Raw genomic sequence first — 57,671 nt, forward strand, 5'->3', positions numbered from 1 at the left:
GGCATCAAGGTCAAGTCGGTGGCCGAACTGGTCGAGAAGCTGAAGAACGAAGCGAAGGTAATCGGATGAGCATCCTGGTAGTAGCTGAACACGACAATCACACTCTCGCCGCGCCGACCTTGAATACTCTGGCTGCAGCCCGCCAGATCGGAGGGGAAGTCGTGGTGCTGGTCGCGGGGCTGGACGTTTCCGGTGTCGCTTTCGCGGCTGCGCAGATCGCTGGAGTGGGTAAGGTGCTAATGGCAGACGACGCTGCCTACGCGCGTCAGCTCCCGGAAAATGTTGCCCCATTGGTGGCCAACCTGGGGCGCGACTTCAGCCATGTATTGGCCCCTGCCACCAGCAGCGGCAAAAACATCCTGCCGCGGGTGGCAGCATTGCTGGATGTCGATCAGATCTCCGAAATCATTTCGGTCGAGTCTGCCGACACCTTCAAGCGCCCGATCTATGCGGGTAACGCCATCGCCACCGTGCAGTCGGACGCCGCAGTCAAGGTCATCACCGTACGTTCCACCGGCTTTGAGGCCCTGCCGGCAGAAGGCGGTAATGCGCCGATTGTGGCATTGGCTGGCGCGCGTGATACAGGCATATCGGCGTTTGTCGGCGAAGAACTGGCCACGTCCGATCGCCCCGAGCTGACCGCGGCAGACATCGTTGTTTCCGGTGGCCGCGGCATGGGCAACGGCGACAATTTCAGCCACCTGTACCGCCTGGCCGACAAGCTGGGCGCGGCAGTTGGGGCATCACGCGCCGCAGTAGACGCAGGCTTTGTTCCCAACGACATGCAGGTCGGCCAGACCGGCAAGATCGTGGCCCCGCAGTTGTACATCGCGGTCGGTATCTCCGGCGCGATCCAGCACCTGGCCGGCATGAAAGACTCCAAAGTGATCGTTGCGATCAACAAGGATGAAGAAGCGCCGATCTTCCAGGTGGCCGATTACGGACTGGTCGGCGACTTGTTCAATATCGTGCCAGAACTCACCTCCACGCTGTAACAGGACAAAAACAATGACCACATCAGCACCTGAAACGTGGATCGGTCGCAGTGAGACCGTGCACGATTGCATCAGCCATAACCTGGTAAAACGCATTGCCGCAACCTTGGGTGAGCCAGCGCCAGCTCCGGGTACCCCCCTGCCCGAACTCTGGCATTGGGCATTCTTCCAGGACGCCGTCGAGCACTCCGGGCTTGGCGGGGACGGTCATCCAGCGCGAGGCGGCTTCTTGCCCCCGGCAGATAACCGCAACCGCATGTGGGCAGGTGGTCGACTGGAGTTCCTGCACCCGCTGCGCGTCGATGCCCAGGTATCTCGCCGTTCGACCATCCTCAACGTTCAGGAAAAGCATGGGCGTACGGGGTCCTTGCTGTTTGTCACGGTACAACATGAGTACGTGCAAGACGGCCAGCGGGCGCTCATCGAGGAACAGGACATCGTTTATCGTGAGCCATCGCCACCCAAACTGGGCGGAACCGAGCCGATGCCGCAGGGAGACTGGCATCTTCACGTTCAGCCAAGCCCGACGCTGCTGTTCCGCTATTCGGCGGTGACGTTCAACGGCCACCGCATTCACTATGATTGGCCTTATGTGACCGAAACCGAAGGTTACCCTGGCCTGGTGGTGCACGGTCCCCTGATCGCAACGCTGAACGTGCAAGCATTTGTACGGGCGAACCCTCAATTGACAGTGCGTCGATTCAGCTTCCGTGGTGTTCGTCCCTTGATCTGCCCTGACGAGTTCGATGTCGGTGGCCGATTGATCGGTGAGGGTAAAGCCCAAGTCTGGGCTGGCAATCAGGCAGGCCAGGCCCAGGTCGGCGAGATCGAATTCGTCCAGGAGGCACGCCGATGACACAACAACCAGTGCGTAGCGCGCTTTTCGTTCCCGCTACTCGACCAGAACGCATTCCGAAAGCTTTGGCCAGTGGCGCCGACCGGGTCATTGTCGACCTTGAAGACGCTGTGGAAGAGACGCTGAAAGAGCAGGCGCGCAACAACCTCGACCAGTTCCTCAACGATCATCCGCAGGCCAAGGTGCTGGTTCGGGTGAATGCGCCTGGTCATTGGGCCCACGAGGCTGACCTCTCGCTTTGCCGGCGTCATGCCGGGGTCATCGGCATTCTGCTGCCAAAGGCTGAAAGCGTCGACCAGATAGATCGCGCCCATGCCACTGGCAAGGCGGTGTGGCCAATCATCGAAAGTGCCAAGGGCCTGGCTGCCCTACCATCCCTGGCGGCAGCGGCTGGCGTAGACAGGTTGTCATTTGGCAGCCTGGACCTGGGCCTGGACCTTGGCCTCAGCACGGGTAGCGCAGCAGCCGAGCACGTGCTGGGGCATGCCCGTTATGCAGTGCTGCTACATAGCCGGGTCGCGGGACTGGCCGCGCCCTTGGACGGTGTGTTCCCCGCCATCCAGGATATCGACGGCTTGCAGCGTCAAGTCCGGTTCGCACGGGACATGGGTTTTGGCGGTGCCTTGTGCATTCACCCAAGCCAGGTCCAGGTAATCCACGATGCCCTGAAGCCCTCGCATCACGAGCTGGATTGGGCTCGACGGGTGGTCGAGCAGGCCGAAGCTGGCGCCGGCGTATTCACCCTTGATGGCCAGATGGTCGACGCTCCGGTGATCCTGCGTGCCCGGGCAATCTTGCTGCAGGCGGGTTGAAGGGTTCAGTTCATGCTCCCGTTACGGCACGCGACCACTGTTCTGACGCGCAGGGGTAATCTGTATCGGGGGCTCCTGTCGAGGTGCCGTATGTGGTTGATGAATGGCTTAGCCCCGCCGCCGCGCAAGTGCTGCAAGCGCTTGATCTGCCGGCTGCTGCGTGCCCTGTCCAGGTTGCCGGCGTATGGTTGACGCCGCCCGTACATGCCCTCCACCTGTCATGCAGGCCGCGTCAGAGCTGATGGTTGAAATAGGCTATACCGCCATGACCATGCGAAAACTGGCGCAACGTGTCGGAATACTCCCAGGCAGCCTTTACCATCACGTCGACTGCAAACAGGATCTGCTGCTCAATGTGGTCCTGGACATCGTCGAAAAACGTCTTCAGGCATGGCATGCGAGCGTATGCCCACGCGACCTGAAGGGATATGTGTGTTTCTCACTCGAGCGGCAAGTCACCGTCCCACAGGAAGATTTGATCCTGCGACACGAGGTCAGGCACCTTGAAACCAGCCACCGGCGCTGGCTGGACCGGGCCAGTGAGCGGCTGGCCCAACCTGTGGAATGCATCATTCAGAAAGGTTGTGCGACAGGCCAGTACCGGGTGGATGAGCCCTCCAAAGCCTCGGTGGCGATCGTCGCGATTATCGAAAGCGCCAACAGCCTGCGGCTCAGCAAGGCGCATTTCGATGAAACCTGGATCCAGGAGCACATCCTGCAGGCGTGCAATGCATTGCTGCGGCCTCATCAACGCGCGCTCTGTTGCTCAGGCCACCGCAATCATCCTTGACCTATCCTGTCTGCAAGCACGCCCGGACGGAACGGATCAGGACCTAGATCATGCCATTCAGATTCACGCTGTGGTCGAGCCTCGCGCAATTCACCCAGGGGATCGGTAAAGAGTTCTCCAACCCGGACCGCCTCCCCCAACGCTTGCTGGACGAAGCCGAGACGCTGCTGTCCGTGTTGTTGGCTATCGGCATGGCGCATTACTTGGCTGTCGATAATGTTGGCTGGGCTGCGTTCAGTGGCTACATGGTGATGCGTTCAAGTCTGCATGACTGCGTTTACCGTGGCGGGCTCCGGATCATCGGCACTGCCGCAGGCGGCTTGGCCGCAGCAGCGCTACTGACTCAACTGCAAATAAGTGTGCATTTGCTTGGTCCCGTCATAGGGCTGGTCGGCGCATGCACACTGTGGTGCGCCATCCGCCATGAGCATGGTTACGCCTGGCTGTTTGCCGGGCTGACATTCGCCATGGTGGCTATCTCCGGATTTGACGCGCCGGGTGGCCCATCCGTGACCGAGATAGCCAGAACCCGCCTGGAGGAAGTGGCATGCGGCACCCTTGCCTGCTGGTTCGTAGCCATGCTCTCCGGCCGGACTGTACGCAAAATATTTCCCAATGGCGCGTTATCTTCCCGATCTGGCGCGCGCGTGAACGAACCGGACCTTGACCGTTGCCTGCTACGTCATGTGCTGCAGGCAGGCCTGGCGTTGGCATTGATCCCTTCCTTGGGTATCTGGCTGGAGGTGGGGGGATTGAGCCAGGCAGCTATCACCGTCATGGCCGTGATGATGGTGCCACCTGGGGCGCTTTTGCCAGGTAGCCGCGCAGTCACGCTGCGCAATGTTCATCGCCTGGCAGGCTGTTGCGCGGGCGCTGCCTGTGCAGGGCTGGCTTTATGGCTGGTAGGCTCGAACTGGATCGCCATGACCCTGGCAATGTGCATCGGCGTGATGGCCGGGCGGCACATCGAGAACAGCAACCGCTCATACGCTTACGCCGGCACCCAATTTTCCCTCGTGTATCTGGTAGTGATGGTGCCTGATACGTACGTCAACGTCAGCCCTTCGCCCGGGTTCATCCGCCTGGAGGGGGTGTTGGCAGGTTTCGTCCTGATCGGCGTAATACGCCTGGCGAATCAGTTGATCCGCCAGGGCGCGTCCCGATGAACCCTAGGCTGACGAATGATTACTGGCCTGCAGCCGTTGTCGATAGGCTGCAAACACTTGAGGGTTGACCATACGTGGCCCCTCCTCGCCGCGCAGCACCTGCAGAATTTGCTCCGCTGCCCATAGCCCCATGCGCAGACGGGCCTCACGGGTTACCCCTGCGGTGTGATAAAGGCCCACCACGTTATCAAGCCCAAGCAATGGATGATCGAGGGCTGGCGGCTCTTCGTCCCAGACGTCGATACCCGCGCCCCCAAGGTGGTCACAGGCCAGCGCCGCATGAAGTGCGGCCTCGTCATGCAGGCCGCCACGCGCCGTATTGATAAAAATGGCGCCCTTGCGCATCGACGCAAACGTTGTTGCGTTCATCATGTTCAGCGTCGAAGCCAGGCGGGGGCAATGTAACGACACGACATCACTCTGCTGCAAAAGCGCCCCCAGTTCGCAGCCTGTTGCGCCCCGTTGATTGATCTGGTCGCTTGTCAATAACGGATCATGGGCGATGACCCGCATGCCCAGGGCCTGGGCGATACGCGCTACCCGTGTACCTATCTCACCGATACCGACCAGACCCAGCGTTTTCCCTGAGAGTTCGAAGCCCATCAAATCTTCGCGAGAGAAACCTCGGTCCCTGCGCAACCGCCGATCCGATTCACTGATGCGCCGCGCACTGTCGAGCATCAGTCCGATGGTTGCCTCCGCTACCGATTGGGCATTGGCACCGGACTGGTTCACCACCAAAACTCCGGCACGGGTGCAGGCATCGACGTCGACGGTGTCATAACCGGCCCCATTGGTTGAGACACAGAGCAGGTTTGGCAGTTGGTTGAGTAAACGTTCAGTCACATGCCATGCAGGTGGCAGCTCATCGCGTGCGGATGGCACCTGGTAGACCTGGCAACTGCGCAGCGCTTGCATGATCAGCGCGGGCGCCTGGTCACGAGGTACGGTTTGCAACACCACATCGGCTGAGGCTTCGAGCGTCTGGGCCATCACCGGGTGGTACCAGACGTCGAAGCGTACGATCTTCTTCACTTCGCTATTCATGCTCGCCTCATCTCAATGGCTGATGTGGGATGGCGTGGATTTGCGTCCCATGAATTTGCGAACCCCAATGTTCTCCTCGACCTTGCCATCGCCATCCAGGTATCCATGTCTGGAGAGGTCTGGCATCAACAGGGAGGAAACAAGGGTGATGGCACCGATGGCTGCGACATACAGATAGAAGTACTGCTCCATGCCCAGCGAGCGGAAGCTCAGCGCCACGTATTCAGCGGAACCCCCGAACATTGCAGCACCTACCGCATAAGGCAGCCCTACACCAAGGGCCCGAACGGTTGGCGGGTAGAAGTCTGCTTTCAGCACGCCAGTAACCGGCGTATAGAAAGCTGCAATGAGCAACCCGGCGACCACCAGCGCGAATGCACTCAGCGGGTCCTGAACAGACTTGATCGCTGACAACAGGGGTATGACCAGGAACGTGGACAGCAGACCGAAAATTATCATGTTGCGGCGTACGCCGATCTTGTCCGCAAGCATGCCGAAAACCGGCTGGGCAACCATGAAGATCACCAGCGCCGAAGCCATGATGATGCTCACTGTCGGTGCCGGAATACCGACACTCACCACCAGGAATTTCTGCATGTAGGCCGTGAAGGTATAGAAGTACAGAGAACAACCGATGGTAATGGTGAAGGTCAGCAGTACAGCGCGCTTGTGTTGCATGAGGCCCCTGAGCGAACCCGCCTCCTTGCTCTTCATACCTTGCGCAGTGGCTGTTTCGCGCATGGTCCGGCGCAGGTACACCACCACGATCGAGGCCAGCGCGCCGATCAGGAACGGCACTCGCCAACCCCAGGCTTTCAGGTCCTGTTCGGACAGCACCAGTTGCAGCACTGCCACCGTCAACAGCGCCAGCAGTTGCCCTGCGATAATGGTCATGTACTGGAACGAGCCATAGAACGAGCGGCGCCCAGCGCGTGATACCTCACTGATGTAGGTCGCGCCGGTGCCATACTCTGCACCGACCGATAGCCCTTGCATCAAGCGGGCGACCACCAACAGGACCGGCGCCGCGACACCGACAGTGGCGTAGGTAGGCATGACAGCGATCATCAACGACCCACCGCACATCATGAACACGGAGATGATCATCGATATCTTGCGACCACGCGTATCGGCGATATAACCGAATATCCAGCCACCCAGCGGGCGCATGAAGAACCCGACCGCAAAAATACCGGCGGTGGCTAATAGCTGGCTGGTCTGATCGCCCGCCGGAAAGAACAGTGAGGCGAAATAGATTGATGTGTAGGCATAGATGAAGAAGTCGTACCACTCCACCAGGTTGCCGGAACAGACACCTACAATTGCAGTTGTACGCTCTTTGCGAGTCAACGGACGTGCCGTGCCCATATCTGCATTCATGATCGCTACCCTTGTTGTTATTGTTTTGCCAACTCGGGTACAGCTTTGCACAGCGATGGTGTGACGGAAGACCTGCCAAAGATCTAACAGCTATGCCTAGAGGGCATGGCCGTCTACTTCAAACAAACTAAGCCGGGGTGAGATCAGGGCAAGCTTGTGCTGGCCACTCACCACACGGCCGAACGCCTGCTCGCTCTACCACGTGTTGCAGGAAGCCCTGCCCCTTACAGGCAATAGAATTCGCTGACCTCTGCAACCACCTCCCCCTTCGCGTCGTACAAACGCGCCTCAGGAGTTAGCGCCATCGACCTCCCCTCCAGCACATAGCGCTGGCCTGCCTGGAAGTTGGCGTAAGGGACCGTCAGGTAGCATTCGCGCACAGTAGTGCCGCCCATCAGGCTCAGCCCCCCGCCACCGCCCACTTCATAATCGAACCTGACGATCAGCTCATGGCTGCCCGGGCTCACTTGAAAGAAGCGCCCGTCGCTCAACCGTTGCTTATCCAGCCGTTCGGCCATCAGTAACCTGTCATTGGGAAATGGCACCGAGAAATCGACCCAGGCCATCTGCGGATTGGCGCTTGGCAGCGGCGACTGGCAACCGGTAACTGCCGTGATTGCCAATAAAAGCATCATTGTGCGCATGATCGGTGCACCTGGGGCTGGGGCTTTCAGGATACCGCCAACCAGCACTCCATACCGTGCCAAATAGGTCCGTTCTGCCATTTCACAGGTAAACACGGCCGCAGGCACGCAAGTGGGCTGCACAATTTCGGCTGCGCCGGTATGGTCAGGGTTCTGATATCGAACTGCATCGGAGGCAGTCATGACAACCCTCTTTCGCATCAGCGTGCTGGTGTTGGTCGCAGGCATGTTGCTGGGCGATATCCTGCTTGCCAGTGTCGGCCTGGCTTGCGTGTGCGGGGTTGCCGTGTACAGCAACATCCAGCAGGACAAGCAGCCGGCTTGCCCTGCTGATTCGGAGTTTCTGGCCTGACGGCTCACGCCCTGCGCAGATGCACCTTTGCTGCCATACCCGTCTAAGCTTGTGCCGAACTTTCCAGCTATCGAGGGACGAGGCGTACTCATGAGCAAGGTGCTGTCATCGCGTATCGGCCTGCGTGGCCTGGTTCTTGGCTTTGTCCTGCTCGCCGTGCTGAGTACCCTCTGCAACAGCCTGATCACGGCCTACAGTGTGCAACGCGATGCCCTGGTGCACTCGGCACTGGAGGCCAACCGTGCCTATGCCTTCAAGGTCGCATCGAGCATCGATCAGTTTCTGTACACGGTCAATGAACGCCTGAAGTACAGCAGCCAACGCCTGGGCAGCGACTTTGCCAATCGAGCGTTGCTCGAGGAAGAAGCACGCCGCCTGCAGGCCCAGGACTCGGAGTTGAACACCGTGCTGATCACCGACCCTGCGGGCAAGGTATTGCAGGCTTACCCGCCTGCGGTACCGATCGGTTCGACCGTCGGCTCCGATGAACTGCACCAGGCGCTGAACGTGCGTCGCCCCATGGTCAGCCAGGCGTTTACCTCAACCAGCGGCAAGCTGATCGTCTTCGTCTCCCAACCTGTCTTCAGCCCCACAGGCGAGTATCTCGGGCTGGTCGGCGGCTCCGTGTTCTTGCAACAGCGTGGTGTGATGCATTCGTTGATTGGTGAACACCACCTCGATGGGGCCTTCGCCTTCGTCGCCGATGGCAACCGCCGGTTGCTCTACCACCCCGATCAGCAGCGAATCGGTGAAGTGCTCGGCTGGAGCGAGACGGTGGACAAGGCCTTGCTCGGAGACAACGGCCCGCTGGAGACGGTCAACTACCATGGGGTGCCCATGCTCGCCGGCTTCGCGCACGTGCAGGGTTCCAACTGGGCCGTGGTCGTCCAGCAACCCCGGGAGCAGGCACTGGCGCCACTGGGCAAGCTGATGCGCGACATGCTGGTCAGGATCATCCCGGCAGGGGTGATCGGTCTGGTCCTGATACTGCTCGGCGTCATGCTGATCACCCGCCCACTGCGCGCCCTGGCCGGCCATGCCATCGACCTTTCGACGCCGAATGCCACCGCTGAACTGTCTGCGATCAACGCCTGGTACGCCGAAGCGGCGGCGATCCGCCAGGCGCTGGTAGTGCAGTCGCAGCAACTGCAACAGAAGATCGGCAGCCTGAACGCCGCAGCCGACACCGACCCGTTGACCGGCCTGGCCAACCGGCGTGCGATGAACGCGGCACTTCAGGCGCTTGATGCAAGCCAACAGCCGTATTCGGCCCTGGCGTTGGACGTCGACCACTTCAAGCGGGTGAACGACAACTTTGGTCACGATGTGGGTGACCTGGCGTTGCAAAGGGTCGCGCAAGTGATCCGCGACTGCACCCGGGCCGGCGACCTGCCGTGCCGGGCCGGTGGCGAAGAGTTCTGCCTGCTGCTGCCGAACACCGCGCTGAGCACGGCCTGCGAAGTCGCCGAGCGGATCCGCACCACGCTCAGCGCTACAGCGGTGGCACAGATCGGCACCTTGACCATCTCAATCGGTGTGGCCTGTCGGGACGCAGACACTCCCAGTGCCGCGGCCATCCTCAAGCGCGCCGACGAGCGCTTGTATCTGGCCAAACAGAGTGGACGTAACCGTATAGTGGCCGAAGATCGGGTAACGCTCTGATGCCTCTGGGGAGGCGGTGCTTGCGTGTCTTATACATCATCAATGCTTAAGTAACGCATTTACGTTCAACGTCAACGCTTCGAGTGTGAAAGGTTTCGTCAGCACAGCCGTGTTGGGCTCTAGCTGGGCGTTGTCCAATATATTGGGTTGCGCATACCCGGTCATGAATAAGACCGGAAGGCCCGGCCTGAAACTGCGGCCGGTATTGGCCATTTGCCTGCCGTCGATTCCTCCTGGCAGGCCAATGTCTGTGACAAGCAGATCGATACGGGTATCGGAGCTGAGTAACTGAAGGCCCGCAAGGCTATCGGTCGCCTCAATGACGATGTATCCGCAGCTGCCCAGTGACTCACTCACAAACATGCGGACGGAGGGTTCATCATCGACAACCAGAACCGTTTCGCCTGACGAGGTCAGTTCTGATTCAGGCAATGGCTCGGCACGACCTGCAGCATCGACCTCAACCTCATGGCTGGGTAGCTGCAGATATACGCGGGCGCCTTGGCCCACCTCTGACTCGATCCGAACCTGCCCGCCTGACTGCTTGGCGAAACCATAGATCATGGACAGGCCGAGCCCGGTACCCGCCCCCACAGGCTTGGTGGTAAAGAAAGGCTCGAATGCACGCGTTAACGTCTCGGTGCTCATGCCGACACCGTCATCGGCGACACAGATCGTGAAGTACGTGCCGGGTGACAGTTCAGGGTCAAGATCTGCCCCTTGTGCCAGCTCCTCGTTGTACGTCCTGATGGCGATCGACCCTCCGCCTTCCAGTGCGTCACGCGCGTTGATACACAGGTTTAGCAGCGAGTTCTCTACTTGTGCCGGATCCACCAGGCAGGTACTTGAGGTTGCATGGAGCTCTACCTTGAGTTGGATTGCCGGCCCTACTGTCCGACGTATCAGCTCCTCCATTTCGCTGATCAGGGTGTTCACATCGGTATGAACAGGCATCAGCGTCTGCCGGCGAGAGAACGCCAGGAGTCGATGGGTCAGGGATGCTGCCCTTTGTGCGGCGCCCTGTGCCACCATCAGGTAACGCTCCACGTCAGCAATGCGCCCCTGCTTCAAGCGGAGCTTGATCAGTTCAAGGCTTCCCGTGATGCCCGCGAGCAAATTGTTGAAGTCGTGAGCGATACCCCCGGTCAGCTGACCGACCGCTTCCATCTTCTGCGATTGCCGTAGCGCCGCCTGCGCCGCTTCCCGCTCGGCCACGGCTTGTTCGATTTTCGCTTCCAGGGTGCGGTTAAGCTCAAGCAACTGCGCCTCGGCATTTCTTCGCGCGGTGACATCGATGGACGAGCCGATCAGCCCGATGACCTCGCCTGCTTCGTCGCACAGGGGTGCCTTGACGGAAAGCCAGTAGGTAGCCGTGCCATCCGGCATGTCGACACGCTCTTCGATCTGCAGCGCGCCCTTCCCGCCATGCATGACATGACGATCGGTTTCCATGATCTGGCGTGCCTGGGCCTTGTCTTCCAGAAACTCCAGGTCGGTTTTGCCCAGGTACAGTTCTGGTGGTTTACCAACCAGTCGAGTGACACCGTCATTTGCAACAATCAGCCGCCCCTCGAGATCCTTTGCGTAGACAACACCCGGAACGGCAGCCGTGAAGGTACGCAGCAACGCTGACATCCTGTCGCGTTCAGCCTCTGCTGACCGGCGTGACTCAATGTCCATGAGGATGCCAGGGAACCGAACAGCCTCGCCCCCCTCGTCAAGCTCAGCTCTGCCATTGGCCTCAATCCAGCGGTAGCTGCCGTCATCCTGTCTGACGCGGTATTCACACCGGTAGGCGCCGCCACGGCTCATCGCCTCCTGAATACCGGCAGAGACACGATCACGGTCGTCAGGGTGAATCGAGGCAAAAGCTTCCTCGATCGGAATACCCGCCAGGCATTTATCTGCAGGAAGCCCGAACGATCGCGAGAACCGCTCATCCGCGGTCACCTGATTGTGCCGAATATCCCACACCCACGTTCCAATGATCGCGCCCGCATCGAGCGCCAACTGCAGGCGCTCCAGAGCGGTTGTCGGAAACGCGGACTCCTGACTGGGTAATGCGGGAGCATCCAGCTCTCCTGAAAAGCCGGCGCCTTCGCGATCCATATATTGCCTCTTTTGCTTACGCACATGAACGACAAGCCAATGGATAAGATTCTAGAGTGTGATGCCGAGCTATGGCGAGCAAAGCCCTTCACCTGATCTGTTCAGCGCAGCCCAAAGCCCATCCGGCTCAATTCCCCCAGCAGCTCCTCGCGCCCATGCAGGCTAGAAACGTTCCGCAGCCTGCTGACCACTTGCTCCGACCAGCCTGAAGCCTTCATGCCTTCGCCTTGATAGAAAGCACCCAGGCGCTTGTCGTATTCCGCTAGAACGCCCTGCTCGTCGGCAGCCGAGTACGTTTCGTGATGAAGCACTGCTGCCTGTGGCAGCCTCGGCTTCACCTTGGCTGGCCGATCAGGCGACGGATAGCCAACGCACAGGCCGAAGACCGGATAGACCTGAGGCGGCAGTTGCAGTTCCTTGGCAACGGCTTCGATGTCGTTACGAATACCGCCGATGTACACGCTTCCAAGCCCAAGCGACTCCAACGCAACAACCGCATTCTGGGCCGCAAGCGCTGCGTCGATGGTGCCGAGCAACAGGCTTTCCAGGTATGGCAAAGCCTCCAGCTCTATCCCATGCTGGTCTGCGATGCGCGAGACGCGGGACAAATCGGCAAGCCAGACCAGGAACAGTGGCGCTTGATGGATGTAGGGCTGGTTGCCGGCCAGCGCCGAGAGGCGGCCTTTGCGATCCCCCTCTTGCACCGCAACCACACTCCAGACCTGGAGGTTGGATGATGTGGACGCGGATTGCGCGGCAGCAACCAAGGTCTCGAGCGTACCCTCGGGCAGAGGCTGATCAGTAAACGCCCTGACGCTGCGGTGTTCGAGCAGTTGGTCGATGGTGTCATTCCATTGTTGCAGCGCAGAAATGTTCGGTGCGCCATAGCGTGCAGCGAGTTTTGCCTGAGCGTTGGATGTCATGAGAAGCCTCCAAAATGTTAGGAGGCTATCAAAATTCGGCGGTTACCACACAGCTACCCCGAAATTTTTCATTTTCCGCCCCTGCCGCCTGCGTCTCGACCAGCCTCACCACCACGCTGCGTGTCAGCCATCATGCCTGCATACCCACTGCACAGCCAGTGCCCGCGCCCTGCAAACGTTGCGCCAGCAGCCAGGTAAACGCCAGCACCGGGATCAGCGCACAGCCAGCCGCCAGCCACAGCAGCATGCCGAAGCCCTCACCGACCAGTTGCCCGGCCAAGGCCGGACCTGCCATGGAGCTCAGGGCAAAGGCCCCTGGAATCAGCATGATCGAGCGGCCGCTGCGGTCCAGACGCGCAATCGCTGCGGTCTGGTAGACGCAGCCCCAGGTAAAGCCGACCTCCCAGATCCAGGCGCCCGCGGCATACATCAAAAAGCCTTCGGCGTTGCCCAGTAACAACAGCCCGGTACCCAGTACCGCGAGCACGACAAGATGGGGCACGCGTACGCCCAGGCGGTCACCCACCACCGCCAAGGCCAGCGCGGCTGCGCCGCCCAGCAGTTTCAGCACGGCGAAGACGACACCCAGTTCCGCCGGCTGCAACGCCAGGCCATGGCCCAAGCGCTCAAGGAACGCCCAGAGGCCAATCTGCCCCGCGCCGAACAGGAAGAAAAATGCCAACGCTGCATAAGCCGCCGGCGGGAACCTGAAGCGTGCCAGCAACGAGTCGGTTTGCGCCTGCTGCGCTTCGTGAATGAAGTCCTGACGCCTGGGCAAGGCCAGCGCGCTTAGGCTCAACAGCAAAATGATCGCGGCCAGCATCAAGGCCGCGCCGGCATAGTGGAAATAGGCAATCACTAGCGACGGCAAGGCGAACAGCACTGCCGCCACCACCCCCAGTTCAATACCCAGACGCATGCCCAAGGCGCGTTCCTTGTTGGCCATTTCACCCATGATGCGCATGCCCAGGCAGGTCATGAGCGCAGCAAAAAAGCCGATCACCGCCCACAGCGGCAGCTGGGCCGTGGCCGGCAGCCAGGACGACATCCCATACGCCGCCGCAGCGCCAAACGCACAACCCAGGGTCAACCAGCGCCAGTTCATGCGGTCGATCAGCACCACTGCCAGCAGCGTGCCGAGCAGGTAGCCGGCAAAACACACCGAGCCCAGCAGGCCGATCTGTTCGACAGTAAAGCCCAGGCTGTCGACCATCGACCCGAGCAGGATAGGCAAGGTATTGAACGGCAAGCCGCCAATCGTCGAAGCGAAGCTGGCGGCCAGCATGATCGCCAGTGTATTACGGCCACTCATGTTCATTGCTCTCTCCTGCTCGGGTGACTTTCAGCGCTGGCCGACGGTAATGATTTCGCGGCGCTCGGCCATGGCGCCCGGTACGCTGGCTTCGTCCATGAAAAACTGCTCGTACCATTCGCGCAGTTGATAGACCGGGCCATCGCCTTCGGCCAGGACCGGGTTGTTCACCCGAATCTTGTGCGCCCAGATATCCACGTCCTGATAAAAGGATTCGCGGTTGCGCATCACATAGTCCTTGGCCATTTCCCGATTTTGTTCTTCGCTCCACCCCGGCACTTTCTTCACCATGCAGCCAAAACGCAGCTCAAAACTGTTGGCGGTGATCGGTACATGGCAGTTGAGCAGGATCGAGTGGATCTCCATGCCCTCGAACACCGCGCGCATCCGGGTAAAGTGCGTGGCCGGCCCGTAGTACGCCGACTCGGCCACCAGATCACCGCCCAGGCGCTCGGAGTCGCCATGGAAAATCTGCTGGGCAATGTGCCCTTCGAAGACGTTGGCGAAATACTTGGTTGGCGTGCCATGAACCGGCCCGAAGTGCTGGGCATCTGCCAGGTTATCGACCAGTTCGCGTGGGTTGGTTTCGATAATCAGCTTGTCCATGTGCCAGTCGTGCAGCCATTCGTCACTGTCCTGTTCCGGCAGATGAGGAATCACCACGCCGTCTGCCGGCGCCTTGCCTTCCGGGTTGTTCCAGACAAACAGCAGGTTGTTTTCTTCACAGGTCAGCCAGCTGCGGGTCTTGGCCTTCGGAGGGATGCGCTTGCAGTACGGGATCTCCACGCACTTGCCGCTGGCGTCGTACTGCCAGTGATGAAACGGGCATACCACCCGGTCGTTTTCCAGGGTGCCGCGCGAGAGGTCGGCGCCCATGTGCGGGCAATGCGCATCAATGACGCTGATCTGGCCGCTGGAAGTGGCAAATGCCAGCAAGCGCGTGCCGAAGATATTCAGGGTGTGCAGCTGGCCATCACGATAGTCGGCCGCTTCACCCAGGCAGTGCCAGCCTCGGCCGAAGCGAGGGGCCAGAGCAGTTTCGACATTGATTGCTGCGAGCTTGGTCATTGTTATTGTTCCTCGTGTGGAAATCCCCGGTAACTTGCCCGGTCAATCTTCACCGAGCAGCAGCCGGTGCTCATCCTCCGCATGGACTAGATGAGCACCACGAGTACTTCTTCAGCCAGTGTTCATTACCAGCTGGCGACGATGCCGTGCTCCAGCGCAAACGCCTGCGCGGCGATGGTGCGCCGCTGAAAGCGCGCAGCCTGATCGTGGGTGGCCAGCCATACCATCACCTCTGCCGGCACCTGGGGAGGCGCAGTGCCGATGCGCAGGGCCAGCAGGCCGTTTTCGCCGATGGTAGCCTTCAGCGCGTCGGTGGTGACCACCCCCGGGTTAAGCGTAAAGGCACGAATCCCCTGCTCGCCCAGTTCGGCTGCAAGCACCCCCGAAACCCTGGAGACCGCAGCCTTGCCCGCACCGTAGGCATACCCCCAGCCACCGTCGACGGCAGCCACGGGCGGGTCGCCTTCACCGGCACCGGAGGTGACGTTGATCACCACCCCGTCGCCCCGTTCGAGCATGCCGGGCAACACGGTCTGGGTAAGCAACAGCGGCGCCAGCACATAGCCCTGGAATACCCGCTGCATGGTCTGCGGCTGCAGCGACATGAATGCGCTGTTAAGGTCGCGGCCCTGATAGATGGCGTTGTTTATCAGCACATCAATGCGCCCGAACGCGGCCAGTACTGCCTGGCCGGCGGCCAATACCGAGGCGCTGTCGAGCAGATCCATAGGCACCACCAGCGCTCTGCGCCCCAAGGCGCGGATCGCGGCTGCCGTACTGTTGAGGCTGCCCGCCAGCGGCACCCCCTGGGCATCGCACAGCCGATGCGCGGTGCTTTCGCCCTCCTCTACAGTGCGGGCACTGATCGCCACATCGAACCCGGCCCGGGCAAAGGCCAATGCCGTCTCGCGCCCGATACCGCGGCTTGCCCCGGTAATGAATGCCACTTTGGTCATTGTTGTTCTCACGTGGACATAGGCTAGAAACGTGCCGGACGAACCATGGCATCCATACCGCCATCTACAAACATCACAGTGCCGTGCACAAAACTGGCTTGAGTCGACTGCAAGAATGCCACGACCTGGGCGATCTCCTCAGGGTTGCCGGCGCGCCCCAGCGGTGCGACAAACTCACGGACCGCCTTGGCAAAGCGTGGATCGTTCAGCGACGCCTGGTGCAGCGGCGTCTCGACTGCCCCAGGCGCCACCACATTCAGGCGTATGCCTTGTTTTGCCCAGGCAACCGCCTTGCTACGGGCATTGCAGGTCACGGCGTATTTGGAGCTGGCATAGGCCACATGGGACTGCCCCAAGGTATTGGCGTGTTCCAGTGCCAACGCTTCGTTGCCGGCGAGCATGGCCGCAATCATCGGCTGCTGATCGGGGCTGACGTGGGTGGCCGCAATCGATCCGATCACTACAGCGGCTGGCCGCTCGCCCTTGGCCAACGCATCGGCCAGGCCGTCAAGCAGCTCACAGACGCCAAAGTAGTTGACCGACACGATGGTATCGGACACCGCGCTGGAGCCTACCCCGGCGCAGCACACCAGGCCGTCGAGCACCCCGTCGCAGTGCTCGAGCACCGCACTGATGGCGGCCTGGCGCCCGCTTGCGCTGGACAGGTCGGCAATCACCTCGGCATTTGCCCGGTCGATGCCGATGATGCGGTGCCCGGCGGCACGTAGCGCCTGGCAGACTGCCGCGCCGATACCGGATGCAGAACCGCTGACCGCTGTAACTGGCATAACGTTGCTCCTTGTTGAATGGTGGTGCTGGCTAGTATTGGTGCCGCGCAAACCCCACAACATCGTCCGCACGGACTAAAACGCCCCGGCCTTGCAAGCAGGACCGGGGCGTTCGGGTAAGCCGGGCGAAGGTCAGGCGCTATTGCGCGCCGGGGTGGCCAGCTTCAACACTGGTTTTTCCGGCTTATCGTTTGGCAGTGCTGCCAGTTTGGGCTTTCCCAAGGCAACCACACTGTTGAGAATGATGCGCACCAACTCCGTCTGGCGGCGCACACCCGTCTTTGAAAAGATCGAGCGCAAATGCGCCCGTGCGGTGTTGCGGCGCACATTCAATACTTCGGCGGCCTCTTCAAGCGACAGGCCGTTAGCCAGCTCCATGGCCAGTGCGGTTTCGGCCCGGGTCAGGTTGAACAGCTGCTTGGTTACCGTTTCGCTAGCCATGGAGCGGCCAACCGCGTCGCGGATGTATACCACCACCGCAGGTTTGCTCTTGCCCTCGGCCCAGTCCTGGGTGGGAATGGCCTCGATCACTACCCCCAGGTTGACCTGGCCCGATGGCCTGGCCACCGACATCGCTTCGGCCGCAGTGCTGACCTTTTCGCTGTTGACGTCACGCGCGAAGGCATTACGTACCAGGCGTTGCAGTTCGCGGTTGTCGCTGGGATAGGTGGCTTCAAGACGTCCACCCACCAGTTTCAGGCCGTCCGCCTGTTCCAGCAGTTCGCTGGCCACCGGGTTGAGGCGCAGCACGCTGCCATTCTGGTCAAGCACGATGGTGGCCACTGACAAGCGGCTGATGGCCTGGGCATACAGCTCGCTGATCGACTCGCTGCGGTCGAGCAGGTTGTGCACGTGCATCGCACGGCGCAAATGCGGCAGGATCATTTCGCACAGGGTGCGCTCGGAGGCGGTGAATTTCGGCGCGGCTTTAGGCCGGGTAATGCGAAAGCGCAGCTTGCCGCCGTCGGGGGTGGAAACGTCGGCACCCATGATGTGGTAGGTGTCGTGCACGGTACCGTAGGTCTTGTAGTAGACCGAATTGGCCCACTCGGCTTCGGTCATCAGGTCTTCGACGGTGAACACCTGGTCCATCGGCGGGTTGCTGAAGGGGGTGACAGCTTGTGGGTAGGCCCAGTAACTCACCTCCCCTTCGCCTTCGATGTCACCGACGACAATCATCAGGCCCAGGTCCGGTTGCTCTGGCACTCTCAAGATCAATGTGACGTAATTGGCCTGGTACAGGCTGCGTACGTGGCGCAGGGTCTTGGCCATCAACTTGTGGTTCAGCGAGCCGTCATAAAACTCGCCGATGAGCGTGTCATATTCCGCCAGCTCCATACCCATTTCTGCCAGCGCTTCAAACCCCACGGTGGAATTTCCCATCGCCCGTCTCCTCGCGGGGCACAGCCCAGGCCGTGCCCGCTTTTATTGTTATGATTCAAACACGTGTGCGCGCGCTGCACGGTTCGCTTTGACCGCAACCAGGGGTTTGCCGAGGTTGAACCAGGCGGCCAAGGCCGGCAGCAGGAAAATTGCCCCAAGTACATTGACCAGAAACATGAACGATAGCAAGACCCCCATATCGGCCTGGAACTTCAGCGGTGCAAAGGCCCAGGTGCACACCCCGATCGACATCGTCAAAGCAGTGAAAACGGCCGCTGTTCCGCGTTGGCACATGGCCTGGTAGAACGCCTGGCGCAGGTTGGCGCCCTCGGCCATTTCGTGCTGGATCCGCTCATACAGGTAAATGCCGTAGTCAACCCCGACGCCTACCCCAAGCGCCATCACCGGCAGGGTCGCCACCTTCAACCCGATCCCAAGCATGGCCATCAGTGCATTGCACAGTACCGCCACGATGGCCAGCGGCACCAGGATGCACAACACCGCGCGCAACGATTTGAAGGTCAACCAGCAGAACAACAGCACCGAGCCAAACAACGCCACCAGCATCAGCACTTCGGCGCGCTTGACCGCATCATTGGACGCCGCCATTACCCCCACATTGCCACCGCCGAGAAAGAACCTGATTTCCGGCACCTGGACCTGGGCAATGATCCGCTTGGCCTCCTGGACCACATGCGAGACCGTGGCGCCATCGTGGTCGGTGAGAAACACCAGAATCTGCATCTGCTGGCAGCCATCGGTCACCAGGCCGTCCTCGGGCATGTAGGCACGGGCACCTTGACTCAAGCCCCGGGCCGAACCGGGAATGGCCGCCCAACGTGGGTTGCCTTCGTTGTTGCCGGCAATCACCGTCTTGCCAAAACCGGCCACCGACTGCACCGACTGCACGCCGGTGACGCTGCGCATCTGGAAGTCGAAGGCTTCCACCGCACGCATCACCGACGGTGACAGGCATGCCTCTTCCAGGCCCTGGGCCTGGACGAACACCGCCAGCACATCCAGGCCGATGGAATAGCTGCTGACAATTTTGCTGTTGTCCTGGTTGTAGCGCGACTCGGCGCGCAGTTCCGGTGCGCCAGCACCGATGTCACCGACTTCCAGCTGCCGGGCCTTGAGCACCGCCACGCTCAGCAACATCACGCTGAGCACCAGCACCGCCAGGGCCGGGCGCGGTTCGGCCAGCGCCGACAAGCGCCACCACAGCGGGTGCCTGCCCTGCTGCTGGACGCGCTCCTTGCTCAGCACACTACGCTCCAGGCGCAGGTAGGAAATAATGATCGGCAACATCAGCTTGTTGGTGATGATCATCAGCATCACGCCGATGCAGGCCGTTACCCCCAGTTCATGCACGATAGGAATGTCGATCAGCATGATCACGCCAAAGCCCAAGGCATTCATCAGCAACGCCAGGGAGCCAGGAATGAAGATCTTGCAAAAGGCCAGGTGCGCCGCCTGCAGCGAATCCTTGCCGGCCAGCACTTCCTGTTTCCAGGCATTGGTCATCTGCACGGCGTGCGAAACGCCAATGGAAAAAATCAGGAACGGCACCAGGATCGACATCGGGTCGATACCCAGGCCCATCAGCGGCAACAAGCCCAGCAGCCACACCACCGGCAGCAACGCCACCAACAGCGCCACTACGGTCAGGCGCAACGAGCGTGAGTACAGCCAAAGCAACAGGCCGGTGATCAGGAAGGCGACGACAAAAAAGCCGATCACGGTCAGCAGCCCTTCGACAACATCACCCACCAGCTTGGCGAAACCGACAATGTTGATCTCGATCTGATCGCTGCTGTACCTGCCGCGAATGTCCTCCAGACGCTTGGCGACTTCAACATAACTGACCGATTTGCCTGTTTGTGGGTCAACGTCCTGCAAGTCGGCCCGGACCATGGCCGACTTCAGGTCATTGGCCACCAGCCGCCCGACCTGCCCCGAGCGCGTGGCATTGCTGCGTACCTGGGCCAGGTCTTCGACGCTGGCGGTAAAGCGTGGCGGTACGACCACATCACCAAAAAAGCCTTCTTCGGTGATCTCGATGTAACGCACGTTGGCGGTGAACAGCGAGGTTACGCTGGCGCGGCTGACCCCGTTGATGAAGAACACATCGTCAGTCACCTTGCGCAGCGTGTCGAGGAACTCGGGGTTGTAGATGTCACCCTCGCCCTTCCATCTGACGCTCACCAGAAAGCGGTTGGCGCCGGTGAAGTACTGGCTGAATTCGAGGAAGTTGAGCATGTACTCATGCCGCACCGGGATCTGCTTGTTGAAGCCAGGGTCGAGCTGGGTATGCGTGGCGCTGTAGCCCAAGCCCAGGGTCAGCAGCAGGAACACCGTCAACAGCAGTTTGCGTCGTGCCAACAGCAGGTCGGCGCAACGCTCGACCAGGCGCCCGGCTCGGGCTTTAGCGTACTTCATGCACTTGCTCTCCTTTGCCCAGAGCGGCAACGCTGTTACCGTTCCCCTGGAAAACGCCCCGTTCACCGGCTACCAGCAACTGATCGGTGCCCACCACGATGGCTGCGGTCAAGGTGCCCAACCCCGGTTGGCGGGTGGTGCCGATCAAGCGGCCTTCTGCGTCCAGGCGCACCATTGAGCTGCCGCCGCCGACAATCAGTACGCCGCTGTGGTCTGGTAGCACAACATGGCCATAAAGCGGCTGGGTATTGCCAACCTTGATCGCCTGCCACTGCTCACCGAAGTTGTCGGTGACAAACACATGGCCGCGCATGCCATAGGTCACCCAACGCTGGGCGCTCAGGCGAACCACGCCAAACAGTGAGCCGTTGTAGAACGCCGGCAACTGTTGCCAATGCTGCCCGTTATCGGCGCTGCGCATGACCAGGCCCTGTTCGCCGACCAGCATGCGCCGGCCATCGCTGCCGCCATCCAGCGCATTGAGATGAGCACGGTCGACCTCCAGCGCCACCGCGCGCCAGCTGCGCCCGGCATCGTCGGACTGGTAGAACTTGCCGTAGCTGCCGAACACGACAACCTGCTTGCCACCGGCCGCCCAGGCACCGAGCAGCGGCTCACCAGCTGTGGGATCAAAATGCACCTCTTGCCAGCTGCTGCCAGCGTCATTGGAGCGCAGAATCAGGCTGTCCTGGCCAACGGCTACCAACTGCTCGGGATTCAACGCGGTCAAAGCCGTGAGGGAAATCTGACGTTGCGGCTCGACTGTGGCTTGCTGCCAGCTGCGGCCGCGGTCGTCGCTGATCAGGATGGTGCCGCGCTCACCCACCGCCACCTGACGAGTGCCCAGATTGAGCAGGCCGTTTATCTGCATGCGCTCGGTATTCAGCGTGGTCTGGGCGATGTTCAGCGCGCCGCGTGGGGTAAATGCCAGCGCAACGATTGCGGCAACCGTAATGCACACGAAATAGGCAATAAGCTTGGCGCATGGGCGACTGCGTGTAGCGACATCCAGGCGCTCGACAATAGACATACGGTCCACCCTCTTGTTTTTGTAGTCGTGAATCACCGCGCCACCAGGGCGCGGTGTCTGAGGTGTGTAGATAGTCCGTCTGCTCGACCTGCGGGACATCGTCCAAATGGCCTACCCCGGTGCCGATAGACATAACCGCGGGTCAGTCCAGCTCGAACAGGCCCGCCGCGCCCATGCCACCCCCAATGCACATGGCCACGACCACATAGCGCACGCCGCGGCGGCGCCCTTCCAGCAGGCCATGACCGACCATGCGCGCACCCGACATGCCGAACGGGTGACCAATCGAAATAGCCCCGCCGTTGACGTTCAGGCGCTCCGCAGGGATGCCCAGGGCGTCGCGGCAATGCAGGACCTGGCAGGCAAAGGCTTCGTTGATTTCCCATAACCCGATGTCGGCCACGCTCAAACCGAAGCGTTTGAGCAGTTTGGGCACCGCCAGCACCGGGCCGATGCCCATCTCTTCCGGCGCGCAGCCGGCCACGGCGATGCCGCGATACGTCCCCAGCGGCTTCAGGCCACGCCGGGCGGCTTCGGCGCGGCTCATCAGCAGGCTGGCCGAGGCGCCGTCGGAGAACTGCGAGGCGTTGCCAGCGGTAATGAACTCGCCCTGCTCGACCCATTGGCCGTTCTTCCACACGGGTTTCAACGCCGCCAGGTCTTCGAGGCGGGTCGAAGGACGGTTGCACTCGTCGCGCTCGGCTACCACCTGTTCATGGCCATCGGGCTGGCCTTCCTTGTCAAAGCGCAGCTTGCGCACTTGCAGCGGTACGATTTCTTCGTCGAACAGGCCATCGCGCTGGGCAGCCGCCGTGCGCTGCTGACTTTGCAGTGAGTAGTCGTCCTGGGCCGCGCGGCTGATGTCATAGCGCCGGGCAACGATCTCGGCGGTTTCGATCATCGGGATATAGGCGCTTGGCATGCACGCCAGCACCGCCTCCGACTGGTTGCGGTAGGTGTTCTTGTGCTTGTTCTGGGTCAGCGACAGCGACTCGACCCCCCCGCCAATGACAATGCTCATTTCACCGGCCAGAATGTTCTTCGCCGCCATGCCGATACTGATCAGGCCGGAAGCGCACATACGGTCCAGGGCCATGCCCGGCACGCTGTCGGGCAAACCGCCGGTGTAGGCACACAGCCTGCCAATGTTGTAGCCCTGGGTGCCCTGCTGTACCGCCGCGCCCATGATCACGTCATCCACCGCGCCAGGCTCGATACCGGCACGCTCGACCACCGCGCGCACCACATGGCCGCCAAGCACCGGGGCTTCGGTGTCGTTGAAAGAGCCGCGAAAGGATTTGCTCAGCGCGGTACGGGCAGTCGCTACGATTACAACGTCTTGCTTGTCCATGAACAGGCTCACTCGGTGATGGGGTTGAAGGTGTAACGGCTGATGGTGTCGACCACGCAGCCAGGGCGTTCGGCGCCCTCGATCTCGACGCTGATGCGCACCACCAGCTGTACCGCGCTGCCGATCAGCTCGGCGCTGACAACCTGGCCTCTGCCGCGTACCCGCGCGCCGACTTTCACCACGGCGGGGAATCGAACGCGGTCGGTGCCGTAGTTCACCCCCATGGCCATGTTGTCGATGCTCATCAGCTGCGGCATGAACAGGTTGGCCAGCGCCAGGGTCAGGTAGCCATGGGCGATGCACGCCCCGAACGGGCCATTGGCGGCGCGCTCGGGGTCGACATGTATCCACTGCTGATCGCCAGTGGCTTCGGCAAACAGATTGACCCGCGCCTGGGTCAGTTGCAGCCAGTCGGTGACGCCCAGGTCCAGGCCCTGGGCCTTGAGCATTTGCTCGGCGCTACTGAATCGGGTGCTCATGGGGTGCCCTCAAGCTTGTTGTGAACTGACCGACAGCACTTCGCCGACCATGTAGGAGGCGTAATCGCTGGCCAGGAAGATCATGACGTTGGCGACTTCCCACACTTCAGCGGCGCGGCCGAAGGCTTCACGGTCGGCCAGTTTGGCCAGCAGTTCTTCGCTGCTGGCCTTCTTGAGAAAATCGTGCAAGGCAATCGACGGCGACACGGCGTTGATGCGCACCCCGCTTTCGGCGGCTTCCAGCGCGCTGCAGCGGGTCAGCGCCATGACCCCGGCCTTGGCGGCGGCGTAGTGCGCCTGCTCTTTCTGCGCACGCCAGCCGAGTACCGAAGCGTTGTTGATGATCGCCCCGCTCCCTCGGCGCTCCATGTGCGGCAGCATCGCGCGGGTCATGCGGAATGTGCCGGTGAGGGTCACATCAATTACCCGCAGCCATTCCTCGTCGCTCATCTCGGTGACCCGCCTGGAACCACCAAGGCCTGCGTTGTTGATCAGCACATCGACGCCGCCAAGGGCCTGTTCGGCGGCGGCGACCAGGGCTTGCACCTCTGTCTCGACGGTGACGTTGCACAGCTGGCCGTACACGGCCTGCAAGCCGGTGTCGGCCTTGAGCTGTTCCACCGCCTGCTCCAGGCGCCGGGCATGAACATCGGAAATCATCAGGGCGCGGCAGCCTTCTTCGGCGCAGCGCCTGGCTGCGGCATAGCCGATGCCAGCGCCGGCGGCGGCAGTGATGAGCACGGATTTGCCAGCCAGCAACTGGTGGCCTGGCACATAAGGAGGGGCTTGTTTCACGCGGTATACCTCTGACAGAAAACAGGTTGTCGACAGGTATAAAGGCCGCAGGGGGCAGGCACATCGTCAAAACGGACGGGGTCGGTTGTGGCAGGGGAACAATAGGCAGGCGCCGGTAATGCCGACGCCTGTGCTTCAAGCTGCGCTCACGTGCCCCAGACCTTTTGCGCCTTGGGTGCTTCGCTGAGGATCGCATCGACCGCCGCCCCGACTTCAGCGACCTGCCAGCGTGCCCCCTTGTCGCGGGTGACGCCGGTACGCCAGCCGTCACCCAGGGAAATCCGGCCACCTTGGCTCTCGAACAGCTGGCCGCTGACATGCCCGGAAGCCTCACTGCCCAGCCACACCACCAAAGGCGCGACGTTCTCTGCCGCCCAAGCGTCGAAGCTGCCGTCATCGGGCCGCTTGACCATGTCCGGCATTGCGCTTTCGGTCATCGCCGTACGCGCCGCCGGGGCCAGGGCGTTGGCGGTGACGCCATAGCGGGCCAGTTCCGCCGCCTGCACCAGGGTCAGGGAAGCGATACCGCCTTTGGCCGCCGCATAGTTGGACTGCCCGATCGAGCCCTGCAAGCCGGCGCCGGAACTGGTATTGATAATGCGCGCCGCCACCGGCGTACCGGCCTTGGCCTGATCGCGCCAGCGCCGGCCGAGGATGTTGGCCAGGCAGTAATGCCCCTTCAGGTGCACGCGCATCACCATGTCCCAGTCCTCTTCCGACAGGCTGATGAACATGCGGTCACGCAAGACCCCGGCGTTGTTGACCAAAACATGCACTTCGTCGAACGCCGCCAATGCAGCATCGACGATGCCTTGAGCGCTGCTCAGGGTGGTGATGTCGCCATCGTTGGCGATTGCTCGGCCACCCAGGGAGCAAATCTCGTCGACCACTGCCTCGGCGGCCTCGCGACGAATGTCATTGACCACCACATTGGCGCCTTCGGCGGCAAATGCCAACGCATACGCGCGGCCCAGCCCGCCACCGGCACCGGTGATGATCGCGGTACGACCTGCACAGATTCCCATAGGATGTTTTCCTGTTGTTGAGTGTGGGTGGCTTCAAAGCCGTTCGATGATGCTGACGTTGGCCTGGCCGCCGCCTTCACACATGGTCTGCAGGCCATAACGCCCGCCGGTGCGTTCAAGCGAATGCAGCAAGGTGGTCATCAAGCGCGCACCGGTAGCGCCCAGCGGGTGGCCAAGGGCGATGGCGCCGCCATTGACGTTGGTGCGAGCCGGGTCGTAATCGAGCTCCTTGGCCCAGGCCATGACCACCGAGGCAAACGCTTCGTTGATTTCCACAAGGTCGATATCAGCCATGCGCAGGCCAGCCTTGTTGAGCGCCGCACGGGTGGCTGCAATCGGTGCCGTGAGGTGCCAGATCGGGTCGTCGCCGAGCACCGACAGGTGATGAATGCGTGCCCTGGGGGTCAGGTTGTAGCGCTTGAGCGCCGCCTCCGAGACCACCAGTAACGCCGCCGAGGCATCGCAGGTCTGGCTCGATACAGCGGCCGTGATCGACGGGAACTCAGCGCTCACAGGCTCCAGGCTGGCCATTTTCTCCAGGCTGCTGACCCGCGGCGTTTCATCAAAGGCCAGGCCTTCGCAGGCAACGATCTCGCGGGCGAAATAGCCGGCGTCTGCGGCCGCCAAGGCACGACGATGGCTTTCCAGGGCAAACACTTCCATGTCTTCGCGGCTAATCTGCCAGTGATCGGCGATGCGCTGGGCGGCGTAAAACTGATTGACCGGCTGCTGCCCAAAGCGCGCCTGCCAGCCTTTGCTGCCGGAAAACGGGTCACTGAAGCCCAGCGGTTGGCCAGCGAGCATCGCCGACGAGATCGGGATCTGGGTCATGGTCTGCACACCACCGACAGCCACCACCTCCTGCATGCCACTCATCACCGCTTGTGCGGCAAAATGCAGCGCCTGTTGCGACGAACCGCACTGCCGGTCAACCGTGGTGCCCGGTACGTTCAGCGGCAAGCCGGCAGCCAGCCAGCTGGTGCGGGCGATGTCACCCGCCTGCGAGCCGATGGCGTCGACACATCCGAAAATCACGTCGTCATACGCGTGGGCAGGAATGGCATTGCGTTCGACCAGCGCTTTCAACACATGCGCGCCCAGGTCAATGGCATGCACATGGGCCAGGCTGCCTTTGCGTTTGCCCGTGGGGCTGCGCAGAGCATCGACGATATACGCTTGGGGCATGGCTCAGTCCTCGAAGGTAGCGCCCGGCCCAAGCCGGGCTTCATCGCTGAGCACATAGGCGGCGACGCGGGTTTTATGGGTGGCACGGTCGCCCCAGGACGGGTCCAGCGACCACACGCGCTTCATGAACATCTGCAGGTCGACTTCCCAGGTGTAACCCATCGCACCGTGCACCTGAATGCCATGGCGCGCCGCCAGCCAGCTGGCGTCGCAACAGGCCAGCCTGGCCTGCGATACATAGACATCGGCGCGGCGATCCCCCTGCGCCAGGGCATAGGCCGCGCGATACAGCACAGGTTTGGCGAATTCGATCTTGCTGGCGATATCGGCCAGGTGATGCTTGACCGCCTGAAAGCTGCCGATCGGCTTGCCAAATTGCTTGCGCTGGGCCACGTAGTCCACCGACAGGTCGAGGATTCGCTGGGCCAGCCCGAGCAGTTGCCCGGCAACCGACAAGGCGCCGCGGTTCAAGGTATCGGCCCACAAGGCCCGCCCCTGTTCGCCGCCGATCAGCAAGGTGTCGCGTGTTGGCTGCCAGCTCACCAGGCCCAGGCGCCTGGAGGCATCGATACTGGCGTTGGCCTGCACATCGACCTGCGCGCGCGGCACCGCATGCACCTCATCGCCGTGGGCAAGGATCAGCCACTCTGCCAGCGGTGCATCAGGCACCAACGGGTTGATCGGGTGGCCGATAGCCAGGCGCACGCTGCCATCGGCGATGCGCGGCAGCAGGCGGGCTTTGACCGGGTTGTCGTCTGGCAGGCCGTTGAGCAGCCCGGTGACCACATAAGCCGTGTCGGCCAGCGAGTCCGGGATGGCGTAGTAGCCCAGCTCCTGGGTCATCAGTGCCCAGGCCACATCGTCCATGCCCAGGCCGCCGAACTGTTCGGGCACCGACAATGCCGTCAGGCCCTGTTCGGCTATCTTGTTGCGCAAGTCAGCGGAGCGGCCTGTATCGGTTTCCCAGATCTCGCGCAGCATTTCGGGCGCCGCCTCGGTCATCAGGAAACGGCTGATGGCTTCGCGAAACGTGAGCTGATCATCGGTAAAGGTAAAGTCCATGGCCGGCTCCTATTTCGGCAGGCCGAGCATGCGCTCGGCGATGATGTTGCGCTGGATTTCGTTGGTGCCGGCGTAGATCGGCCCGGCCTGAGCGAACAGGAAGCCATCAAGCCAGCCGCCTTCGACCGCTTGCGCAGCGCTGCTCAACAACTCGCCGTGCGCACCCAGGATGCGCATGGCGGTTTCGTGCATCTTCAAGTCAAGCTCCGACCAGATGATCTTGTTGATGCTCGACTCGGCGCCGATCTGCGCGCCACGGCTCAAACGCCCGACGGTGTGATAAGACGACAGCGCGTAGCCTTCAGCGCCCAGCCAGGCCTCGACAACCGCTTCGCGGATGCTCGGGTCGCGGTCGGCGCTCTGGCGGTTGGCGTTGTACAGCTGTATCAGCTTGCGCGCCGTGGCCTGGAATCGTGCCGGCGAACGCAGCAGCAAACCTCGCTCAAAACCCGCAGTGGCCATCGCCACATGCCAGCCCTGGCCTTCGGCACCAATGCAGTTTTCAACCGGCACGCGCACATCGTCGAAAAACACTTCGGCGAAGGTGTTCTTGCCGTTCAGCGCCTTGATCGGCCGGATGGTCACGCCTGGGGCATCGAGCGGCACCATCACGAACGACAAGCCGTTGTGCCGGGTCGAGGCCGGGTCGCTGCGGAACAGGCCAAACAGCCAGTCGGCAAACAGTGCGCGGCTGGACCAGGTTTTCTGCCCGTTGAGCACATAGTGATCGCCATCGCGAATGGCCTTGCTGGTGATCGCGGCCATGTCGGAGCCGGCATTGGGCTCGGACCAGCCCTGGGCCCACATGTCGACACTGGACGCCATGCGCGGCAGGAAGCGCTGCTTCTGCGCCTCGGTACCGAACTCCATCAACGTTGGGCCGAGCAGCAGCTGACCGTTCTGGTTGATACGCATCGGTGCGTCTGCGCCGTAGTACTCTTCCTCGAAAATCAGCCACTCGATCAGGTCGCAACCGCGCCCGCCGTAAGCCTTGGGCCACATGACCATCGACAGGCGTTGCTCGAACAGCTTCGCCTCCCAGGCCCGGTGCTGCTCGAACCCTTCCCGGGTGTCATAGTTGGCCAGGGGCGTAGTCGGCTGATTGGCCGCCAGCCATTCGCGCACTTCCTCACGGAAGGCCTTCTGCTTGGGGGTATAAGCTAGTTCCATGGCACTCTCTCAGAACTTGGCGTCGCGTTTTTCGACGAAGGCGCGGCGGGTTTGCGCAGAATCCGGACTGGTGTAGGCCTGCAGGGTCAGCCCCTGCTCCCAGCGGTACTTGTCTTCCAGGTTGCCGTCCTCGATACCGTTCAGGGCTTCCTTGGCGATACGGATCATCACCGGGCTCTTGGCAGCGATTTTGGCGGCAATCTCCAGCGCGGTTTCGCGCAGCTGCTCTTTGGGCACCACGCGCTCGATGAAGCCATACTGCGCAGCCTCTGCGGCGCCGATCTTGTCGCCGGTAAAGAACAGATAACGAACCTTCTGCACCGGGAACAAACGCTGCAGGTGCGCGCCGCCACCCATGGCCCCACGGTCAACTTCAGGCAAGGCAAAGGTGGCGCACTCGGAGGCCACAACAATGTCGGCTGCACCGGTAATGCCGACGCCGCCACCGAGGACGAAACCGTGCACGGCGACGATGACCGGCACAGGGTTGCGATGTACCGCCTTGAACGCCGCATAATTACCGGCGTTGACCGCTACGATGCGTTCGGGGTGGGCGTCCAGTTCCTTGATGTCGACACCTGCGCAGAAGCCGCGGCCTTCGGCACGGATGACGATCACCCGGACGTCGGGGTTGGCGCCCAGGGCTTCGACCTGATGGGCCAGGTCCATCCACTCCTGGCTGCCCAGGGCATTGACCGGCGGTTTGGCCAGCACCAGCTCAGCAATGCCCGCCTCGATCTGTGTGGTAAATGCTTGACTCATGAGGGTGTTCTCCAAAGTTCGGCAGGCTGATGCTCGCTACGGCAAGCCAACAGGGCTTCCAGGCAGCCTTCGGCTTCCTGGGCAATTTCTTCGATCACTTGCTGGCAACTCTTGAGTTCGCCAATGGCGGCGGCTACCTGGCCGCTGGGCAGAATGCCTTCGTCCGGAACACCGTCGATCATCGAACGCTGCAGCAGCACCGGCTGGTTGGCGGCCATCACCGTTTGCGACAGCGCACCGGGGTCTTCCTTGAGTGCCTGGCGCAGCACACCGAACAGATGGCTCAGGCTCATTCCGGTTTGCTGCTTCCATTTCCAGGCGCTGCGCAACGCGATGCGCAGGCGCCCAAAAGACCCGGCCTGCTCCAGGCGGTTGATAAACGGGTTCTCGATCATGCGGTGGCGCATGCCATCTACCGCCGTGGTCACCCGCACCCGTTGCGGGTCGTTGACCTCGAGGTAATGCACCAAGGTGCTCGACGGCGTAGGCGAGTCCCGGGTCATCAAAAAGCGCGTGCCCATGGCAATACCCACGGCGCCGGCCGCCAGCGCGCCGGCGAGGCCTCTGCCGGTGGAGTAACCACCTGCGGCGATTACCGGGACCGACACCGCGGCGAGCACCTGGGGCAACAGGATCGAACTGGGCACACCACCGGTATGCCCGCCGCCCTCGCCGCCCTGGATGGTGATCATGTCCGCGCCCAGCTCCACCGCCTTCAGGGCGTGTTTGAGTGCGCCCACCGTCGGGATGCACAGCACCCCGGCAGCCTTGAAGCGGCCGATGGTCTGTTTGTCCGGGCCACGTCCGTAACTGACCGCCCGCAAGCGGTAGCGAATCGCCAGGTCAACGCATTGGGCCGCGTTTTCCTGGAACATATGAAAGTTCAGGCCGAAATTGCTGCCACCGGTGGCGGCAATTACCTTGTTGATCTCGCCTTCCAGGGCATCGGACGCAATCGTGGCACCGGCCAGAAAACCGAAACCACCGGCGCGGGTCGTGGCAATCACCAGGTTGGCGTCTGCAACCCAACCCATGGCGGTCTGCACGATCGGGTAGCGGCAGCCCAAGGCTTCGGTCAGTGGCGTACACAACCAGCGGCTCATGCCTGCTCTCCACTGGCGGCAGCCTTGTTGGCCTGGGCCATGGCCTTGGCATCGAAGCCGCCCAGCTTGTCGCCCGACAGCAGTTCATTGTGGGCATGGGCGAAGTGGTGCCAGGCAAAGGCAGCGTCCATCGCCGTGCGTTTACCCTGCAGATCCTCGACGTGGTTAATGGCCTGCTTGGTCAGCGCAAGGCCCATTCGCGGCTGCCGGGCAATACCGGCCGCCAGCGCATAGGTGCCCTGCTCCAGTTCCTCACGTGGCACTACCCTGTTGACCATGCCCATCTGGTAGGCACGCTCGGCACTCATGCGATCGCCGGTGAACAGAAACTCTTTGGCGATGCGCGGGTTCAGCTCATACGGGTGGGCAAAATACTCCACCCCCGGAATGCCCATACGTACCACGGGGTCCTGGAAAAACGCATCATCGCTGGCCACGATCAGGTCGCACACCCAGGCCAGCATGAGACCACCGGCCACGCACGCACCCTGGACCATGGCAATGGTCGGCTTGGGCAGCTCACGCCAGCGCCGGCACATGCCCAGATAAACCTCTTGCTCGCGGGCATACAGCTGCTCGCCGCCGGGCTTGTTGGTGTGATCCCACCAGAGGTGTGCACGCTCGAACGGTTTGTTGATATCGCGCCCGGGCGTGCCAATGTCATGGCCGGCCGAAAAATGCTTGCCCGCCCCGCGCAGTACAATGACCTTGACCGCGTCATCGTTGACAGCCTGGCGCAGCGCCGCATCCAGCGCATACGTCATCTGCGAGTTCTGCGCATTATTGAAGCCTGGCCGGTTCATGGTCAGCGTGGCGATACCCTCGGCCACGCTGTACAACACCGGTTCCTGCGTTTCGTAGACCGAGTGGTCTGCACGCTCGACGAATTCACTGTCAGGGCTGTTCATGCTCATGTCCCTCGCCTTACGCCACGCGAATGCCAGCCGGGTTGCCCTTGATTGCCGAACTGCGCAGATCATGGGGGTCGAGCCGACGGATCAGCGCCAATTGCTCAGGCGTCGGGTGTACGGTTTCTTTCAGCGACGCTGACTTGAGCAACGGGAAACCGGTGTTTTCCTGCACCTGCTCAAAGCTCACCCCCGGGTGCAAGCTGCGCACCTGCACCGCGCGCTCCGGGCCGTCGAAATCCATCACACACAAGTCGGTGACGATCAGGCGGATGTCCATCAGGTCGCGGCGTACCCCTTTTGGCCAGCGGTCGGCCTTGAAACCGACACCGGAAACCATGTCCACTTCGCCGCTGACGAACACGCGGGTGTTATGGCTGGGTACAAAGAACGAGTTGATGTGATTGATGCTGTTGCCGGGCAAGCCGCGCACACCGAGCATTGCAGCCTTGGGCTTGTGGTAATCGCCCACGCAGGAGAGGTTGCTCTGGCCCCAGCGGTCGATCTGGGTCGGGCCGATCATGGCGTGACGGCGGCCACCCCAGACGCACTCGAACACCCGCTCGAAGTTGAGCGAACCCGAATATTTCGGCACATGATCGCCACGCGGCCCTAGCGGGATCGGCTCTTCGACCAGGTACGCCTCGCTGTCGGTCATCAACAGTTGCGGACTGTGGCTGAGTTTGGCCAGGCTAGCGCCCAGGCGCGGGATCACGCCCAGGCCCGAGGCGATCAGCTCGCCGTTGTCACGCCAGGCTTCGCTGGCCGCGACAATCATCAGCTCCGCGAGGGTAAATTCACAGGTAGTCGACATTTTCATCCTCCTCAGAACACCGGCAGGGCCAGGGAGCCCATGCGTTCGGCACCGCCGTTCTGCTCTTGATAAGCCCGCTCACCGGCCGCCACGTACTGCGCCACATAGGCTTGCCAGCCGCCCTCTTCCCCGGCACTGGCGGCATAGCGTTTGAGGTGGCTCAGGTCCCAGCCATACTCGGGCTGGCAGGCGGTCGGGTGGGCGCCGAGCGGTGCATGGATCACGCCACTGACCAGGTACCGCTCAAAGGTGTTGCAGCGTGCCTGTTCGGTGGTCAGTTCCAGTCGTTCGTGCAATTGCTCGCAAGACACGAAGCACTGCTGGGTCGCGCGAGCGAACAGATGGTCGAAATACGGGTCTGGGCCGGTCACCAGGGTGTTGCCCAGGCGGTCGGCGACGTTGACGTGGACAAACGCCACGTCCAGGTTCAGGGCAGGCATGGCCAGCAGCACTTCGCCGTCGTCATACGGCGACTGGATGGTTTTAAGGTCAGGGTTCAGCCGTGTGACATCGGTGGCCAGGCCGCAGCGGGTCGGCAGAAACGGCAAACGCATGGCCGCTGCACGCAGGCCCCACTGGAACATGCCTTCATCCACCTCTAGCAACTCCAGCCCACCGGCTTCGCGGGCTTTGCGGTAATAGGGCTCCAGCGGAATGGCGTCGAGGGTGGCAAAGCCGAACACCAGCTTCTTGACCTTGCCCGCCGCACACAGCATGCCCACTTCGGGGCCACCGTAGGCGACCACAGTCAGGTCTTTGACGGGGGAACGCAGAATCTCGCGCACAACCGCCATCGGCTTGCGCCGTGGCCCCCAGCCGCCGAAGCCGATGGTCATGCCATCGCGCAGGTGCGCAACGGCATCGGCCGCCGTCATTTGCTTGTTCATTGCACATCTCCTTGCTGTTGGCCGACGGAAAAGTCATGCCCCCACAGACTTACCCGGGTAAATTCGAAGGCCGAGTGCTCAGCCCAGTCCACTTGCAGGCCGCCGTAGCCGTACTCCAGGTCGAAGCCGGATGGGGTCTTCATGTAAAACGAGGTCATTCGGTCATTGAGGTGCTGGCCGAGGGTCGCCGACAGCGGCACCTGATGGGCCAGGCGCCGGTCATGGGCGCGGCCCACTTCAGTCATCGAGCCCACTTCCACCATCACGTGCACGCAGCCTGAAGGCACCGCGTACTCCGCCAGCGCCAGCGAGTGATGGCGGCTGTTGCGGCAATGCAGGAAGTGAATGCGGATTGGCGGTGCTGCCGGGTCGGGGCGAAAGTTGAAGATGTCCGACAGTTCGAAGCCCAGCACGTCCTTGACGAAGGCCAGGGTCGCGTCAAATTCCGGGGCCGGCAGCACGGTGTGGCCCAGGCCCATGTCGCCGGTGACAAAACCCGGCACGCCTTGCGGCGAAACGAATGGCAGGCAGTCGGAACGGTGTCCCCAGCTCAATTCGTGGCGGTTGCCGGAGGGGTCCAGAACACTGACCAGTGCCTGTACGCCACGCTGCTCGATCTCGGCGGCAGAGCCTGCTTGCCAGCGCACACCGTTTTGTTCCAGTGCCTGCAATGCGGCGTTGAATGCCCGCTCGCTGGCCAGTTCCCAGCCAGAGGCCAGGTAGCCTGCCTCGGCGCCTTCGACGATGAGCATGCGAAAAGGCCGCTCGTCCATCTTCACATACAGTCCGCCACCGGGCGCGGGCACCACCATCATGCCCAGCACGTCTTCGGCATAACGTTGCCACTGACTGAGGTTTTCGATTTGAGCGACGAAGTAGCTCAGCCCCCGGATATCCATCATGCCCTGCTCCTCAATGACTGGACCTTTGTTGGTCTTCATTGTGCTGAGGGCAAGCCTGGTGCTCATCGTCCGTTGAGACTAAGCAGTTGATCTATCGGGAATACTGAAATGCAGGCGGTGGAAACAGGCTTGCCCCGCGACAGTGATGCGCCAGGCACATCGCATCGCAGGGCAATCTCGCGCCTTCGGAGGGGTTACATGTACAGGATTACCAGGTCGTTGATGACCGAGGGGCGATCACTGCCGACGACGTGGGTATTCACCTCCAGGGTCAACTGGGTGCCGCGCTTGACCCGCGCCACCTGCTTCACCCTGGCCCGCGCATGAACCCGCGAGCCGGCCGGCACCGGCGCCGGAAAGCGCAGGCGGTCCGAGCCGTAATTGACCATGGTGCTGAAACCGGTGATTTCATAACCCAGCGCCAGCTTGAGCCGCGACTGCAACACCTGTACCAGCGCGCCGTGGGCAATGGTGCCGCCAAACGGGCTGTCCTTGCGTGCACGCTGCGGATCGGTGTGAATCCAGTAGTCATCACCCGACAGCGCGGCGAAGGCATCGATCAGGGCTTGATCGATGACAATCTGGTTGCTCCAGGGGCTGAAGGTCTCACTGACCAGGCTCTGCAGCGCCACATCATCATCCATGGCGACCAAGCGCACAGATGCGGCTTCACCCTGCTCCGGCATTTGCGCCTGAGGCGTGCCGTTGTAGCCCTGTAGCGCACTGCTGTCCTGGTCCGGACCGGTAAAGCGCAGTAAACGCGTACCCTTGGCGTCGACTTCGGCAAACACCGGTTTGAGCCGCATGCCGATGCGGATCTGATCCTCTTCAAGCCCCACCAGGGTGGTGTTGATTCGCACGCCTTCGTCCAACTCGATGACAGCCAGCTTTTGTGGCATCTCATCGGCAAAATCCGGCAACGTGGCAATGCGTGCCACGGTGAAGCTGTACAGGGTGGCGCCACCACTGACTTCGCGCCAGCTCAGGTCATGGGCCAGGCACCGCGGGCAATGCCTGCGCGGGTAGAACACCCAGTGTTCGCAGGCGTTGCACTGCTGGATCAACAGGCGCTGTGCTTTCAGGCCTTCCCAGAACGGCGCGGAAATTTCAGTCGGCACCGGCATTGGCTTATTGTTCGACATGCGGGTCATGCTCCCTGAAGTATCAACGCGGCCTGCTCACTCATCACGCCACCAGTGCCGGACACGTAGACAGCGTCGCAGCGTCCAAGCTGGCGCTCGCCCGCCTCACCGCTGATCTGCGTGACAGCCTCGATCACCTGTGACATGCCCCCGGCAGCGCCGGCCTGGCCAAAACTGAGCTGGCCACCGTGGGTGTTCATGGGGAAATCGCCGCGCCAGGTCAGGTCATGCTCGCGAACAAACTGCATGCCCTCGCCTTTGGCGCAGAAGCCGGCGTCCTCCAGGGTCAGCAACGCGGTAATGGTGTAACAGTCATAGATCTGCACCGCATCGACATCGCCCGGTCTGAGCCTGGCCATCTCGAAGGCACGGCGCGAAGCAGGCCCAATCGGCGTGTGGAGCATGTCCTGGGCATACGAAGGCGACTTGAACGCCAGATGCTCACCGAAGCCGGTGATGAATGCCGGGCGCTTGCGTGCACGTGCGGCCACTTCTTTGGAGGCAATGATCAATGCCGCGCCACCGGCCACCGGCATGACAATCTCGAGTACGTGCAAAGGATCAGCCACGCGCTTGCTCGCCAGCACCTGCTCGATCGTCAACGGCTGGCCATGGAACATCGCCTGGGGGTTGGCCAAGGCATTGGTGCGTTGATCAACGGCGATCTTGGCCATGGCTATCGGGTCGTAACCGTACTGCGCGGCGTAGCGTTGGGCGATCATGGCGTAGCCGGTGTTCTGGCCCATGTGGCCATAAGGCAGATCGAACTCCGCCTCCGGCGCACCAAAGGCGGTGCTGTGACCGCCGTAACGCATGGCGCGGGCCATTGCCCCGGGATCTTCATCGGGGCCCATCGGCGCCAGGCGCGCCGGCATTACACACAGCACCGCCTGGCACAGGCCCAGCTCGATCGCCGCAGCCGCGCGCCAGACCATGCCCACCGCGGTACAACCACCAAGGTCGACCACTTCGGCGAAATTAACAGACAAACCCAGGTATTCGGCGGCCATGGCCGGCACGAACACCGAAGCTTCGTGGAAGTGCGGGCCATTGATCACCAGACCGTCCAGGTCTTCGGCACGCAAGCCGGCGTCGCGCAGCGCCTGCGCCGCCAGGTCGGCCACTTGCTCAAGATGGAACATTCGCGGCGCTGTGGCGTACTTCTCGGGTTTGTATTGCGCGGCGCCGACAATCGCCGCATGACCTTTAAGACCCATGTATCCCCCACTCGAAGGCTGTGTGCTTGAGGTTTCTGTCTTGCGACCATGCCACAGGTGCCGTGGCGAGTGATCGTCCATTTTGACTAGAACAGCGGCCAGCGCCAGGGTTGACTCAACCCTGACGCCGTCGCGCCAGTCAGAAGCTGTATTTGACCGAGAATGTCCCGTAGTCGCGGTCTGCCAGCAAGCGCTTGACCGGGTCAGCGTCGCCCAGGTAACCGGTAACCCGCAGGGCGACTTCCAGGTTGCCCAAGTACTTGAAGGTGGCGCCCAGGCTCAACCGGCGGTCACCCTGCAACCCGGAAATGGTCCCGGCCATCGGCGTGGCACCACTGAACACGTTGGAGAAGTTCACCGGCACTTCCAGGTCCCAGCCTTCGAACACGCCCGGGTAGCTGAAGGACGCACCCAGGGTGTAGGCACTGGCGGTCTTGCTGCGCCAGCCAGTCGAGGTCTTGTAGGTGTAGTCGTCGGACGGTTGCACCAGCGGGCGCATGGACGGAATCAGGCTGTTGCCCAGGCCCAGCAGGTTCGGCGCGGCCGAGGCCTCATCAACACTGTCGACACGCACATGCACGATTTCGGCGGTGAGCGAGGTCTGGCTCGCCCAAGGCCGGTCACCCAGAATACGGATCGCCGACAACTGCATTTGCTGGCCCTTGCCACGCGCAGGCGTGGGGCCGAGGCCGGTGTTGACCATGACCGGTGCACCGTCGCGATACGACCACTCGCCACCGATCTGGGTCTCGCCGATTTTGGTCGAGGCACTGATGCCGGTCAGCTTGATGTCTTCAAAGTAGGTAATGCGGTAGCCATCCGGCGTGCCGAAGAACACGCCTGGCCCGGCCGGGACGGCCCGGTAACCCACCAGGGCAGTGGCTGGGTTCTTGTCATGATAATTGACATGAAACAGTGACAGTTCCAGGGCGGGCACGGGTCGAAAGCGTACCTGTGCCCCCCACTGACCGCTGTCACGCGGCTCATCGGTGCCCTGGTAGTTGATACGCGACCCATTGGCGCCGATGAGAAACTCTCGCCCTGGCCCGACCACATCGCTGGTGGACAGGTAGCTGCCCACAGGCGGCAGTTCCGTGCCCATCCATTCGTATTGCACGTAAGCGCCCAAGGTCCACTGCGGGTTCAGGCGATACGACGCCGACACCTGCCCGACCGGCAACAGCACTTCCTTGACCTCGACCCCTGGCTGCGCGGCCTTGACCGCATCGGACGGGTTCTGTACACCGCTGACACCGGGGTAGAACAAGCTTTCGCCCCACGACTCGATATGGCGCCCGGCCTTGACGTCGAGCATCGAACCATTGTCAAAGCGCCAGCCGCTGAACACATAAGCATCGAGGAACTTGCTGCGCCCGCCGCTGTAATACTTGGTGTCGCTGGTGAACTCGTCATGGTCGCCAGCCTTGTTGACCGTGCCCGGTGAGTCGTTGTCGTTGGAACGATGGTAAACATCATCGTAGAAGGTACTGGCCCGCAGCACCCCGCCGTAGTTGTCCTTGCGCACGATCATCTCGGCCAGGGCGCCGATCCGGTTGGTCACCAGGCTGCCCTTGTCGAAGTTGCGATCGCCATCATCGGCGTTGGGTGTCAACAGCTTGCTTGACGGGTTCGACAGGCGAACCCCCAGGCCGTAGCTGGTGGTCACCGTCCAGTCGATTGTCGTGCCGTTGTCGAACTCGATCGTTTCACCAGACCAAGCGGGTGTGCAAACCAACGCGGTTGCCACCACCAGACCCGATAATTCGAAACCCGATACAGCTGGGCCAGCACCATATTTGTTGTTTTTATTAGTCACACTGCCTCTCCGATTAACGACCTGACGGTCGCGCAAAAGTGCAAGAACACCACTCGTTACCTTCAGCCCGCTCACAGCTGCCCTAGCACCGACTGAACGTTGACACCCTCGGGCGTGCGCCCGTAGCGGAACACGCCGGCTGTTTCTTCACGCACCAGTTGCCCCTGCGCAATCAGGTAATTGACATGCGCCAGGGTCTCGCCAATCGCCATCAATTCATCGAAGCGCCCCTTCACCTTCGGAAACAGCTCGGCCATCAGCTCCACGGCACTGCGCGGCGCAGTGCAGGCGGCCAACAGTTGCTGCAAGTGCCCTTGGTGGTGTGCGCGCAGTTGATCAAGGCGCAGATGCAGGTTGTAGAACGGCCGTTCATGCGCCGGCAGCACCAGCACGCTGTCGGGCACCTCCCGCAAGCGCTCGACCGAGTCCAGCCAGTCGCGCAGCGGGTCGGCATCGGGCTCGGTGACCTGCACGCAGACGCTGGAGGTGATGCGCGGCAGCACCTGGTCACCGGAAATCAACAGGCCGTCCTCGGCGCAGTACAGGCAGGCATGTTCCGGCGAATGGCCGCGGCCGATCAGGACCTGCCAACGGCGCCCGCCAATCATCAGTCGGGTGCCTTCACGCAGGCGCCGGAAGCTGGTCGGCACCTCTGGCCGGAAGTGCGCTGAGCCCAGCAGCGGGAACAACGCTGCGGTCTGTTCCTGGTTGAAACCTGCGCGCTGGTAATGCTGGTAGAACGCCCAGCTAGTGCCGGTGTCGCCTGGCGCGCCCAACTGGTGCATCGCCTGATATTCACTGGTGCTCATGAACACCGGGCAGCGGAAGCGCTCGGTCAACCAGCCGAGCACCCCGACATGGTCCGAGTGAAAGTGCGTGCAGATCACCGCCAGCAGCGGTAAACCACCCAACACCGTGGCAAACAGCGCTTCCCAGATGTCGCGGGTCTGCGTGTTGTTGAGCCCGGTATCGACCGCCACCCAGCCCTCGCCGTGGCGCAACAGGTACAGGTTGATGTGGTCAAGCCCGAACGGCAGCGGCATGCGCAGCCACAACAGCCCTTCAGCGACCTGTTGAACCTCGCCATTGGCCGGTGGCTGCGGCCAGGGGAAGCGCAGGCCTGCGCGCCATTCGTGCCCCTGGGCATCCAGGCTACTCACTGACGTCACCCGCAAAAGCGGCCAGGCCAATGCGCTCCAGCACGTGGGTGCTGTACGGCACATAGCTGCGGCTGCTTTCGTCACGGATGAACAGCGGGTCGCTGAACGCCGTCGGCGCGTAGCCCTGGCGCTGCAGGTCAACCTTGCGCAATTTGAAGGTGCTGGTCAGGTCGGCCGCCGCCGACACCCGCACGAACACAGGCGCCGCATAGCGTGGCAAACGCGCTTCGGTCAGCGCGTAGAACGCTTCAGGGTCAAAAGGCTGCCCTGGCTGCATCAGCACCGCCGCCATGCCGGCGCGCCCCTCTTGCCCGGGCACCTGCACACCGTAGATGTTGATCAGCTCGAGCCCGGCAAAATCGCCCAGCGCGGCCGCCACCTCCAGAGTAGAAACGTTCTCGCTTTTCCAACGGAAGGTGTCGCCGATGCGGTCGATGAAGTACAGGTAGCCGTCTTCGTCATAACGCAGCAGGTCGCCCGAACTCCAATAGGCATCCCCATTGCGCAAGACATTGCGGCGGATCTTGCTGTCGGTTGCCTCGGCCGAGGTGTAACCCTCGAAGCGGCCGCCGCCGATCTGCGGATGGTCGATGATCAAGCCCAAGGCTTCACCCACTTCACCCACTTCGCAAAGCTGGTAAAAGCCGTGCTCGTCGCGTGGGTGGCTGTCGGTTTCAACGTCATAGCGCACCAGGCGCAGGTTGCTCTTGTCCCAGAACGGTATGCGCCCGCAGGCGCCCACATAGTTGTCGACGTTGACCACATTGGTATTGGACTCGGTAGAACCCCAGCCCTCGAACACCTGGATCGGCCCGAAACGCTGCACCCAGTTCTGCCAGGTTTCACGCGTCAGCCCGGCGCCGAGCATGCAGCGCAGGCCGTGCTCGCGTTCGCCGGCCGCCTCGGGCTGGTTGAGCAGGTAGCGGCAGATCTCGCCGATGTACTGGAACACGCTGATGCGGTGCTCGCGCACGTCCTTCCAGAATTCGCGGACGCTGAACTTGCGCCGCACCACGATCGCCGCACCGGTTTTCAGCGCGGTTGACGTCACTGAAGTGGCCGCAGCGCCGTGGTACAGCGGCAGGCAGCAATAAAACACGTCGCTCGGCGTGGTCTGCAGGGTGACTTCCATGATGTCGCCCGTCGACATCCAGCGCATGTGGCTGTAACGCGCCGCTTTTGGCAAACCCGTGGTGCCCGAAGTAAAAATCAGCAGGCTCGGCGACTCGGCGCGCAGGTCGGCACGCAGGTCGCGCGGGAATGGCATGCACGGGGCATTGGCCAATGCTTCGGCCAAACCGGTGTCAACCTGTGCAGGCATCGCCCCGCCCCACGGTTGCTCGGCATCTGCGACCAGCCACAGCGGCAGCGGCGGCAGGCCTTCGGTGGCCAGCACGTTGCCCAGCACTTCCTCGCCGACCAGCATTGCCTTGGCCTCGATGGCCTCCAGCGCGTGCACCAGCGGCCGGCCACTGACCTGGGTATTGACGAAGCCCACCACCACACCGAGCTTGACCAGGCCAAACCAGCAGCAGAAAAACGCCGGGCGGTTCTCCATGGCCAGTGCGCAGACATCGCCGGGGCGCAGGCCTCGGGCATGGAAAACGTGAGCCAGCTGGTCGGCCCGCGCGTTAACCTGGGCGTAGCTCAAGCGCTGATCGCCATAAATGACGAAAGGCCGCTCGCCGTGGCGTTGCGCCTGTTCTTCGAGGCGATCAGCCAGGGTATAGCGATCCGCAGGTTTGATCCGCGCGGCGGCTTCGGCCCGGCGATCAAGGATGGCCTGGGTTTGTTCGCGTGGCACAACCCCGCGATCAACACTGGACAGCAGGCTTGCGTTGTTATTGAAATTGTTCATCCCTACCTCCGATAAAACCGGCTGTTCATGCAGTCGCCTGGGCGTGGGTCGGATAGTCCGAATAGCCAGGTGAGCCTTTCGTATAAAGTGTCTTGCGGTCGAAGCCGGCCAGCGGCAACCCGGCGCGCAGGCGCTCGACCAGGTCGGGGTTGCCGATAAAGTGGCGGGCGAAGGACACTGCGGCGCCCTGCCCGGCTTCTATTGCCGCAGCGGCCGAAGGCCCGTCGAAACCGTCATTGAGTATCAGCCCGCTGCTGCTATGGCTGCGGGCCATGGCAAAGGCATCCAGTGCGGCCAGCGGCGAGCGCATGATGTGCAGGTACGCCAGGCCAAGCGGCTCGACCTGCTCGCACAAGGCTTGTGCTGTGGCGGCCGGGTCTGCGTCACTGATGTCGTTGTAAGGGTTACCCGGGCACAGGCGGAACCCCACACGCCCCGAGCCGATTGCCGCTGCCATCGCGGCCAGCACCTGGGCTGGAAAACGCACGCGGTTGGCGACCGCGCCACCATACGCATCACTGCGCTGGTTGCTGCCCGACGCCATGAACTGCATCGGCAGGTAACCACTGGTGCAATGCAGCTCGACCCCTTCGAACCCGGCTTCGCGGGCGTTCAGGGCCGCGCGCCGGTATTGCTCGATCACGCGCTCAATGTCCTCCAGGCTCAACGCCAGAGGCTCATCGGTATCGACCAGGCCAACCCCGTCGCAGAACACCTGGGTGCGGGCACGTATCGCCGATGGGGCGACGGTCCGTGCCCCGGCCGGTTTGTTTTGCCAACTGGCGGCGCGGCCCACGTGCATCAACTGCAACACCATGCGCCCGCCGGCATTCCTCACCGCACGGGTGATCTGGCGCCAACCCTCGATCTGCGCGCTGTCGTAGATCGCCGGCGTGCGGCAATAGCCCAGCCCGTCGGCGGACGGTGCAGTGCCTTCGGCAATGATCAGCCCGGCACTGGCGCGCTGGCGGTAGTAGTCGACCATTTCAGCCGTCGGCACCGCCTGTGCGCTGGCGCGGCTGCGGGTCATCGGCGCCATGACAATGCGGTTACTCAGCTCCAGCTCGCCCAGGCGCACGGGCTCAAACAAAATGCTCATCGCGATTCCTCAGCGCACACGAATCTTCGGTGCCGCAGCACCGCGTCGCAGGGTGGCTAGAAAGTGTTCCAGGGGCGCGGCCGGGGCGACATCGGGCAGTTGGTCCTTGTCCGGGCGCTGCGCCCAGAACTCGGCCCACGACGGGAACAGGTCGTGGAAGCTGCCGGCATAGGGTTCACGCCCTGGCCAGCGCATCTTTCGCTCGCCGATCGGCGGCTTGTTGAGGTCGCTGGCGTACCAGTAGCACGGCAGGCGGCGACGGAAGTACCAGCGGCCATCGATGCGCTGGTAGTCATCCCAATAAAGCATTTGCATGGTCACCCACTCGGGGCCGGTCTCATGCTCGTTCTTGGAATACACCACGCCAACGGCATTGTCGGCGTCAAGTAGTTCGATGATGTGCTGGCCCAGGTGATGCGAGGTGCCGCTGAACTGATCGCGCAAAGTGGCATCGACCCACGCTTTCAGATGCGCACGGCCGGTCTTGTCGCGGCCGACGCGGATGTCTTCGGCAAACAGATTGACGTGGGCATCGAGGTCGCGCATGTCCAGCGACAGCGAGTACTTGGCCGCCAATTGACGAATTTCCTCAATCGACTCAAGCCGGTCGATGCGTGCCAACAACGTGTTCGGTTCCATGCTCATCACTCCAGCACCGTGTAGAGTTCCGAGCTGCGCCCGCCATCCACCGGCACACACGCCCCGGTGATATAGGACGCTTCGTCGCTGGCCAGGAACAGAATCGCGTTGGCTACCTCCTGCGCCTGGCCGATACGGCGCAGCGGGATCAGTTTCTCGGTGTTGCCACGGGCCTTGGCGTCGGCCAGCATGCCTGCGGTTGCCGGGGTTTCGATGACGCCCGGGACCACCACGTTGCAGCGGATCCTGTTGGCCGCCCCTTCGCTGGCTGCAGCGCGGCTGAAGTTGATCACTGCGGCCTTGGCTGCCGAGTAGCCGGCCATCCAGGGCGTACCGAACAACCCGCAGATCGAGGCGATGTTGACGATGGCGCCGCCGCCTTGGGCTTTCATCAGCGCCATGGCCGTGCGCGTGCCCCAGAACGTGCCGTCCACGGTGGTGCGGAAGTTGGCGTGCCAGTCACCCGTGCTGGTGCTGTCGATGGCACCCCAGGTGTAGGCCATGGCGTTGTTGACCAGGATGTCCAGGCGGCCATGCTGCTGCGCTGCGGCCTCGATTGCGCTAACGAAGGCGTGCTCGTCGCTGACATCGGCGACCTGCCAATGGGCCTTGCCACCCGCTTCGCGAATGGCGCTGGCCACAGCGTCCAATGGCGCCTGATTACGCCCGCAGAGCACCACGGTGGCGCCCTCCTGGGCAAAACGTCGGGCGGTGGCGGCACCAATCCCGGAGCTGGCACCGGTAATGAATGCGATCTTGCCTTGAAGTCGTGTGCTCATTGCCTGCTCCCGGTTCAATTGAAGGCCATGCCGCCGTTGACGGCGAGGTTCTGACCGGTGATGAAGCTGGCGTCGGAACTGGCCAGAAACACGGCGGCGCGGGCGATCTCATCGACCTCGCCCATACGGCCCAGGGGGATTGCCTTGAGCATGCCCTGCAGCCACTCATCGGGGATGTCGGCCATCATCGGAGTGTTGGTCGGGCCGGGCACCAAGGTGTTGACGCGGATGCCGCTGGCGGCCAGCTCCCGCGCCATGCTGCGGGTCAGCCCCATGACGCCGGCTTTGGCTGCGCAGTAATGGCTTGGGCCTTCGCCAGTCATCGCAGCGGTGCTGGAGATATTGATCACCACACCCTGAATGGCGTGCTTTTGCATCAGCCGCACCGCTTCACGGCTGCACAGGAAGGTGCCCGTGAGGTTGACCCCAATGACCCGCTGCCAATGCGCGTCCGGGGTGTCGACAAAGGTGTCGACTGAACCGACACCGGCGTTATTCACCAGGATGTCGAGGGCACCGAACCGGGCTTCCAGCCTGTGCATCGCCGCCGCCACCGAGTCGCTGTCGGCGACGTTGCACGCCAGCGCCAAGGCGTGCTCACCGAGCCCTTCGATCGTCTGCTCGGCAGCCTGCAGGTTGATGTCGGCCGCCACCACCCGTGCGCCGGCCTCTGCAAAGCGCTGGGCAATCGCCCGCCCCATGCCTTGCCCGGCACCCGTGATCAGGGCCACTTTGTTCGCTAACTTCATCGTTGATCTCCCGCAAGCCTTGGCTTCCCCGATCAGCTGCACATGCGCTGGATGATCGAGCACGGGACAAATCATTAACCCTGTACAAAACCGCAACATCGTCCGATAAGACTACGCAGCCGCGCTTGCCCTGTGTGCCGTCAGCAAGTGGTCTGAATGGACGATGTGCCCGAGCGTGATCGGCGCCACGCTCCTGCTCACTAGAACAAAACCGGGAGCACCCGTCGTGAACTCTTCCAACCGCGTCACCTGGCGTAGCCACTACGCACTGTTCGTGCTGGCCGTGATTTACATCTTCAACTACATCGACCGGCAGTTGATGGCGATCCTGATCGAGCCGGTCAAGGCGGAGTTCGGCATTTCCGACACGGGCATCGGCCTGCTCTCGGGGGTGACATTTGCGGTGTTCTATACCCTGTTCGGCTTCCCTTTGGGCCGGCTTTCCGACCGTATCGGGCCGAAACCGGTGATTGCCGCCTGCTGCATTGCCTGGAGTGTGATGACCATGGCCTGCGGCCTGGCCACCAGCTTCTGGCTGCTGGTGTTGGCGCGGATCGGCGTAGCCGTTGGTGAAGCGGGCGGCACGGCGCCTTCGGTGGCGATGATTTCGCAGCTTTACCCAGCAAAAAATCGCTCCACTGCGTTGTCCATCCTGATGCTCGGCTCAAGCTTCGGCGCCATATTCGGCCTCGGTTTCGGTGGCTGGATCGCCCAGCATTACGGCTGGCGCTCGGCGTTCCTGATCATTGGCGTACCGGGCATCCTGCTGGGGCTGCTGCTGTGGCTTACGGTCCGTGCGCCGAAAATTGCCAGCGAAGTGCAGACAAAGGTCCAGATCGCCCAGGAAGGCTGGGCAAAGACCGTGGCCAAGCTGATGGAGACCCCATCGTTCCTTTGGCTGGTGCTGACCGGCGCATCCAGCGCCATCGCCGGCTATGCGATTGGCACCTGGAGCCCGAGTTTCCTGATCCGCTCCCACGGTTTGAACCTTCAGGACGCAGGCTTTCTGGTCGGCGTCGTGGGCGGCAGCGGTGCCACCTTCGGCACCTTGGCCTGCGGCATCATTTCCGACCGCATGGCCCGCCGTGATGCCGGCTGGCAGATCGGCGTACCGCTGCTTGCCACCCTGGTCAGTATCCCGTTCGCGTTGGCGTACTTCCTCTGGCCAACCGGCATTCTGTTCCACCTGGGTAGCACCCCGGTACCGACCGCGTTTCTCTTCTATGCAGGTTTTGCCTTCTTTGGTACCTGGTGGGCGACCCCTTGCCTGGGTGCCGTCACGCATTTGTTCCCGGCTGCGCGCCTGGCCCAGGCAACTTCAATCTTCGTCATGGCCATGACCCTGCTGGGTGTCGGCGTTGGCCCGCTGCTGATCGGGGTACTCAGCGATCTGTTCACCCCGGCCCTCGGCACCGAGGCACTGCGCTATGCGCTGGCCGCCTCCATTTCGATGCTGATGCTCTCGACCGTATTCCTGGGCATGGCCCTGCCCCGCTACCGCGCCCAACTGCAGCGATCGGCTGCACCGACTGCCACCCCTGAAAATGCCGTAACTGCCTGATCAATGGAGATTCGAAGATGTCAGAACAAGACTTACCGTTGCCTATCGGCCACTTCGTCACCCTCGACAACGGCCTGCGCCTGCATTACCTCGACGAAGGCAGCGGCCCCGTCGTGGTGTGGTTGCATGGCAGTGGCCCGGGCGCCAGTGGCTACAGCAATTTCAAGGGCAACTACCCAGACTTCGTCGCGGCCGGCTTTCGTAACCTGGTGATCGACCTGCCCGGCTTTGGCCGTTCGGACAAGCCCGACAACGTCCAGTACAACCTGGATTTCTTCGTCAACGCCGTGTCCGGCTTGCTCAAGGCCCTTGAAGTGCAACGTTGCACGCTACTCGGCAACTCCCTGGGTGGCGCCATCGCCATTGGCCTGGGGCTGGCCGAGCCGCAATTGCTCGACAAGCTGATCCTGATGGCCCCGGGCGGTGTCGAAGAGCGCGAAACCTACTTCAAGAAGATCGGTATTCAGCGCATGGTCGAGCTGTTCAATGCCGGCCCGCTCGACATCGACAAAATGCGCCAGATCATGAGCCTGCAGCTGTTCGATGCCTCGCAACTGCCCGACAGCCTGCTGGCCGAACGCGTTGCCGTGGCCAAATACCAGCCGCACTGCCTGTTCTCGACCATGATGGTGCCGAACATGACCGAGCGCCTCGAGGAGCTGTGCGTACCGATTCTGGGGTTCTGGGGCACCAACGACAACTTCAACCCGGTCGGTGGCGCGATGAAAGTGCTCGACAACGCCCCTGACGCCCGCTTTATTCTGCTCAATCGCTGTGGACATTGGGTTCAGGTGGAGCACCGTGAGTTGTTCAACCGTTCCTGCCTCGAGTTCCTGCGCCAAGCCTAGTCGTCGTACGCAACGTACCTTGCGACAGCAGCAACCTGGCCGCTGTCGTATCGACTGGCTTCTACCAAGGGCTGACATAACAATGACAAAACTCTCCCACTTGCTTGCGCCTGGCCGCATCGGCCCCCTTCAACTGCGTAATCGCATCATCATGGCGCCCATGGGCTCCAACTTCGCCGAAGCCGACGGGCACTGCGGCGAACGTATCCAGGCCTACTACGAAGCACGTGCCGAAGGCGGTGCCGGGCTGTTGATCATGGGCGCGTGCGCCGTCGCCTTCCCCGCCGGTACCGCCGAGCCTTACCAGGTCGGTGTCTCTTCTGATGAATTTATCCCGGGCCTTGCCCAACTGGCTGAACGCGTGCACAGGCACGGCGCAAAGATCGCCATGCAGCTGCAGCACGCCGGCAAGAACGCCATACGGGACATGGCTGCGGGCCGGCCGCTGTGGGTGCCGTCGTTGCCCCCGGCCAGTACCTCCGACATGATGCAGGCCTTGACCCCGGAAGAACTCGCCTCCTTTGTCAGCGCCGTACGCGGTCGCAAAGGCGGCATCGAGATGCGGGTGATGGACCACGACGACATCGCACAGATGGTCGAATGGTTCGCAGCCGCTGCCGAGCGTGCACAGCGCGCCGGGTTCGACGGTGTGGAAATCCATGCCGCGCACAACTACATCATCGCCGGCTTTTTATCGCCGTATTACAACCGCCGTGAAGACGCATACGGTGGCACAGTGGAAAACCGTGCGCGCTTGCTGCTTGAGGTCCTGGCCGCCATACGCGCGCGGGTTGGCACCGGCTTTGGCGTCTGGTTGCGGCTGGATGCAGAAGAACTGCTCACCCCCGGTGGCATCACCCTCGACGATGCCAAGGCGGTTGCCCGCCTGGCTGAGGGCGCCGGCGCCGATGCAGTCAGTGTCTCGGCCTACGCCATGACCAGTAGCGGCGTGGCCTTTACCGAAGCGCCGCTGGTGCAAAAGCCCGGGGCTTTTCTCGAATGGACAGCGGCCATCAAGCAATGCGTGAGCATTCCGGTTATTGCCGTCGGGCGTATCGAACCAGAAACCGGCGACGCCGCGATTGCCGCCGGCCAGTGTGATTTCATCGCCATGGGCCGCAAGTTGCTGGCCGACCCACAATTGCCCAACAAACTGCAGGCCGGTGAGCTGCAGGCCATTCGACCTTGCATTTACTGCTATGTGTGCGTGAGCCAGATCTTTATCAACGAGCGGGTCAAATGCGCGGTCAACCCGCAAACCGGGCATGAAAGCGAGCGCATCATCACGCCGGTTGCAGCCCCGCAACATGTTGCGGTGATTGGCGGTGGCCCGGCAGGCCTGGAAGCCGCGCGCGTGGCGGCATTGCGTGGCCATCGCGTGACGCTGCTGGAGCGCAGTGACCGCCTGGGCGGCACCCTGTTCTTTGCTGCCCTCGCCTACCCCGAAAACGGACGCCTGCTCGACAACCTGCTGTACCAGGTGCGGCAACTGCCCATCGATGTACGCATGGGCAGTACGGTGGATGCAGCCTTGCTGCGTGACCTGGGCGTCGATCAAGTGATTGTGGCCACCGGCGCACAGCGCGCCGCACCGGGCATCCCAGGCGCCGAGCAGGATCATGTCTGGAGTGGTGACGAACTGCGCCGGCTGATGACCGGCGACCGTGCCGAAGAGATCGCCCGGCGCAAGCTGTCGCTGACGCAACGCACCCTGATGAAGGCCGGCAACCTGATCGGCGTCACCGACAGCACTGAAGCCATGCAAAAGCTGTCACGCGTGTGGATGCCCTTGGGCAAACGCGTGATCATTGTCGGCGGTGGGCTGGTGGGGCTGGAGCTGGCAGAGTTCCTGATTGCACGTGGGCGCCAGGTGTGTGTGCTGGAAAGCAGCGGCCACCTGGGCCGGGAACTGGCGATTGTGCGGCGTTGGCGGGTGCTGCATGGTATCCGGGTGCACGGTGGGCAGCTGCTGACCGGAGTGAGCGTTACCGCCATCGACGGTAACCGCGTGCGCTATCAGACAGCCGAAGGTGAAGCTGCCGAGGTGCGCGGGGACTCGGTAGTGCTGGCCAGTGGTGCGACGCCTGATACGCGCCTGAGCGATGCACTGAGCAGTGCCGGGTTGAAGGTCGTCAGCATTGGTGACTGTCAGAGCCTGGGTTATATCGAAGGCGCCATCGCCGCCGGCAATCGCGCTGGGCGAGAAGCCTGAAGCCAAAAAAAACCCCAGGTTCTACCTGGGGTTTTTTTGGCTTTGTCGTTACCGCCCCATCGCCCTAGCCGCATCAGCGGTGTACATGTCCGGGGTGAATTTGGCTTCGTTGAGAATCGGCCCTTTCTTCGATTCGTTGGTCATGGCGTAGCCGGTGTACTGGCCCGAGTTAAGGTCCATGAAGAACTGCGAACCGGCCTGCCAGGCGCTCATGTCCGGGTGGTAGTAGTAATTGATCATCGCGTGCTTCCACAAGGCACCACGGCTGTCATAGTTGTCCGCAACCACTGCGTTCCAGGTGTCTTCGTCAATAAACAGCACACGCTTGCCGTACACATGGCGGTAGCCTTCTTTCAACTTGGCCTCAAGCACCCACACACGGCGCAGCTCGTAACGCATGTAGTCGGGGTTGGGGTGGTTGGGGGTAAGCATGTCGGCGTACTTGATGTCACCGGTATTGGGTTTGAAGGCGTTGGCCGGCACGTAGACTTCGCGCTTGCCGATCAGCGTCCAGTTGAAGCGCTCGGGCGAACCGTTGTAAAGACGGTCTTCGTCAACCGTCATCGTGCCGTTGGTGCCGATCATTGGTTGATCGTACCCGTAGCCAGGCAGTTGCCGCACACGCCGGGTGGACGGGCTGTAGCTCCAGGCCTGGCGGGGGTTGGCGAGGAAGTTATAGGGCTCTTGCGAAATACTCACCACACCGTTGTCGCGCACCGGCTTCAAGGTGGTGTTCCAGCTCATGGCCTGTATCTGGCCTTCGGTTTTTGGCTCGACGGTCGGTGAGTTCGCTTGCGAGAGGTTGCGCGCATAGGCGCGGCCCCAGCCGATGCTGCCGTTTGGCAACACCGAAGCCAGGTCGCTGACCTTTTCTTCGGTGTAGGCCCGTGCCGGCAACTGGTGGTTCCACAGCAGCTCCATGCCGTTTTTCGGAATCGGGAACGGGACTTGGCCAATCCCCTCGATGCCCATGCCGTCGTCGACCAGCTTGGCGCTCAAGGCGTTCTTCATCGCCCGCTCGCAGACGTAGTCCGGGTAACGGAAGTCCCGATGGCCCGGGTAGATGTTCATTTTGTAGGTGGTGGGATAGCGCTTGAGCAGGGCCTTCTGGCCTTCGGTCAAATGGCTCTCGTACTGGCCCATGTTCTGCGCGGTGATCACCAGGATGGGCTTTTCGTTGGCGTAAGGGTCGACCGGTTGATCGCCAGAGAACTTCACATGGTTCCAGCCCGGCACTTCGCCAAGGTACTTGCCGGTGTAGGGCGGAATGGTGCCCTCGGCATTACCGGCTTTCTCGGCACCGACACAGGTCAGTTCCTTGCCGAGTTTGGCAGCCTCTTCAGGCGACACTTGCGCAAGTGCGTTGCCTTGCAGGCCGACATTGGCGGCCACTGCAGCTACGAACATCACGCCTTTTGTTGTTATTTTCATCGGTTGACTCCTTCGCAGACCAGGACTACTGGGGTACCTCCATTGTTCCTGATCTGCGGGGGAGTACATCGTCCGGAAAGACTAATCAGTCAGGCGCCGACCAATGATTCCTTCAGTTGCGCCTTGATCAGCTTGCCCGACGCATTACGCGGCAGCGGATCGCGGCGCAGGTGTACCTCGGCTGGCACCTTGTAGGCTGCCAGGCGCTGGCCGATAAAGGCACATACTTGCTCCGGGGTAGGCGCTGGCTGCAGTTCGCTGCGCAATACCAGGGCCAGGCGCTCGCCCAGTTCCTCATCGTCCAGGGCAAAGGCGGCCGCCTCGGTCACGCCAGGCATTTCGCAGATACACGACTCCACTTCACTGGCGGATATCTTCTCGCCCGCCCGGTTGATCAGGTCCTTGGCACGGTCAGTGATGTACAGAAAGCCCTCGTCGTCCAGATGGCCGATATCACCGGTGTCCAGCCAACCGTCGCGCAAGGTCTCGGCACTGGCTTCAGGCAGCCGCCAGTAAGCGCTCATCAAGGTCGGCGAACGTAGCCAGATCAAACCGCTGCGCCCCGCCGGTAGCGGTGAATACGGGTCCGGCCCAATGCATACATCCACGATCGGCAGCGGCCAGCCCACCGAGTCGGGTTTGTAGACGAACTGATCGCCGCCCACTGCGGCACCGATGCCGTTGCTTTCGGTCAAGCCATAGCCACTGCCACCAATTGCATGGGGCTTGCGCTTGCTGATATGCGCCAGCAGCCGACTGGAGGCCACCGCCCCGCCCAAGCCGAGGCCGTACAGGCTGTCGCTGTCGGTGCTGGCAAACCGCGGCGAGCCAAGCAATTGCTGCATCATTACCGGTGCGCCATTGAACTGGGTGCAGCGCTCGTCGCGAATCAGGTCGAACGCTTTGTCCACGTCCCATTTGTACATCAGCAACAAGCGCCTGCCGCTGCGCAGCCCCAGCAAAAACTGCGCGTGCAGGCCACTGACATGGAACAGCGGCACCGCCATCAGGTTGGTCGGTGCCAAGCCACTGGCGATCACCGCCTGGATCCGCTCGGGCGAACTCACGGCGCAGAACGCCGACTGGAACTCCAGTGCTGCCAGCGCCTGGCAAATGGCCCGATGGCTGGACAGCACGCCCTTGGCCCGGCTTGTGGTGCCAGAGGTATAGAGGATAAGCGCCGGGTCAGCCGGATTGATCTCGATGGCCGGCAGCGCCAGCAGCGGCCCCTGGATCAGCTCTTCGAAACGCTGGCAGTTGGCCGCTAATGCTTGCCCCGCCGGCACGCCAACCACAATGCTGACCAGCCGCTGTGCGAGCAGGTCGCTGGTCAGCAGTTGCAGGCGTTGTTCGTCACAGACCAGCACCTGCGCACCGCTGTCTTGCAGGCCATGGAACAATTCGTCACGCAGGCCCCAGCTGTTCAACGGCACGCACACCGCGCCACAACGCTGCACCGCCACGAAGGCCACCAGCCAGGCCGGCTGATTGCGCATGGCAATGGCCACTCGATCACCCTGCTTTACCCCAAAGCGCTGCGCCAGTTGCGCAGCCAGGCAGTCGACCTGATCGAAAAAGCCGGCGAACGTCAGACGTTGCTGCTCCCACACCAGGAACTCACGCTCACCGTGTGCACGGCCTGCATCGATGGCTTCGAGCAAGTTTGCAGGTGCATGGCGAAAATACCGCAGGCCGTCGTTGGGCGAAGACACCACCTCGAACGGCGAACCAGGGCCAATCAATTGCTGCCAGGCGTTGCGCCACTGTTCCAGCTTCATGTTCTCAGTTCTCCAAAGACGCAAAAGCGGCGTAACGCGCGCACTGGAAATCACTGTCACCCAGGCACGCCTGGGCCACGCGAACCCGCTTGAGGTAAAGGCCAACGTCCAGTTCATCGGTGACACCGATGCCACCGTGCATCTGCACCGCCTCATTACTGACCTGGGCGGCCACCTCGCCGGCCTTCCATTTGCCCAGGCTCACCAGCCGCCCGCGCTCGGCCGCGCTCAATGCGCTGTCATCTAGCGCGGCCAATGCTGCCATTACCGCGCTGCGGGCCAGCTGCAACTCCACATGCAAGCGCGCGGCCCGATGCTGCAGGGCCTGGAACGACCCGATGGGCACATCGAACTGCACGCGGGTCTTGAGGTACTCCAGGGTCATGGCGAACAGTTGCTCGGCAGCGCCGAGCAACTCAGCGGCCAGGCAAGCACGTCCCCGGTCCAGCGCCTCGTCCAGCACCGACCAAGCCCCACCGACCGTACCGAGCAAAGCTTCGCTGGCCACTTGCACGGCATTCAGACGCAGCCGCGCGCAATTGCGCGAGTCGATCAGCGTCAATGCGCTGACCTGCAAGCCCGGTGTGTTCGCCGGGATCAGGAATACACTGATGCCCTGCTTCTCACCCGCGCGGCCACTGGTGCGCGCCGCTACCAGGTAGGCATCGGCGCCCAGGCCATCGATGACGAAGAATTTCTCGCCATCCAGACGATAACCACCCGCCTCGGCCGTCGCCGTCAGTGCCGTATGCTCAGGGGCATGGCGCGGCTTTTCATCCAGTGCCAGGGCCACGCGCCGCTCGCCACTGATCACCGCCGTCAGCCACTGGTCCTGTTGCGCCGCGCCGCCAGCCAGGTGGATCAGCGAGCCACCGAGTACCACACTGGACAACAAGGGTGAAGCCGAGAGGTTTCTGCCTATGGCCTCGAAAATCGGCCCCAGCCCCATGCAGCCGAATTCAAGCCCGCCCAATGCCTCGGGAAATGGAATGCCACTCCAGCCCAGGCCCACGGCTTCTTGCCACAGCTGCGGGTCATACCCTGGCACGCTTGCCTCATCGCGCAGACGCCGCTGTGCCGCCACCGGGCTGCGCGCCGCGAGGAATTCGCGGGCGCTGTCGGCCAACAGGCGTTGCTCTTCGCTATACACCAGACTCATGTTCAAACTCCCCTCAAGCACTGGGCAGGTTCAAGACCCGCTTGGCGATGACATTCAACTGCACCTCCGACGAACCGCCGGAAATGGTCAGGGCATAGCTGTTGAGCCAGCCTCGGGTAATCGCCAGTTCCTGGCCGCTGAACGGCTCGCCTTCAACGCCCAGCGCGCGGTAGCCAAGGGCATCGAGGAGAATCTCGAACTTGTCGCGCTCCTGCTCGGTGTGCACCAGTTTCATGATGGCCATGATCGCGCTGATATCCAGGCCAGCCCGGGCCTCCTCGCCCATGCGCTGCACGGTGAGGTTGTAGGCATGTTCATTCATCGCGCAGCCCTGGGCCCGAGCACGCAGGGCCTGGTCGGCAGGCGCCTGGCTGTCGGGCAGGTAGCGTTCGATCAACGGCAGCAGGTGAAAGTGCGTGGGCAGGCTGAACTCGCCGAACTTGGACATGGCCTTGCGCTCGTGCTGCAGCAGGCTCTTGCCCAGGTTCCAGCCACCGTTGAGCGGCCCGATCAACTGGCTCTGCGGAACACGCACGTTATCGAAGAACACTTGGCAAAAAGCCGATTTGCCGCTGATCAGGTCAATCGGTGAAACACTCACCCCGGGGCTTTTCATGTCGAGCACGATCAGGCTGATCCCCTGATGCTTGGGCGCCTTCGGATCAGTGCGCACCAGGGCGTACATCCAGTCGGACTTGTCGCCATAGGAGGTCCAGATCTTGGTGCCGTTGATCACGAAGTCATCGCCATCGGCCACCGCCGAGGTTTTCAGGCTGGCAAGGTCGGAACCGGCATTGGGCTCGGAGAAGCCCTGGCACCAGCGCACTTCGCCGCGACACATCGGTGGCAGCAGCGCCTGCTTCTGCGCTTCGCTACCGAACTCCAGCAGCACCGGGCCGAGCATCCAGATGCCCAGGTTGATCTGCGCCGGGCGACACTTTAGCCGGCGCAGCTCGCTTTCCAGCACCGCGTTGTACTCGGCGCTCAACCCGCCACCGCCGTATTCGCTGGGCCATTGCGGGCAGAACCAGCCTTTGTCACGCATACGCTCGAACCAGAGCCGGGCGTCTTCGCTGGGAAAGTCTACTTGACGGCCACCCCAGACGATTTCGCCGTCGGGGGTGGGCGTGCGCAGCGATGGCGGGCAATTGGCCTCCAGCCATTGGCGCGTCGCTTGCCTGAACTGCTCGATTGCGCTCATTCGTTCACCTGAAAGGGACGTTATTGTTATTCGCTTGAAGGGTACAACGGTGACTCAGCGTTGCGTGCGCGGCATGCCCAGGCCGAACTGGGCAATCAACTCGCGCTGGATTTCATTGGTACCACCGCCGAAGGTCAGGTTAACCGAGGCGCGCACTTCATACTCCAGCTCGCCGAGCAGATAAGCCGCCGCAGAGCCCGCCCGCGTCAAGCCGCTGGCACCGACGATGGCCGACAGCTTGCGCAGGATCTCGATCGCCGATTCCGAGCCGTAGACCTTGGTGGTCGAGGCCAGCGCGACATCGACGCGGTCCCGCTCAAGGTCGGCGGCAATACGGAAGTTGATCAGGCGCATGGCTTCGAGCCGGGCATAACACTCGGCCAGATCGCGGCGCACCCAGGCGTGGTCGGTAGCACGCTGGCCTTGCTCATCGGCACAACGTGCCCACAGGTACACCCGGCTGAACAGGCTGACGACCTTGTCCGACCAGGCACCCAGGCCCAGGCGCTCGTGGTTGAGCTGTGCGGTGATGAGTTTCCAGCCACCGTGCAGTTCGCCCACCAGCATATCCCTCGGCACCCGCACGTTATCGTAATACGTGGCGGCCGTGGGGTTGCCGGAGGTTGGAATCAGCGTACTGGAGAAGCCTTCGGCCTGGGTATCGAGAATCAGGATCGAGATGCCCTTGTGCCGTGCCTGCTCAGGATCAGTACGTGCCGCCAGCCAGATGTAGTCCGCCGAGTCGGCGCCCGAGGTCCACAGTTTGCTGCCGTTGACCAAAAAGCCGTCGGCGTCTTCGCGCGCGGTGGTTTTCAGCACGGCCAGGTCGCTGCCGGCACTGGCTTCGGAATAGCCGATGGCAAAGTTGATCTCGCCGGCGGCGATACCGGGCAGGAATTTTTCTTTTTGCAGCGCCGAGCCGTGGGCCATGAGGGCCGGGCCAACGGTGCTGATGGTCACGAACGGCAGCGGTGCGCCAGCAATGTTGGCTTCTTCGAAGAAGATCAATTGCTCGGTGGCCGCGTAACCCTGGCCGCCATAGGCCTTCGGCCAGCCAACCGCCAGCCAGCCGTCACGGCCGATCTGGGCGATGGTGCGGCGAAACAGCTCGCCGCCTTCGGTGCCGCGCATCTGCTGGCGAAGCTCGGGGGTCATCAGGTTCTGGAAATAGTCCCGCACCTTAAGCCTCAGGGCATGCTGTTCGGGGGTGAGATCGACGAACATGGGACGCTCCTTATACCGCGCCGAGAATCAGGCCGCTGGTGGGCACGCCGGTTCCGGCGGTCACCAACACGTTTTCGACACTGTCCACCTGGTTGGCCGCCGTACCCCGAACCTGCCGCACGGCTTCGGCGATGCCGTTCATGCCGTGGATGTAGGCTTCGCCCAACTGCCCGCCGTGGGTATTGATTGGCAGTTTGCCGCCACGGGCGTGGTGCCCGGCACGGATGAATTCCTTGGCCTCACCGCGCCTTGCAAAGCCGAATTCTTCCAGTTGCGGCAGTACGAATGGCGTGAAGTGGTCGTAGATCACGGCAGTCTGCAACGCCTCCGGGCCCAGGCCCGACTGGCTGTAAAGCTCTTTGGCGACCACACCCATTTCCGGCAGCCCGGTAATGTCGTCGCGGTAGTAGGAGGTCATCACTTGTTGCCCGGCGCTGATGCCCTGGGAGCCGGCCTTGATGATCACAGGCTTTTGCTTGAGGTCTCTGGCCCGCTCGGCCGAGGTGATCACCATGGCCACCGCGCCATCGGACTCCTGGCAACAGTCCAGCAGGTGCAACGGCTCGCAGATCCAGCGCGAGGCCTGGTGTTCTTCAAGGGTGATGGGCTTGCCGTAGAAAAATGCCTGGGGGTTGGTGGCGGCAAAATCGCGCACTGCCACCGCCACCCGGCCAAAGTCCTCGGAGGTAGCACCGTAGGTGTGCATGTAGCGCTGGGCAAACATGCCGACCCAGGCCGCCGGGGTGTGAAAGCCGTGCGGCATGTACCAGCCGTAGTTCACGTTCTCGAAGGTCGGCGTCGAGGCAAAGCCATAGCTGCCGGTACCGAAGCGGTACCAGGAGCGTTCGTTCATCGCCCGATAGACCACCACCACCTTGGCCACCCCGGTGGCCACCGCCATCGCCGCATGCATCACCGGCCCGCAGGCGGCGCCGCCACCGTGGGGCACCTGGGAGAAGAACTTGACGTCTTTGCAGCCCAGCAGGCGGGCAATTTCGTACTCCGGTACCTTATCGACCGAATAGGAACTGAAACCATCCACTTCGCCAGGGTCAATTCCGGCGTCCTCGAGCGCTGCCAGGGTCGCTTCCATGGCCAGGCGCAGTTCGGTGCGCCCGGAATTCTTGGAAAACTCGGTCGCGCCCAGCCCTGCAATGGCGGCGCGCCCGGAAATCGACGAATTCGTCATCTGTGTTGTCTCCCGCGGATCAAGGCAGAACCAGCGCGACCGTGCCGGTCACGTGATTGCCCATGGAGTTTTTGCCCTTGAGGGTCACTTCCAGGCTGCGCGTAGCGGCATCCTGATGGGTCACTTCGCCGCTGAAGGTCATGCTGTCGCCGGGGTAGTTTGGCGCGCCCAGTTTTATTTTCAGCGTACGGAACTGCACCTGCGGGCCGCTCCACTGCTCGATGAAGCGTTGCACCAGGCCGTTGGTGGTCAGGATGTTCATGAAGATATGAGGCGAACCCAGCTCGCGCGCCGCGTCCAGGTCATGGTGACCGGGAAAGTAGTCGCGGGTGGCTATCGCCCCACCGGCAATCAGGCCAACCGTGATCGGGATCGTCAGCTCGGGCAGTTGCTCGCCAGGGCGCACGTCTTCAAAGCGCTTGGTGTTCATCGAGGTCATATTTCCATCCCAAGG

Annotated in this window: 52 protein-coding genes (1 of these 52 running past the window's edge); 10 read left to right on the forward strand and 42 right to left on the reverse strand. The window is 62.3% G+C overall.

Annotation, left to right across the window (positions count from 1 at the left end; translation table 11 throughout):
* The first annotated feature begins 65 nt into the window (after positions 1–65).
* The 5 genes from E8E78_RS11625 (at position 66) to E8E78_RS11645 (ending at position 4,619) form a co-directional block, all read left to right on the forward strand.
* Positions 66–995 carry an FAD-binding protein gene (locus E8E78_RS11625; protein ID WP_059394845.1) on the forward strand — a complete coding sequence of 310 codons (930 nt, stop codon included), beginning with the start codon at positions 66–68 and terminating at the stop codon, positions 993–995.
* A 13-nt stretch (positions 996–1,008) separates the two neighbouring features.
* The gene (locus E8E78_RS11630) at positions 1,009–1,851 is read left to right on the forward strand and encodes a MaoC family dehydratase N-terminal domain-containing protein (RefSeq protein WP_059394844.1); all 843 of its coding nucleotides are present in this window, start codon (positions 1,009–1,011) and stop codon (positions 1,849–1,851) included.
* Complete coding sequence (locus tag E8E78_RS11635; protein WP_059394843.1) at positions 1,848–2,663, forward strand: CoA ester lyase; 816 nt, start codon at positions 1,848–1,850, stop codon at positions 2,661–2,663. Before E8E78_RS11630 ends, E8E78_RS11635 begins: the two co-directional genes overlap by 4 nt.
* A 184-nt stretch (positions 2,664–2,847) precedes the next feature.
* Positions 2,848–3,453 carry a TetR/AcrR family transcriptional regulator gene (locus E8E78_RS11640; protein WP_080889187.1) on the forward strand — a complete coding sequence of 202 codons (606 nt, stop codon included), beginning with the start codon at positions 2,848–2,850 and terminating at the stop codon, positions 3,451–3,453.
* A gap of 50 nt (positions 3,454–3,503) precedes the next feature.
* Positions 3,504–4,619, forward strand: coding sequence for an FUSC family protein (locus E8E78_RS11645; RefSeq protein WP_059394841.1), 1,116 nt, complete (start codon positions 3,504–3,506; stop codon positions 4,617–4,619).
* A gap of 3 nt (positions 4,620–4,622) precedes the next feature.
* On the opposite strand, the gene E8E78_RS11650 is transcribed toward E8E78_RS11645, so the two are convergent.
* The 3 genes from E8E78_RS11650 to E8E78_RS11660 form a co-directional block, all read right to left on the reverse strand.
* Positions 4,623–5,666: a hydroxyacid dehydrogenase gene (locus tag E8E78_RS11650; protein WP_059394840.1), complete on the reverse strand. Its 1,044-nt coding sequence runs from the start codon at positions 5,664–5,666 to the stop codon at positions 4,623–4,625.
* Positions 5,667–5,678: 12 nt separating this feature from the next.
* Positions 5,679–7,034, reverse strand: coding sequence for an MFS family transporter (locus E8E78_RS11655; RefSeq protein ID WP_059394839.1), 1,356 nt, complete (start codon positions 7,032–7,034; stop codon positions 5,679–5,681).
* A 236-nt stretch (positions 7,035–7,270) separates the two neighbouring features.
* Positions 7,271–7,690: a hypothetical protein gene (locus tag E8E78_RS11660; protein WP_026034397.1), complete on the reverse strand. Its 420-nt coding sequence runs from the start codon at positions 7,688–7,690 to the stop codon at positions 7,271–7,273.
* A 181-nt stretch (positions 7,691–7,871) separates the two neighbouring features.
* On the opposite strand from E8E78_RS11660, the gene E8E78_RS11665 reads away from it, so the two are divergent.
* Complete coding sequence (locus tag E8E78_RS11665; RefSeq protein WP_019470887.1) at positions 7,872–8,042, forward strand: hypothetical protein; 171 nt, start codon at positions 7,872–7,874, stop codon at positions 8,040–8,042.
* Between the two features lie 90 nt (positions 8,043–8,132).
* Positions 8,133–9,704: a sensor domain-containing diguanylate cyclase gene (locus E8E78_RS11670; RefSeq protein ID WP_059394838.1), complete on the forward strand. Its 1,572-nt coding sequence runs from the start codon at positions 8,133–8,135 to the stop codon at positions 9,702–9,704.
* Positions 9,705–9,743: 39 nt separating this feature from the next.
* Here the strand turns inward: E8E78_RS11670 and E8E78_RS11675 are convergent, their stop codons facing one another.
* From E8E78_RS11675 to E8E78_RS11825, 31 genes are all read right to left on the reverse strand, one after another.
* Positions 9,744–11,813, reverse strand: coding sequence for a PAS domain-containing sensor histidine kinase (locus E8E78_RS11675; protein ID WP_059394837.1), 2,070 nt, complete (start codon positions 11,811–11,813; stop codon positions 9,744–9,746).
* A 101-nt stretch (positions 11,814–11,914) separates the two neighbouring features.
* The gene (locus E8E78_RS11680; protein WP_059394836.1) at positions 11,915–12,736 is read right to left on the reverse strand and encodes an NADPH-dependent oxidoreductase; all 822 of its coding nucleotides are present in this window, start codon (positions 12,734–12,736) and stop codon (positions 11,915–11,917) included.
* Positions 12,737–12,866: 130 nt separating this feature from the next.
* The gene (locus tag E8E78_RS11685) at positions 12,867–14,054 is read right to left on the reverse strand and encodes an MFS transporter (RefSeq protein WP_059394835.1); all 1,188 of its coding nucleotides are present in this window, start codon (positions 14,052–14,054) and stop codon (positions 12,867–12,869) included.
* A gap of 24 nt (positions 14,055–14,078) precedes the next feature.
* Entirely contained in the window at positions 14,079–15,116 is a 1,038-nt protein-coding gene (locus E8E78_RS11690) for a Rieske 2Fe-2S domain-containing protein (protein ID WP_059394834.1), read from the reverse strand.
* Positions 15,117–15,241: 125 nt separating this feature from the next.
* Positions 15,242–16,072: an SDR family oxidoreductase gene (locus E8E78_RS11695; protein WP_059394833.1), complete on the reverse strand. Its 831-nt coding sequence runs from the start codon at positions 16,070–16,072 to the stop codon at positions 15,242–15,244.
* A 23-nt stretch (positions 16,073–16,095) separates the two neighbouring features.
* Entirely contained in the window at positions 16,096–16,860 is a 765-nt protein-coding gene (locus E8E78_RS11700; protein WP_059394832.1) for an SDR family oxidoreductase, read from the reverse strand.
* Between the two features lie 132 nt (positions 16,861–16,992).
* Entirely contained in the window at positions 16,993–18,243 is a 1,251-nt protein-coding gene (locus E8E78_RS11705; protein WP_059394831.1) for a helix-turn-helix transcriptional regulator, read from the reverse strand.
* Between the two features lie 48 nt (positions 18,244–18,291).
* On the reverse strand, positions 18,292–20,682 hold the full coding sequence (locus E8E78_RS11710) for an MMPL family transporter (protein WP_059394830.1): 2,391 nt from the start codon (positions 20,680–20,682) through the stop codon (positions 18,292–18,294).
* On the reverse strand, positions 20,669–21,712 hold the full coding sequence (locus E8E78_RS11715) for a YCF48-related protein (RefSeq protein ID WP_059394829.1): 1,044 nt from the start codon (positions 21,710–21,712) through the stop codon (positions 20,669–20,671). Before E8E78_RS11715 ends, E8E78_RS11710 begins: the two co-directional genes overlap by 14 nt.
* A gap of 142 nt (positions 21,713–21,854) precedes the next feature.
* The gene (locus E8E78_RS11720) at positions 21,855–23,063 is read right to left on the reverse strand and encodes an acetyl-CoA C-acyltransferase (RefSeq protein WP_059394828.1); all 1,209 of its coding nucleotides are present in this window, start codon (positions 23,061–23,063) and stop codon (positions 21,855–21,857) included.
* 8 nt (positions 23,064–23,071) lie between these two features.
* On the reverse strand, positions 23,072–23,542 hold the full coding sequence (locus E8E78_RS11725; RefSeq protein WP_028612889.1) for a MaoC family dehydratase: 471 nt from the start codon (positions 23,540–23,542) through the stop codon (positions 23,072–23,074).
* Positions 23,543–23,551: 9 nt separating this feature from the next.
* Positions 23,552–24,337: an SDR family oxidoreductase gene (locus E8E78_RS11730; protein WP_059394827.1), complete on the reverse strand. Its 786-nt coding sequence runs from the start codon at positions 24,335–24,337 to the stop codon at positions 23,552–23,554.
* Between the two features lie 146 nt (positions 24,338–24,483).
* The gene (locus E8E78_RS11735) at positions 24,484–25,362 is read right to left on the reverse strand and encodes an SDR family oxidoreductase (protein WP_059394826.1); all 879 of its coding nucleotides are present in this window, start codon (positions 25,360–25,362) and stop codon (positions 24,484–24,486) included.
* A 33-nt stretch (positions 25,363–25,395) separates the two neighbouring features.
* Positions 25,396–26,547: an acetyl-CoA C-acetyltransferase gene (locus E8E78_RS11740; protein ID WP_061203234.1), complete on the reverse strand. Its 1,152-nt coding sequence runs from the start codon at positions 26,545–26,547 to the stop codon at positions 25,396–25,398.
* 3 nt (positions 26,548–26,550) lie between these two features.
* Positions 26,551–27,609: an acyl-CoA dehydrogenase family protein gene (locus E8E78_RS11745; RefSeq protein WP_016499758.1), complete on the reverse strand. Its 1,059-nt coding sequence runs from the start codon at positions 27,607–27,609 to the stop codon at positions 26,551–26,553.
* Between the two features lie 9 nt (positions 27,610–27,618).
* Positions 27,619–28,779: an acyl-CoA dehydrogenase family protein gene (locus E8E78_RS11750; protein ID WP_016486852.1), complete on the reverse strand. Its 1,161-nt coding sequence runs from the start codon at positions 28,777–28,779 to the stop codon at positions 27,619–27,621.
* Between the two features lie 9 nt (positions 28,780–28,788).
* Entirely contained in the window at positions 28,789–29,541 is a 753-nt protein-coding gene (locus E8E78_RS11755; protein ID WP_016499760.1) for an enoyl-CoA hydratase family protein, read from the reverse strand.
* Positions 29,538–30,644: a nitronate monooxygenase gene (locus E8E78_RS11760; RefSeq protein WP_061203232.1), complete on the reverse strand. Its 1,107-nt coding sequence runs from the start codon at positions 30,642–30,644 to the stop codon at positions 29,538–29,540. Before E8E78_RS11760 ends, E8E78_RS11755 begins: the two co-directional genes overlap by 4 nt.
* Positions 30,641–31,552 carry an enoyl-CoA hydratase gene (locus E8E78_RS11765; RefSeq protein WP_041168030.1) on the reverse strand — a complete coding sequence of 304 codons (912 nt, stop codon included), beginning with the start codon at positions 31,550–31,552 and terminating at the stop codon, positions 30,641–30,643. Before E8E78_RS11765 ends, E8E78_RS11760 begins: the two co-directional genes overlap by 4 nt.
* Positions 31,553–31,568: 16 nt before the next feature.
* Positions 31,569–32,366: a hypothetical protein gene (locus tag E8E78_RS11770; RefSeq protein WP_059394823.1), complete on the reverse strand. Its 798-nt coding sequence runs from the start codon at positions 32,364–32,366 to the stop codon at positions 31,569–31,571.
* Between the two features lie 11 nt (positions 32,367–32,377).
* Positions 32,378–33,253, reverse strand: coding sequence for a CoA-transferase (locus E8E78_RS11775; protein ID WP_280313684.1), 876 nt, complete (start codon positions 33,251–33,253; stop codon positions 32,378–32,380).
* Positions 33,250–34,155, reverse strand: coding sequence for a VOC family protein (locus tag E8E78_RS11780; RefSeq protein ID WP_016499765.1), 906 nt, complete (start codon positions 34,153–34,155; stop codon positions 33,250–33,252). Before E8E78_RS11780 ends, E8E78_RS11775 begins: the two co-directional genes overlap by 4 nt.
* Before the next feature lie 194 nt (positions 34,156–34,349).
* A complete protein-coding gene (locus E8E78_RS11785) occupies positions 34,350–35,297 on the reverse strand; it encodes an OB-fold domain-containing protein (protein ID WP_059394927.1) in 948 nt (315 codons plus the stop codon).
* A gap of 5 nt (positions 35,298–35,302) precedes the next feature.
* On the reverse strand, positions 35,303–36,514 hold the full coding sequence (locus tag E8E78_RS11790) for a thiolase family protein (RefSeq protein ID WP_061203230.1): 1,212 nt from the start codon (positions 36,512–36,514) through the stop codon (positions 35,303–35,305).
* 139 nt (positions 36,515–36,653) lie between these two features.
* Positions 36,654–38,330, reverse strand: a complete 1,677-nt coding sequence (locus tag E8E78_RS11795) for a DUF1302 family protein (protein WP_041167733.1) — start codon at positions 38,328–38,330, stop codon at positions 36,654–36,656.
* 71 nt (positions 38,331–38,401) lie between these two features.
* Positions 38,402–39,490, reverse strand: a complete 1,089-nt coding sequence (locus E8E78_RS11800) for an MBL fold metallo-hydrolase (RefSeq protein ID WP_061203229.1) — start codon at positions 39,488–39,490, stop codon at positions 38,402–38,404.
* A complete protein-coding gene (locus tag E8E78_RS11805; protein WP_084966911.1) occupies positions 39,483–41,348 on the reverse strand; it encodes a long-chain-acyl-CoA synthetase in 1,866 nt (621 codons plus the stop codon). The genes E8E78_RS11800 and E8E78_RS11805 overlap by 8 nt, the downstream gene beginning before the upstream one ends.
* Before the next feature lie 25 nt (positions 41,349–41,373).
* Positions 41,374–42,447 carry an alkene reductase gene (locus E8E78_RS11810; RefSeq protein ID WP_059394818.1) on the reverse strand — a complete coding sequence of 358 codons (1,074 nt, stop codon included), beginning with the start codon at positions 42,445–42,447 and terminating at the stop codon, positions 41,374–41,376.
* Positions 42,448–42,456: 9 nt separating this feature from the next.
* Complete coding sequence (locus tag E8E78_RS11815; protein ID WP_016499772.1) at positions 42,457–43,086, reverse strand: nuclear transport factor 2 family protein; 630 nt, start codon at positions 43,084–43,086, stop codon at positions 42,457–42,459.
* Positions 43,087–43,091: 5 nt separating this feature from the next.
* Positions 43,092–43,865, reverse strand: coding sequence for an SDR family NAD(P)-dependent oxidoreductase (locus E8E78_RS11820; protein ID WP_016499773.1), 774 nt, complete (start codon positions 43,863–43,865; stop codon positions 43,092–43,094).
* A gap of 14 nt (positions 43,866–43,879) precedes the next feature.
* The gene (locus tag E8E78_RS11825; protein WP_049275705.1) at positions 43,880–44,614 is read right to left on the reverse strand and encodes a 3-oxoacyl-ACP reductase family protein; all 735 of its coding nucleotides are present in this window, start codon (positions 44,612–44,614) and stop codon (positions 43,880–43,882) included.
* A 226-nt stretch (positions 44,615–44,840) separates the two neighbouring features.
* Between E8E78_RS11825 and E8E78_RS11830 the strand changes: the two genes are divergently transcribed.
* The 3 genes from E8E78_RS11830 to E8E78_RS11840 all read left to right on the forward strand — a co-directional run bounded on the left by E8E78_RS11830 (position 44,841) and on the right by E8E78_RS11840 (position 49,235).
* Positions 44,841–46,175, forward strand: coding sequence for an MFS transporter (locus tag E8E78_RS11830; protein WP_049275707.1), 1,335 nt, complete (start codon positions 44,841–44,843; stop codon positions 46,173–46,175).
* A gap of 17 nt (positions 46,176–46,192) precedes the next feature.
* Positions 46,193–47,023, forward strand: coding sequence for an alpha/beta hydrolase (locus tag E8E78_RS11835; protein ID WP_049275708.1), 831 nt, complete (start codon positions 46,193–46,195; stop codon positions 47,021–47,023).
* Positions 47,024–47,105: 82 nt separating this feature from the next.
* Entirely contained in the window at positions 47,106–49,235 is a 2,130-nt protein-coding gene (locus tag E8E78_RS11840; protein WP_280313677.1) for an FAD-dependent oxidoreductase, read from the forward strand.
* A 48-nt stretch (positions 49,236–49,283) separates the two neighbouring features.
* Here the strand turns inward: E8E78_RS11840 and E8E78_RS11845 are convergent, their stop codons facing one another.
* The 8 genes from E8E78_RS11845 to E8E78_RS11880 form a co-directional block, all read right to left on the reverse strand.
* Positions 49,284–50,666, reverse strand: a complete 1,383-nt coding sequence (locus tag E8E78_RS11845) for a DUF1329 domain-containing protein (RefSeq protein WP_016499778.1) — start codon at positions 50,664–50,666, stop codon at positions 49,284–49,286.
* 89 nt (positions 50,667–50,755) lie between these two features.
* On the reverse strand, positions 50,756–52,444 hold the full coding sequence (locus E8E78_RS11850) for a class I adenylate-forming enzyme family protein (protein ID WP_280313675.1): 1,689 nt from the start codon (positions 52,442–52,444) through the stop codon (positions 50,756–50,758).
* A gap of 4 nt (positions 52,445–52,448) precedes the next feature.
* Positions 52,449–53,603 carry an acyl-CoA dehydrogenase gene (locus tag E8E78_RS11855; RefSeq protein ID WP_016499780.1) on the reverse strand — a complete coding sequence of 385 codons (1,155 nt, stop codon included), beginning with the start codon at positions 53,601–53,603 and terminating at the stop codon, positions 52,449–52,451.
* Between the two features lie 13 nt (positions 53,604–53,616).
* Positions 53,617–54,804, reverse strand: coding sequence for an acyl-CoA dehydrogenase family protein (locus tag E8E78_RS11860; protein WP_049276215.1), 1,188 nt, complete (start codon positions 54,802–54,804; stop codon positions 53,617–53,619).
* A gap of 54 nt (positions 54,805–54,858) precedes the next feature.
* Positions 54,859–56,028 (reverse strand): acyl-CoA dehydrogenase family protein, encoded by a 1,170-nt coding sequence (locus E8E78_RS11865; RefSeq protein ID WP_016486829.1) that lies wholly within the window; start codon positions 56,026–56,028, stop codon positions 54,859–54,861.
* A 10-nt stretch (positions 56,029–56,038) separates the two neighbouring features.
* Positions 56,039–57,217 (reverse strand): lipid-transfer protein, encoded by a 1,179-nt coding sequence (locus tag E8E78_RS11870; protein WP_049276216.1) that lies wholly within the window; start codon positions 57,215–57,217, stop codon positions 56,039–56,041.
* Between the two features lie 19 nt (positions 57,218–57,236).
* Positions 57,237–57,656, reverse strand: a complete 420-nt coding sequence (locus E8E78_RS11875) for a MaoC family dehydratase (RefSeq protein ID WP_016499783.1) — start codon at positions 57,654–57,656, stop codon at positions 57,237–57,239.
* Positions 57,628–57,671 carry the 3' end of an acyl-CoA dehydrogenase family protein gene (locus E8E78_RS11880; protein WP_049276217.1) on the reverse strand. The gene runs 1,090 nt beyond the window's last position, so 44 of the gene's 1,134 nt are visible here — the last part of the coding sequence; its start codon lies off the right edge, out of view; its stop codon occupies positions 57,628–57,630. Before E8E78_RS11880 ends, E8E78_RS11875 begins: the two co-directional genes overlap by 29 nt.

This window comes from Pseudomonas sp. BN505, from assembly GCF_029873175.1.
GTDB lineage: Bacteria > Pseudomonadota > Gammaproteobacteria > Pseudomonadales > Pseudomonadaceae > Aquipseudomonas > Aquipseudomonas putida.

Bases quoted from the DNA above. Each gene is read 5' to 3' on its own strand.
- E8E78_RS11625 (WP_059394845.1), top strand. From the start codon at position 66: ATGAGCATCCTGGTAGTAGCTGAACACGACAATCACACTCTCGCCGCG.
- E8E78_RS11630 (WP_059394844.1), top strand. From the start codon at position 1,009: ATGACCACATCAGCACCTGAAACGTGGATCGGTCGCAGTGAGACCGTG.
- E8E78_RS11635 (WP_059394843.1), top strand. From the start codon at position 1,848: ATGACACAACAACCAGTGCGTAGCGCGCTTTTCGTTCCCGCTACTCGA.
- E8E78_RS11640 (WP_080889187.1), top strand. From the start codon at position 2,848: ATGGTTGACGCCGCCCGTACATGCCCTCCACCTGTCATGCAGGCCGCG.
- E8E78_RS11645 (WP_059394841.1), top strand. From the start codon at position 3,504: ATGCCATTCAGATTCACGCTGTGGTCGAGCCTCGCGCAATTCACCCAG.
- E8E78_RS11650 (WP_059394840.1), bottom strand. From the start codon at position 5,666: ATGAATAGCGAAGTGAAGAAGATCGTACGCTTCGACGTCTGGTACCAC.
- E8E78_RS11655 (WP_059394839.1), bottom strand. From the start codon at position 7,034: ATGGGCACGGCACGTCCGTTGACTCGCAAAGAGCGTACAACTGCAATT.
- E8E78_RS11660 (WP_026034397.1), bottom strand. From the start codon at position 7,690: ATGCGCACAATGATGCTTTTATTGGCAATCACGGCAGTTACCGGTTGC.
- E8E78_RS11665 (WP_019470887.1), top strand. From the start codon at position 7,872: ATGACAACCCTCTTTCGCATCAGCGTGCTGGTGTTGGTCGCAGGCATG.
- E8E78_RS11670 (WP_059394838.1), top strand. From the start codon at position 8,133: ATGAGCAAGGTGCTGTCATCGCGTATCGGCCTGCGTGGCCTGGTTCTT.
- E8E78_RS11675 (WP_059394837.1), bottom strand. From the start codon at position 11,813: ATGGATCGCGAAGGCGCCGGCTTTTCAGGAGAGCTGGATGCTCCCGCA.
- E8E78_RS11680 (WP_059394836.1), bottom strand. From the start codon at position 12,736: ATGACATCCAACGCTCAGGCAAAACTCGCTGCACGCTATGGCGCACCG.
- E8E78_RS11685 (WP_059394835.1), bottom strand. From the start codon at position 14,054: ATGAACATGAGTGGCCGTAATACACTGGCGATCATGCTGGCCGCCAGC.
- E8E78_RS11690 (WP_059394834.1), bottom strand. From the start codon at position 15,116: ATGACCAAGCTCGCAGCAATCAATGTCGAAACTGCTCTGGCCCCTCGC.
- E8E78_RS11695 (WP_059394833.1), bottom strand. From the start codon at position 16,072: ATGACCAAAGTGGCATTCATTACCGGGGCAAGCCGCGGTATCGGGCGC.
- E8E78_RS11700 (WP_059394832.1), bottom strand. From the start codon at position 16,860: ATGCCAGTTACAGCGGTCAGCGGTTCTGCATCCGGTATCGGCGCGGCA.
- E8E78_RS11705 (WP_059394831.1), bottom strand. From the start codon at position 18,243: ATGGGAAATTCCACCGTGGGGTTTGAAGCGCTGGCAGAAATGGGTATG.
- E8E78_RS11710 (WP_059394830.1), bottom strand. From the start codon at position 20,682: ATGAAGTACGCTAAAGCCCGAGCCGGGCGCCTGGTCGAGCGTTGCGCC.
- E8E78_RS11715 (WP_059394829.1), bottom strand. From the start codon at position 21,712: ATGTCTATTGTCGAGCGCCTGGATGTCGCTACACGCAGTCGCCCATGC.
- E8E78_RS11720 (WP_059394828.1), bottom strand. From the start codon at position 23,063: ATGGACAAGCAAGACGTTGTAATCGTAGCGACTGCCCGTACCGCGCTG.
- E8E78_RS11725 (WP_028612889.1), bottom strand. From the start codon at position 23,542: ATGAGCACCCGATTCAGTAGCGCCGAGCAAATGCTCAAGGCCCAGGGC.
- E8E78_RS11735 (WP_059394826.1), bottom strand. From the start codon at position 25,362: ATGGGAATCTGTGCAGGTCGTACCGCGATCATCACCGGTGCCGGTGGC.
- E8E78_RS11740 (WP_061203234.1), bottom strand. From the start codon at position 26,547: ATGCCCCAAGCGTATATCGTCGATGCTCTGCGCAGCCCCACGGGCAAA.
- E8E78_RS11745 (WP_016499758.1), bottom strand. From the start codon at position 27,609: ATGGACTTTACCTTTACCGATGATCAGCTCACGTTTCGCGAAGCCATC.
- E8E78_RS11750 (WP_016486852.1), bottom strand. From the start codon at position 28,779: ATGGAACTAGCTTATACCCCCAAGCAGAAGGCCTTCCGTGAGGAAGTG.
- E8E78_RS11755 (WP_016499760.1), bottom strand. From the start codon at position 29,541: ATGAGTCAAGCATTTACCACACAGATCGAGGCGGGCATTGCTGAGCTG.
- E8E78_RS11760 (WP_061203232.1), bottom strand. From the start codon at position 30,644: ATGAGCCGCTGGTTGTGTACGCCACTGACCGAAGCCTTGGGCTGCCGC.
- E8E78_RS11765 (WP_041168030.1), bottom strand. From the start codon at position 31,552: ATGAACAGCCCTGACAGTGAATTCGTCGAGCGTGCAGACCACTCGGTC.
- E8E78_RS11770 (WP_059394823.1), bottom strand. From the start codon at position 32,366: ATGTCGACTACCTGTGAATTTACCCTCGCGGAGCTGATGATTGTCGCG.
- E8E78_RS11775 (WP_280313684.1), bottom strand. From the start codon at position 33,253: ATGAACAAGCAAATGACGGCGGCCGATGCCGTTGCGCACCTGCGCGAT.
- E8E78_RS11780 (WP_016499765.1), bottom strand. From the start codon at position 34,155: ATGATGGATATCCGGGGGCTGAGCTACTTCGTCGCTCAAATCGAAAAC.
- E8E78_RS11785 (WP_059394927.1), bottom strand. From the start codon at position 35,297: ATGTCGAACAATAAGCCAATGCCGGTGCCGACTGAAATTTCCGCGCCG.
- E8E78_RS11790 (WP_061203230.1), bottom strand. From the start codon at position 36,514: ATGGGTCTTAAAGGTCATGCGGCGATTGTCGGCGCCGCGCAATACAAA.
- E8E78_RS11805 (WP_084966911.1), bottom strand. From the start codon at position 41,348: ATGAACAATTTCAATAACAACGCAAGCCTGCTGTCCAGTGTTGATCGC.
- E8E78_RS11810 (WP_059394818.1), bottom strand. From the start codon at position 42,447: ATGAGCATTTTGTTTGAGCCCGTGCGCCTGGGCGAGCTGGAGCTGAGT.
- E8E78_RS11815 (WP_016499772.1), bottom strand. From the start codon at position 43,086: ATGGAACCGAACACGTTGTTGGCACGCATCGACCGGCTTGAGTCGATT.
- E8E78_RS11820 (WP_016499773.1), bottom strand. From the start codon at position 43,865: ATGAGCACACGACTTCAAGGCAAGATCGCATTCATTACCGGTGCCAGC.
- E8E78_RS11825 (WP_049275705.1), bottom strand. From the start codon at position 44,614: ATGAAGTTAGCGAACAAAGTGGCCCTGATCACGGGTGCCGGGCAAGGC.
- E8E78_RS11835 (WP_049275708.1), top strand. From the start codon at position 46,193: ATGTCAGAACAAGACTTACCGTTGCCTATCGGCCACTTCGTCACCCTC.
- E8E78_RS11840 (WP_280313677.1), top strand. From the start codon at position 47,106: ATGACAAAACTCTCCCACTTGCTTGCGCCTGGCCGCATCGGCCCCCTT.
- E8E78_RS11845 (WP_016499778.1), bottom strand. From the start codon at position 50,666: ATGAAAATAACAACAAAAGGCGTGATGTTCGTAGCTGCAGTGGCCGCC.
- E8E78_RS11850 (WP_280313675.1), bottom strand. From the start codon at position 52,444: ATGAAGCTGGAACAGTGGCGCAACGCCTGGCAGCAATTGATTGGCCCT.
- E8E78_RS11855 (WP_016499780.1), bottom strand. From the start codon at position 53,603: ATGAGTCTGGTGTATAGCGAAGAGCAACGCCTGTTGGCCGACAGCGCC.
- E8E78_RS11860 (WP_049276215.1), bottom strand. From the start codon at position 54,804: ATGAGCGCAATCGAGCAGTTCAGGCAAGCGACGCGCCAATGGCTGGAG.
- E8E78_RS11865 (WP_016486829.1), bottom strand. From the start codon at position 56,028: ATGTTCGTCGATCTCACCCCCGAACAGCATGCCCTGAGGCTTAAGGTG.
- E8E78_RS11870 (WP_049276216.1), bottom strand. From the start codon at position 57,217: ATGACGAATTCGTCGATTTCCGGGCGCGCCGCCATTGCAGGGCTGGGC.
- E8E78_RS11875 (WP_016499783.1), bottom strand. From the start codon at position 57,656: ATGACCTCGATGAACACCAAGCGCTTTGAAGACGTGCGCCCTGGCGAG.